This is a genomic window from Vibrio breoganii (assembly GCF_024346795.1).
Classification (GTDB): Bacteria; Pseudomonadota; Gammaproteobacteria; order Enterobacterales; family Vibrionaceae; genus Vibrio; species Vibrio breoganii.
Genome location: NZ_AP024864.1, coordinates 230686 through 288356, shown reverse-complemented (window position 1 = coordinate 288356; position 57671 = coordinate 230686). Strand labels below are relative to the sequence as shown.

Below are 57671 nucleotides of genomic sequence, written 5' to 3'. Positions count from 1 at the left end.
TACATACTTGAACCTGGACAACCATCGCCAGGCCCACCTAGCCTTCTCCGTCCCCCCATCGCAATTATAAGAAGTACGGGAATATTAACCCGTTTCCCATCGACTACGCCTTTCGGCCTCGCCTTAGGGGTCGACTTACCCTGCCCCGATTAACGTTGGACAGGAACCCTTGGTCTTCCGGCGAGGGGGTTTTTCACCCCCTTTATCGTTACTCATGTCAGCATTCGCACTTCTGATACGTCCAGCAGCCCTTACAGACCACCTTCAACCGCTTACAGAACGCTCCCCTACCCCGCATACAAAAGTATGCAGCCGCAGCTTCGGTGTATAGCTTAGCCCCGTTACATCTTCCGCGCAGGCCGACTCGACCAGTGAGCTATTACGCTTTCTTTAAATGATGGCTGCTTCTAAGCCAACATCCTGGCTGTCTGAGCCTTCCCACATCGTTTCCCACTTAGCTATACTTTGGGACCTTAGCTGGCGGTCTGGGTTGTTTCCCTCTCCACGACGGACGTTAGCACCCGCCGTGTGTCTCCCGGATAGTACTCAATGGTATTCGGAGTTTGCAAAGGGTTGGTAAGTCGGGATGACCCCCTAGCCTTAACAGTGCTCTACCCCCATTGGTATTCGTCCGAGGCGCTACCTAAATAGCTTTCGGGGAGAACCAGCTATCTCCAGGTTTGATTGGCCTTTCACCCCTAGCCACAAGTCATCCGCTAATTTTTCAACATTAGTCGGTTCGGTCCTCCAGTTGATGTTACTCAACCTTCAACCTGCCCATGGCTAGATCACCTGGTTTCGGGTCTAATTCTAGCAACTCGACGCCCAGTTAAGACTCGGTTTCCCTACGGCTCCCCTATACGGTTAACCTTGCTACTAAAATTAAGTCGCTGACCCATTATACAAAAGGTACGCAGTCACGCTTCGAGGCGCTCCTACTGCTTGTACGTACACGGTTTCAGGTTCTATTTCACTCCCCTCACAGGGGTTCTTTTCGCCTTTCCCTCACGGTACTGGTTCACTATCGGTCAGTCAGTAGTATTTAGCCTTGGAGGATGGTCCCCCCATGTTCAAACAGGATATCACGTGTCCCGCCTTACTCGTTTTCACTTAAAATGCGTTGTCGGTTACGGGGCTATCACCCTATACTGCGAGACTTTCCAGACTCTTCACCTGACGCATTAAAAGCTTAAGGGCTAATCCAATTTCGCTCGCCGCTACTTTCGGAATCTCGGTTGATTTCTCTTCCTTCGGGTACTTAGATGTTTCAGTTCCCCGAGTTTGCCTCATTAACCTATGTATTCAGTTAATGATACGTGCTTATGCACGTGGGTTTCCCCATTCAGAAATCCCAGACTCAAATGGTTATTACTACCTAATCTGGGCTTATCGCAAGTTATTACGTCTTTCATCGCCTCTGACTGCCAAGGCATCCACCGTGTACGCTTAGTCACTTAACCATACAACCCCAAAGGGTCTTGCTTAACGCAATGCAGTTGCTACGCTGCAGTATGACGTTTCCAAGGTGCGTTATCTCTTTATTATGAGCGAGATAACATTCGATTTTGCCGGACTCAAATTTGAATGCACTCTGGCAAGAGTACATTCCCAAGAACACTTGAATGTGTGTTGGTACCTACATCCCTCTCTATTTAAAAAGAAGTACATAGGATTTGAGAACTTTTAAATTTGAACAACAATGAAATCACATTGTTGTTCGTCAGCTTTCCAAATTGTTAAAGAGCGAGATTCAAACAAATGAACCATTTTTAAACACACTCGAAAGAGCGCTTAAAGATGGTGGGCGATACCGGGCTCGAACCAGTGACCCCCTCCTTGTAAGGGAGGTGCTCTCCCAACTGAGCTAATCGCCCACATTGTTTGTTATTTGTGTTCACTATAAAGTGAATTCAAACAACTTCCTTTGTGGAAAGGAAATGGTGGGTCGTGCAGGATTCGAACCTGCGACCAATTGATTAAAAGTCAACTGCTCTACCAGCTGAGCTAACGACCCAATGGTATCCCGTAGGGGAGTCGAACCCCTGTTACCGCCGTGAAAGGGCGGTGTCCTAGGCCTCTAGACGAACGGGACACTAGATTTATCTTTACTCCGAAGAGCAAACATAAACTGTTGAAGCACCTTGGGGGGTGCTTCAAAAATCTCTCTTTACTTTCTAAACCATATCAATCTGTGTGGACACTCATCGTGAATAATCATCGTATAAGGAGGTGATCCAGCCCCAGGTTCCCCTAGGGCTACCTTGTTACGACTTCACCCCAGTCATGAACCACAAAGTGGTGAGCGTCCTCCTCGAAAGGTTAAACTACCCACTTCTTTTGCAGCCCACTCCCATGGTGTGACGGGCGGTGTGTACAAGGCCCGGGAACGTATTCACCGTGACATTCTGATTCACGATTACTAGCGATTCCGACTTCATGGAGTCGAGTTGCAGACTCCAATCCGGACTACGACGCACTTTTTGGGATTCGCTCACCATCGCTGGTTGGCTGCCCTCTGTATGCGCCATTGTAGCACGTGTGTAGCCCTACTCGTAAGGGCCATGATGACTTGACGTCGTCCCCACCTTCCTCCGGTTTATCACCGGCAGTCTCCCTGGAGTTCCCACCATTACGTGCTGGCAAACAAGGATAAGGGTTGCGCTCGTTGCGGGACTTAACCCAACATTTCACAACACGAGCTGACGACAGCCATGCAGCACCTGTCTCAGAGTTCCCGAAGGCACCAAAGCATCTCTGCTAAGTTCTCTGGATGTCAAGAGTAGGTAAGGTTCTTCGCGTTGCATCGAATTAAACCACATGCTCCACCGCTTGTGCGGGCCCCCGTCAATTCATTTGAGTTTTAATCTTGCGACCGTACTCCCCAGGCGGTCTACTTAACGCGTTAGCTCCGAAAGCCACGGCTCAAGGCCACAACCTCCAAGTAGACATCGTTTACGGCGTGGACTACCAGGGTATCTAATCCTGTTTGCTCCCCACGCTTTCGCATCTGAGTGTCAGTATCTGTCCAGGGGGCCGCCTTCGCCACTGGTATTCCTTCAGATCTCTACGCATTTCACCGCTACACCTGAAATTCTACCCCCCTCTACAGTACTCTAGCCTGCCAGTTTCAAATGCGGTTCCGAGGTTGAGCCCCGGGCTTTCACATCTGACTTAACAAACCACCTGCATGCGCTTTACGCCCAGTAATTCCGATTAACGCTCGCACCCTCCGTATTACCGCGGCTGCTGGCACGGAGTTAGCCGGTGCTTCTTCTGTCGCTAACGTCAAACACTAAAGCTATTAACTCTAATGCCTTCCTCACGACTGAAAGTACTTTACAACCCGAAGGCCTTCTTCATACACGCGGCATGGCTGCATCAGGCTTGCGCCCATTGTGCAATATTCCCCACTGCTGCCTCCCGTAGGAGTCTGGACCGTGTCTCAGTTCCAGTGTGGCTGATCATCCTCTCAGACCAGCTAGGGATCGTCGCCTTGGTGAGCCATTACCTCACCAACTAGCTAATCCCACCTGGGCATATCCTGAAGCGAGAGGCCCGAAGGTCCCCCTCTTTGGTCCGTAGACGTTATGCGGTATTAGCCATCGTTTCCAATGGTTATCCCCCACATCAGGGCAATTTCCCAGGCATTACTCACCCGTCCGCCGCTCGACGCCCAACAAATCACCCGAAGGGTCAATGTTGTCGTTTCCGCTCGACTTGCATGTGTTAGGCCTGCCGCCAGCGTTCAATCTGAGCCATGATCAAACTCTTCAATTAAAGTTTTGTTGAAGCTTTCGCTTCGGCTCAATGAATACTGACTTCAAAACTGTTCCTTACTCGAAAGTAAGAAGTAATTTTAAAGCTATTATCGTTCCAACAGAACGATAATGAATTGACTGTGCCAATGACTAAAAGTCATCGTTTTGGTCACTCAGTTCATTGATAAATCTTTTCGATTATCATCAACGAGTGCCCACACAGATTGATAGGTTTAAATTGTTAAAGAGCGCTGCTTTGAATGCCTTAGCACTTAAGCAGGACGCGTATAATACGCGACTGACTGTTAAAGTCAACATAAAACTCTAAATAAATTAGAACTTTATGGTGACTCGCTTCATTAGAAGCAAGTCTAAAATCAAAGCCTGGCGATGTCCTACTCTCACATGGGGAAACCCCACACTACCATCGGCGCTATTATGTTTCACTTCTGAGTTCGGCATGGAATCAGGTGGGTCCACAATGCTATGGTCGCCAAGCAAATTTTAAAATTCGGAAAGCTATATTTAAAAGTTTGTATCACACATTCAAAGTTCTACTTTGAGTCCACAAAACCCCTTGGGTGTTGTATGGTTAAGCCTCACGGGCAATTAGTACAGGTTAGCTCAATGCCTCGCAGCACTTACACACCCTGCCTATCAACGTTCTAGTCTCGAACAACCCTTTAGGACACTTAAAGTGCCAGGGAAGACTCATCTCAGGGCTCGCTTCCCGCTTAGATGCTTTCAGCGGTTATCGATTCCGAACTTAGCTACCGGGCAATGCCATTGGCATGACAACCCGAACACCAGAGGTTCGTCCACTCCGGTCCTCTCGTACTAGGAGCAGCCCCCTTCAATCTTCCAACGCCCACGGCAGATAGGGACCGAACTGTCTCACGACGTTCTAAACCCAGCTCGCGTACCACTTTAAATGGCGAACAGCCATACCCTTGGGACCGACTTCAGCCCCAGGATGTGATGAGCCGACATCGAGGTGCCAAACACCGCCGTCGATATGAACTCTTGGGCGGTATCAGCCTGTTATCCCCGGAGTACCTTTTATCCGTTGAGCGATGGCCCTTCCATTCAGAACCACCGGATCACTATGACCTGCTTTCGCACCTGCTCGAATTGTCATTCTCGCAGTCAAGCGGGCTTATGCCATTGCACTAACCACACGATGTCCAACCGTGTTTAGCCCACCTTCGTGCTCCTCCGTTACTCTTTGGGAGGAGACCGCCCCAGTCAAACTACCCACCAGGCACTGTCCTCATCCCCGATAAGGGGACTAAGTTAGAACATCAACACTACAAGGGTGGTATTTCAAGGACGGCTCCAACGATACTGGCGTACCGTCTTCAAAGCCTCCCACCTATCCTACACATGTAGGGTCAATGTTCAGTGCCAAGCTGTAGTAAAGGTTCACGGGGTCTTTCCGTCTAGCCGCGGGTACACTGCATCTTCACAGCGATTTCAATTTCACTGAGTCTCGGGTGGAGACAGCGTGGCCATCATTACGCCATTCGTGCAGGTCGGAACTTACCCGACAAGGAATTTCGCTACCTTAGGACCGTTATAGTTACGGCCGCCGTTTACCGGGGCTTCGATCAAGAGCTTCGACCGAAGTCTAACCCCATCAATTAACCTTCCGGCACCGGGCAGGCGTCACACCGTATACGTCATCTTACGATTTTGCACAGTGCTGTGTTTTTAATAAACAGTTGCAGCCACCTGGTATCTGCGACTCCTAGTAGCTCCATCCGCAAGGGACTTCACCGCCAAGAGCGTACCTTCTCCCGAAGTTACGGTACCATTTTGCCTAGTTCCTTCACCCGAGTTCTCTCAAGCGCCTTGGTATTCTCTACCCGACCACCTGTGTCGGTTTGGGGTACGATTTCTTATAATCTGAAGCTTAGAGGCTTTTCCTGGAAGCATGGCATCAATGACTTCACTGCACGTAGCAGCTCGACATCGTATCTCAGCGTTAAGAAAGTCCGGATTTACCTAAACTTTCCGCCTACATACTTGAACCTGGACAACCATCGCCAGGCCCACCTAGCCTTCTCCGTCCCCCCATCGCAATTATAAGAAGTACGGGAATATTAACCCGTTTCCCATCGACTACGCCTTTCGGCCTCGCCTTAGGGGTCGACTTACCCTGCCCCGATTAACGTTGGACAGGAACCCTTGGTCTTCCGGCGAGGGGGTTTTTCACCCCCTTTATCGTTACTCATGTCAGCATTCGCACTTCTGATACGTCCAGCAGCCCTTACAGACCACCTTCAACCGCTTACAGAACGCTCCCCTACCCCGCATACAAAAGTATGCAGCCGCAGCTTCGGTGTATAGCTTAGCCCCGTTACATCTTCCGCGCAGGCCGACTCGACCAGTGAGCTATTACGCTTTCTTTAAATGATGGCTGCTTCTAAGCCAACATCCTGGCTGTCTGAGCCTTCCCACATCGTTTCCCACTTAGCTATACTTTGGGACCTTAGCTGGCGGTCTGGGTTGTTTCCCTCTCCACGACGGACGTTAGCACCCGCCGTGTGTCTCCCGGATAGTACTCAATGGTATTCGGAGTTTGCAAAGGGTTGGTAAGTCGGGATGACCCCCTAGCCTTAACAGTGCTCTACCCCCATTGGTATTCGTCCGAGGCGCTACCTAAATAGCTTTCGGGGAGAACCAGCTATCTCCAGGTTTGATTGGCCTTTCACCCCTAGCCACAAGTCATCCGCTAATTTTTCAACATTAGTCGGTTCGGTCCTCCAGTTGATGTTACTCAACCTTCAACCTGCCCATGGCTAGATCACCTGGTTTCGGGTCTAATTCTAGCAACTCGACGCCCAGTTAAGACTCGGTTTCCCTACGGCTCCCCTATACGGTTAACCTTGCTACTAAAATTAAGTCGCTGACCCATTATACAAAAGGTACGCAGTCACGCTTCGAGGCGCTCCTACTGCTTGTACGTACACGGTTTCAGGTTCTATTTCACTCCCCTCACAGGGGTTCTTTTCGCCTTTCCCTCACGGTACTGGTTCACTATCGGTCAGTCAGTAGTATTTAGCCTTGGAGGATGGTCCCCCCATGTTCAAACAGGATATCACGTGTCCCGCCTTACTCGTTTTCACTTAAAATGCGTTGTCGGTTACGGGGCTATCACCCTATACTGCGAGACTTTCCAGACTCTTCACCTGACGCATTAAAAGCTTAAGGGCTAATCCAATTTCGCTCGCCGCTACTTTCGGAATCTCGGTTGATTTCTCTTCCTTCGGGTACTTAGATGTTTCAGTTCCCCGAGTTTGCCTCATTAACCTATGTATTCAGTTAATGATACGTGCTTATGCACGTGGGTTTCCCCATTCAGAAATCCCAGACTCAAATGGTTATTACTACCTAATCTGGGCTTATCGCAAGTTATTACGTCTTTCATCGCCTCTGACTGCCAAGGCATCCACCGTGTACGCTTAGTCACTTAACCATACAACCCCAAAGGGTCTTGCTTAACGCAATGCAGTTGCTACGCTGCAGTATGACGTTTCCAAGGTGCGTTATCTCTTTATTATGAGCGAGATAACATTCGATTTTGCCGGACTCAAATTTGAATGCACTCTGGCAAGAGTACATTCCCAAGAACACTTGAATGTGTGTTGGTACCTAAATCAATAAAGACTTAGGATTTGAGAACTTTTAAATTTGAACAACAATGAAATCACATTGTTGTTCGTCAGCTTTCCAAATTGTTAAAGAGCATGAATTTCTAAGCAATAAAGCTTTCGAAACCATTTTTAAAGACACTTAATTCTTAATTTAATAAGAAGTGCACTTAAAGATGGTGGAGCTATGCGGGATCGAACCGCAGACCTCCTGCGTGCAAGGCAGGCGCTCTCCCAGCTGAGCTATAGCCCCATCTGTAGATTCGATAACATCAGCGTTCTGAGTTAATCTTTTTGAGAGCAAGGAAACTAGTAAGGCCGCATACATCAGTATGCAACGCGCTAGTTGACGCCGCTATCAGAAAGATTGGTGGGTCTGAGTGGACTTGAACCACCGACCTCCCGCTTATCAGGCGAGCGCTCTAACCAGCTGAGCTACAGACCCATTTCTGCTGCGCATTTTTCCTTACTTCCACGTCAGGGCTGCGACTCTTCAGTCAGTCACATACTAATGTATGCTCCTTCCTTCATCGCTGGCCTTCCTTGAATTAAGAAAAACTGCTTTGCATAAATAATCTCAATGAACTTGAGTTATCTTTCTCTTTTCTAAACCATATCAATCTGTGTGGACACTCATCGTGAATAATCATCGTATAAGGAGGTGATCCAGCCCCAGGTTCCCCTAGGGCTACCTTGTTACGACTTCACCCCAGTCATGAACCACAAAGTGGTGAGCGTCCTCCTCGAAAGGTTAAACTACCCACTTCTTTTGCAGCCCACTCCCATGGTGTGACGGGCGGTGTGTACAAGGCCCGGGAACGTATTCACCGTGACATTCTGATTCACGATTACTAGCGATTCCGACTTCATGGAGTCGAGTTGCAGACTCCAATCCGGACTACGACGCACTTTTTGGGATTCGCTCACCATCGCTGGTTGGCTGCCCTCTGTATGCGCCATTGTAGCACGTGTGTAGCCCTACTCGTAAGGGCCATGATGACTTGACGTCGTCCCCACCTTCCTCCGGTTTATCACCGGCAGTCTCCCTGGAGTTCCCACCATTACGTGCTGGCAAACAAGGATAAGGGTTGCGCTCGTTGCGGGACTTAACCCAACATTTCACAACACGAGCTGACGACAGCCATGCAGCACCTGTCTCAGAGTTCCCGAAGGCACCAAAGCATCTCTGCTAAGTTCTCTGGATGTCAAGAGTAGGTAAGGTTCTTCGCGTTGCATCGAATTAAACCACATGCTCCACCGCTTGTGCGGGCCCCCGTCAATTCATTTGAGTTTTAATCTTGCGACCGTACTCCCCAGGCGGTCTACTTAACGCGTTAGCTCCGAAAGCCACGGCTCAAGGCCACAACCTCCAAGTAGACATCGTTTACGGCGTGGACTACCAGGGTATCTAATCCTGTTTGCTCCCCACGCTTTCGCATCTGAGTGTCAGTATCTGTCCAGGGGGCCGCCTTCGCCACTGGTATTCCTTCAGATCTCTACGCATTTCACCGCTACACCTGAAATTCTACCCCCCTCTACAGTACTCTAGCCTGCCAGTTTCAAATGCGGTTCCGAGGTTGAGCCCCGGGCTTTCACATCTGACTTAACAAACCACCTGCATGCGCTTTACGCCCAGTAATTCCGATTAACGCTCGCACCCTCCGTATTACCGCGGCTGCTGGCACGGAGTTAGCCGGTGCTTCTTCTGTCGCTAACGTCAAACACTAAAGCTATTAACTCTAATGCCTTCCTCACGACTGAAAGTACTTTACAACCCGAAGGCCTTCTTCATACACGCGGCATGGCTGCATCAGGCTTGCGCCCATTGTGCAATATTCCCCACTGCTGCCTCCCGTAGGAGTCTGGACCGTGTCTCAGTTCCAGTGTGGCTGATCATCCTCTCAGACCAGCTAGGGATCGTCGCCTTGGTGAGCCATTACCTCACCAACTAGCTAATCCCACCTGGGCATATCCTGAAGCGAGAGGCCCGAAGGTCCCCCTCTTTGGTCCGTAGACGTTATGCGGTATTAGCCATCGTTTCCAATGGTTATCCCCCACATCAGGGCAATTTCCCAGGCATTACTCACCCGTCCGCCGCTCGACGCCCAACAAATCACCCGAAGGGTCAATGTTGTCGTTTCCGCTCGACTTGCATGTGTTAGGCCTGCCGCCAGCGTTCAATCTGAGCCATGATCAAACTCTTCAATTAAAGTTTTGTTGAAGCTTACGCTTCGGCTCAATGAATACTGACTTCAAAACTGTTCCTTACTCGAAAGTAAGAAGTAATTTTAAAGCTATTATCGTTCCAACAGAACGATAATGAATTGACTGTGCCAATGACTAAAAGTCATCGTTTTGGTCACTCAGTTCATTGATAAATCTTTTCGATTATCATCAACGAGTGCCCACACAGATTGATAGGTTTAAATTGTTAAAGAGCGCTGCTTTGAATGCCTTAGCACTTAAGCAGGACGCGTATAATACGCGACTGACTGTTAAAGTCAACATAAAACTCTAAATAAATTAGAACTTTATGGTGACTCGCTTCATTAGAAGCAAGTCTAAAATCAAAGCCTGGCGATGTCCTACTCTCACATGGGGAAACCCCACACTACCATCGGCGCTATTATGTTTCACTTCTGAGTTCGGCATGGAATCAGGTGGGTCCACAATGCTATGGTCGCCAAGCAAATTTTAAAATTCGGAAAGCTATTATTTAAAAGTTTGTATCACACATTCAAAGTTCTACTTTGAGTCCACAAAACCCCTTGGGTGTTGTATGGTTAAGCCTCACGGGCAATTAGTACAGGTTAGCTCAATGCCTCGCAGCACTTACACACCCTGCCTATCAACGTTCTAGTCTCGAACAACCCTTTAGGACACTTAAAGTGCCAGGGAAGACTCATCTCAGGGCTCGCTTCCCGCTTAGATGCTTTCAGCGGTTATCGATTCCGAACTTAGCTACCGGGCAATGCCATTGGCATGACAACCCGAACACCAGAGGTTCGTCCACTCCGGTCCTCTCGTACTAGGAGCAGCCCCCTTCAATCTTCCAACGCCCACGGCAGATAGGGACCGAACTGTCTCACGACGTTCTAAACCCAGCTCGCGTACCACTTTAAATGGCGAACAGCCATACCCTTGGGACCGACTTCAGCCCCAGGATGTGATGAGCCGACATCGAGGTGCCAAACACCGCCGTCGATATGAACTCTTGGGCGGTATCAGCCTGTTATCCCCGGAGTACCTTTTATCCGTTGAGCGATGGCCCTTCCATTCAGAACCACCGGATCACTATGACCTGCTTTCGCACCTGCTCGAATTGTCATTCTCGCAGTCAAGCGGGCTTATGCCATTGCACTAACCACACGATGTCCAACCGTGTTTAGCCCACCTTCGTGCTCCTCCGTTACTCTTTGGGAGGAGACCGCCCCAGTCAAACTACCCACCAGGCACTGTCCTCATCCCCGATAAGGGGACTAAGTTAGAACATCAACACTACAAGGGTGGTATTTCAAGGACGGCTCCAACGATACTGGCGTACCGTCTTCAAAGCCTCCCACCTATCCTACACATGTAGGGTCAATGTTCAGTGCCAAGCTGTAGTAAAGGTTCACGGGGTCTTTCCGTCTAGCCGCGGGTACACTGCATCTTCACAGCGATTTCAATTTCACTGAGTCTCGGGTGGAGACAGCGTGGCCATCATTACGCCATTCGTGCAGGTCGGAACTTACCCGACAAGGAATTTCGCTACCTTAGGACCGTTATAGTTACGGCCGCCGTTTACCGGGGCTTCGATCAAGAGCTTCGACCGAAGTCTAACCCCATCAATTAACCTTCCGGCACCGGGCAGGCGTCACACCGTATACGTCATCTTACGATTTTGCACAGTGCTGTGTTTTTAATAAACAGTTGCAGCCACCTGGTATCTGCGACTCCTAGTAGCTCCATCCGCAAGGGACTTCACCGCCAAGAGCGTACCTTCTCCCGAAGTTACGGTACCATTTTGCCTAGTTCCTTCACCCGAGTTCTCTCAAGCGCCTTGGTATTCTCTACCCGACCACCTGTGTCGGTTTGGGGTACGATTTCTTATAATCTGAAGCTTAGAGGCTTTTCCTGGAAGCATGGCATCAATGACTTCACTGCACGTAGCAGCTCGACATCGTATCTCAGCGTTAAGAAAGTCCGGATTTACCTAAACTTTCCGCCTACATACTTGAACCTGGACAACCATCGCCAGGCCCACCTAGCCTTCTCCGTCCCCCCATCGCAATTATAAGAAGTACGGGAATATTAACCCGTTTCCCATCGACTACGCCTTTCGGCCTCGCCTTAGGGGTCGACTTACCCTGCCCCGATTAACGTTGGACAGGAACCCTTGGTCTTCCGGCGAGGGGGTTTTTCACCCCCTTTATCGTTACTCATGTCAGCATTCGCACTTCTGATACGTCCAGCAGCCCTTACAGACCACCTTCAACCGCTTACAGAACGCTCCCCTACCCCGCATACAAAAGTATGCAGCCGCAGCTTCGGTGTATAGCTTAGCCCCGTTACATCTTCCGCGCAGGCCGACTCGACCAGTGAGCTATTACGCTTTCTTTAAATGATGGCTGCTTCTAAGCCAACATCCTGGCTGTCTGAGCCTTCCCACATCGTTTCCCACTTAGCTATACTTTGGGACCTTAGCTGGCGGTCTGGGTTGTTTCCCTCTCCACGACGGACGTTAGCACCCGCCGTGTGTCTCCCGGATAGTACTCAATGGTATTCGGAGTTTGCAAAGGGTTGGTAAGTCGGGATGACCCCCTAGCCTTAACAGTGCTCTACCCCCATTGGTATTCGTCCGAGGCGCTACCTAAATAGCTTTCGGGGAGAACCAGCTATCTCCAGGTTTGATTGGCCTTTCACCCCTAGCCACAAGTCATCCGCTAATTTTTCAACATTAGTCGGTTCGGTCCTCCAGTTGATGTTACTCAACCTTCAACCTGCCCATGGCTAGATCACCTGGTTTCGGGTCTAATTCTAGCAACTCGACGCCCAGTTAAGACTCGGTTTCCCTACGGCTCCCCTATACGGTTAACCTTGCTACTAAAATTAAGTCGCTGACCCATTATACAAAAGGTACGCAGTCACGCTTCGAGGCGCTCCTACTGCTTGTACGTACACGGTTTCAGGTTCTATTTCACTCCCCTCACAGGGGTTCTTTTCGCCTTTCCCTCACGGTACTGGTTCACTATCGGTCAGTCAGTAGTATTTAGCCTTGGAGGATGGTCCCCCCATGTTCAAACAGGATATCACGTGTCCCGCCTTACTCGTTTTCACTTAAAATGCGTTGTCGGTTACGGGGCTATCACCCTATACTGCGAGACTTTCCAGACTCTTCACCTGACGCATTAAAAGCTTAAGGGCTAATCCAATTTCGCTCGCCGCTACTTTCGGAATCTCGGTTGATTTCTCTTCCTTCGGGTACTTAGATGTTTCAGTTCCCCGAGTTTGCCTCATTAACCTATGTATTCAGTTAATGATACGTGCTTATGCACGTGGGTTTCCCCATTCAGAAATCCCAGACTCAAATGGTTATTACTACCTAATCTGGGCTTATCGCAAGTTATTACGTCTTTCATCGCCTCTGACTGCCAAGGCATCCACCGTGTACGCTTAGTCACTTAACCATACAACCCCAAAGGGTCTTGCTTAACGCAATGCAGTTGCTACGCTGCAGTATGACGTTTCCAAGGTGCGTTATCTCTTTATTATGAGCGAGATAACATTCGATTTTGCCGGACTCAAATTTGAATGCACTCTGGCAAGAGTACATTCCCAAGAACACTTGAATGTGTGTTGGTACCTACATCAATAAAGACATAGGATTTGAGAACTTTTAAATTTGATTAGTAATGAAATCACATTACTAATCGTCAGCTTTCCAAATTGTTAAAGAGCATAAAGCAAAAAGCTTTAATCAATAACCGAAGTCATTAATTAAAGCTCTATTACTTTAACTAAATTAAACCATCAATCTGTGTGGACACTCATCGTGAATAATCATCGTATAAGGAGGTGATCCAGCCCCAGGTTCCCCTAGGGCTACCTTGTTACGACTTCACCCCAGTCATGAACCACAAAGTGGTGAGCGTCCTCCCGAAGGTTAAACTACCCACTTCTTTTGCAGCCCACTCCCATGGTGTGACGGGCGGTGTGTACAAGGCCCGGGAACGTATTCACCGTGACATTCTGATTCACGATTACTAGCGATTCCGACTTCATGGAGTCGAGTTGCAGACTCCAATCCGGACTACGACGCACTTTTTGGGATTCGCTCACCATCGCTGGTTGGCTGCCCTCTGTATGCGCCATTGTAGCACGTGTGTAGCCCTACTCGTAAGGGCCATGATGACTTGACGTCGTCCCCACCTTCCTCCGGTTTATCACCGGCAGTCTCCCTGGAGTTCCCACCATTACGTGCTGGCAAACAAGGATAAGGGTTGCGCTCGTTGCGGGACTTAACCCAACATTTCACAACACGAGCTGACGACAGCCATGCAGCACCTGTCTCAGAGTTCCCGAAGGCACCAAAGCATCTCTGCTAAGTTCTCTGGATGTCAAGAGTAGGTAAGGTTCTTCGCGTTGCATCGAATTAAACCACATGCTCCACCGCTTGTGCGGGCCCCCGTCAATTCATTTGAGTTTTAATCTTGCGACCGTACTCCCCAGGCGGTCTACTTAACGCGTTAGCTCCGAAAGCCACGGCTCAAGGCCACAACCTCCAAGTAGACATCGTTTACGGCGTGGACTACCAGGGTATCTAATCCTGTTTGCTCCCCACGCTTTCGCATCTGAGTGTCAGTATCTGTCCAGGGGGCCGCCTTCGCCACTGGTATTCCTTCAGATCTCTACGCATTTCACCGCTACACCTGAAATTCTACCCCCCTCTACAGTACTCTAGCCTGCCAGTTTCAAATGCGGTTCCGAGGTTGAGCCCCGGGCTTTCACATCTGACTTAACAAACCACCTGCATGCGCTTTACGCCCAGTAATTCCGATTAACGCTCGCACCCTCCGTATTACCGCGGCTGCTGGCACGGAGTTAGCCGGTGCTTCTTCTGTCGCTAACGTCAAACACTAAAGCTATTAACTCTAATGCCTTCCTCACGACTGAAAGTACTTTACAACCCGAAGGCCTTCTTCATACACGCGGCATGGCTGCATCAGGCTTGCGCCCATTGTGCAATATTCCCCACTGCTGCCTCCCGTAGGAGTCTGGACCGTGTCTCAGTTCCAGTGTGGCTGATCATCCTCTCAGACCAGCTAGGGATCGTCGCCTTGGTGAGCCATTACCTCACCAACTAGCTAATCCCACCTGGGCATATCCTGAAGCGAGAGGCCCGAAGGTCCCCCTCTTTGGTCCGTAGACGTTATGCGGTATTAGCCATCGTTTCCAATGGTTATCCCCCACATCAGGGCAATTTCCCAGGCATTACTCACCCGTCCGCCGCTCGACGCCCAACAAATCACCCGAAGGGTCAATGTTGTCGTTTCCGCTCGACTTGCATGTGTTAGGCCTGCCGCCAGCGTTCAATCTGAGCCATGATCAAACTCTTCAATTAAAGTTTTGTTGAAGCTTTCGCTTCGGCTCAATGAATACTGACTTCAAAACTGTTCCTTACTCGAAAGTAAGAAGTAATTTTAAAGCTATTATCGTTCCAACAGAACGATAATGAATTGACTGTGCTCTTATCGGTCTTCACTTTTAAAAAAGTGAAATAAAACAGCTCAAGGCTGCACCCAATTTGATTTTGGTCACTCAGTTCATTGATAAATCTTTTCGATTATCATCAACGAGTGCCCACACAGATTGATAGGTTTAAATTGTTAAAGAGCTTGCTTATCGACGATTCCTTTTGTGAGGAACCTCTCAAAGCGGACGGCCATTCTAGCGATTTGAACCTCAGTGTCAAACACTTTTTTGAATTTATTTTCGAATCGAACTTAAACTCAAATGGTTCGGCTAGTTAGCCTACTGAACTAGTGCGAAGCGTTGTGCGCTCTGCCGTGTCAGTGAGGCGCATTATAGAGATGCTCGTCACATTGGCAAGGCTTTTTTTCAATAAATTTAAGAAAAAAGCCTTTTCGCTCGTTTTTTGAGTGAAAGGCTTATTTATCTATTTTTACCCCCTAGTTAGGTACAGGTTATCCACAGACTTATTCTAAATTGGCTAATTTCATATGCGGCAGACAATAAAAAAGAAACCGCATGAGCGGTTTCTTTTTCTGTATAGAGGGTAATAGAAGGAGGAATGACTAAAAGATTAAATTCCTGAACCGTCTTGCTCTACATTATCTTCGTGTAACCCACATTCTCTTTTAAGACCAAAGAATCGAGTATCTTGCTCCTTCATGCCCGGTTCGAACTTAGTGGTAGTATGAATATCACCAATCGAGAGATAGCCCTGCTCTTTAAGAGGGTGCTGAGGCAGTGCATGCTCCTCTATATAACTATCTACTTGTGCCGAGGTCCAATCCACTATTGGAAGAAACTTAAATACTCCATGTTGAATAGATAGAACCGGTAACCCCTGTCTAGAATCAGACTGACTTCTTCTTAATCCAGAAAACCATGTCCCCGCATTAAGATCAGATAGTGCTCTGCGCATAGGTTCTACTTTATTTAGCTGGTTATACTGAGTAATCCCCTCTACACCCTTCTCCCATAATTGGCCGAATCGCGATTCTTGCCAAGCTGGACTTAAAGAGCTTCGGTATATCTTTAGGTTGAGACCTAATAGTAGTGTTAACTCATCTATGAACTGATAGGTCTCAGGAAATAAATAGCCAGTATCCGTCAGTATCACCGGAATATTCGGTGCCTGTCTCGTTACTAGATGCAGCATCACCGCAGCTTGAGCACCGAAACTTGAAGAGAGCACTATGTTTTGTTGCAGATTTTCCAGTGCCCACGCAATTCTTTGCTCTGTGGTCATGTCCTCTAACTCAGCATTGAGTTTAGCTAACTCTAGACTCTGCTCTACCTTATTAAGTTTGACTATCTCTTTAAGGTTTGGTTTTTGCGTAAGTTCAAGCATGAAAATCCCTCTTAGATACTAAGACTTCTTCTACGATGCCATCTCTAATGGCAAAGTCCCCGAATGCTTCTTCTGGTAAACGCTCACTCGACCAACGAGCCACCAGCGAATCGATCTCTTGCAATATTTGCGCTGAACTGATGTTCTCTTTATACATCTTCGGAACACGAGTACCGGCTTTATTGCCCCCAAGGTGTAGGTTGTATCTATCTGGTGCTTTACCTACTAAGCCAATTTCGGCCAGCATAGCTCGCCCACAACCATTCGGGCACCCCGTTACACGCAATATAATGCTTTCGTCTTTGCTTATGCCGTGCTTTTCCAATATCTCTTCAACATCAGTAACAAACTGAGGGAGGAAGCGTTCTGCTTCTGCCATCGCTAATGGACAAGTAGGAAATGCCACACACGCCATTGAGTCTTTTCGTTGCTGAGACGTAGCCGGATCGAGTAGCCCACTTTCAAAGGCTATCTTTTCAATCTGTTCTTTATCTTTTGCATCTACGCCAGCCACTATTAGGTTTTGATTAGCGGTCATGCGCAAATCACCTTTGTGGATCTTGGCAATATTAGCCACGCCACTCTTTAAGGGCTTACCTGGGTAATCAAGTAATCTGCCATTTTCGATAAACAGAGTCAGATGATGCTTTCCATCAATGCCTTCTAACCAGCCAAACTTATCACCTCTATGAGTTAACTCGTAAGCTTGCACAGGCTCAAAGTTAACCGCAGCGCGCTTTTCGACTTCTTGCTTGAATACCTCTATACCCACTCGATCTAGAGTGTATTTGGTCTTGGCATTTTTTCGGTTAGAACGATTCCCCCAATCACGCTGCGTTGATACTACAGCGGCAGCAACCTCTAGCGTCTTATCAAGAGGAATATAACCAAATTCATCGGCCTTTCTTGGGTAGGTAGACGTATCACCATGTGTCATGGCAAGTCCACCGCCAACAAGAACATTAAAGCCGACCAGTTTTCCGTCTTTCGCAATCGCCACAAAGTTAAGATCGTTAGCATGCAGGTCAACATCATTATCCGGCGGTACAACTACCGTTGTCTTAAACTTACGAGGTAAATAGTTGCTACCTAGAATTGGTTCTTCATCGGTAGATTCAAGCTTTTCACCATCTAACCATATCTCTGCATACGCTCTGGTTTTTGGTAATAGATGCTCACTGATCTTTGTTGCCCACTCATAGGCTTGCTGATGCAGTTCCGTTTCCACCGGATTACTGGTACATAAGACGTTACGGTTCACATCCCCAGCTGTAGCGATTGAATCAATCCCGATCGCGTTTAGCGTTTGGTGCATCAGCTTGATATTTGGCTTGAGCACGCCGTGAAACTGAAACGTTTGACGAGTCGTAAGACGAATACTGCCGTACATAGTGCTTTCAGTGGCAAACTTATCGATGGCTAACCATTGCTTTGGGGTAATTACGCCCCCTGGCATACGAGCTCTTAGCATTACATTGTGCAGTGGCTCTAGTTTTTGCTTCGCTCGTTCATTGCGATAGTCTCTATCATCTTGTTGGTACATCCCATGAAAACGAATCAGCTGAAAGTTATCTGCATCGAACCCACCCGTAATCTCATTATCGAGGTCATTGGTAATGGTACCGCGCAAAAAGTTACTTTCTCTTTTGAGTCTTTCATTGTCAGAAAGTGGGCCTAGCTCTTCACCCAATACAACTTGCTTTTCCATTAGTACACGTCCCTTTGATATCTTTTCTGTTTACGGAGGTCTTTTAACCACTCTTCTGCGCTTTCTGGGTTTAGCCCACCTTGTTGCTGTGCGATTTCCAGTAATGTCGACTGAACATCTTTGGCCATTCGATCAGCATCGCCACAGATATAGAGATAGGCACCGTCTTGCAGCCATTGCCAAACCTGCTGTGCATTCTGCTTAAGCTTGTCTTGAACGTAGACCTTGTTTGCACCATCTCTACTAAACGCCACATCTAAGCGACTCAACAAGCCATCTTTTAGGTAGCGTTGGAATTCAAGCTGATACAGAAAGTCTTGAGTAAAGGTACGGTCACCAAAGAACAGCCAGTTTTTGCCTTCCGCTTCTCTCGCGTCACGCTCTTGCAAGAAACTTCTAAACGGCGCAATACCTGTACCAGGACCAATCATGATCACTGGAGTGTTGTCATCGGTTGGTAATTTGAAATTGTTGTTGTGTTCAATGAACACCTTGACGTCTTCACCTTCGTCAAGCGAATGTGATAAGAAACCTGAAGCACCACCTACTCTCTGTCCTTTATTGGTTTCGTACTCGACCACACCGACCGTTAGATGAACCTCTTCGTCCACTTCGGCTTGTGACGATGAGATGGAATATAGGCGAGGAGTTAGGCGTCGTAGCATAGCGATTAGCTCTGTTGCGCTAAGCTTGGTCTTTTTCTCAGCTAGCACATCCACCACTTGCGTTCGAGCAGCGTATTCTCTTAGCTTGCTTTTATCTTCGATAAGCTTGAGAAGTTTCTTACTCCCCGACTTCTCAGCATATTGAGAAACAAATTGAGGATTAGAAGCGGTCACTTCAAAGTATTCTACGAGCGCTTGTTTTATGGATAGGGTTTCGCCATCAATCTCCACTTGCTCGTCTTTATCTATAGACGCGATTGCTAAGATAGAGTCCACCAGTTGAAGATCATTCTTATACCAAACACCTAGCGCATCACCGGGTTGGTAAGTAATACCCGATTCTTCCAAATCAATTTCGATATGTCTGACATCTTTTGTTGAGTCACGACCGGTAATTTTTTGGTTGGTTAGCAGAGTAGCGGTATATGGGCTTTGCTTAGTGTACTGAGATTGGCTTGCAGACACAGGCAATTGAACCACTGCACTTTGCGTCCCTACAGAGTTTTCTTTGAATAGCTCAGCCACTTTATTGAGTGCTTGTGATTGCCACGCGGCAACGGGAGACTCGTAATCCACATCACAATCGATTCTATCTAGAAAGGCGGTCGCCCCTAGCTTGCTTAGTGCAGCGTCAAAGTCTTTGCCCGTCTGGCAGAAGAACTCATAGCTAGAATCCCCTAGCCCTACAACCGCGTATTGCAACTTGTCTAACTTGGGTGCTTTCTTGGAGGTTAGATAATCATAAAACTCAATGGCATTGTCTGGGACTTCTCCCTCACCATTGGTAGAAGCTACGATCACTACGTGCGTTTCATTTTTTAAATTCTTTAGTTTGTAGTCTGCGGCATCATAAAGCTTGGCTTGATAACCATCCTCTACCACCTTGGCATGCAATTGCTTAGCGACACCTTTAGCATTGCCCGTTTGCGAGGCAAAGATGATAGAAAGCTGAGAAGCTGTCGCTACAGCTGGTGCTGTATCTGGAACAGAAGCTAAAGAATGGTTTTGGCTGATGCCATAGAAATAGCCACTAACCCAAGCCAACTGCTGTGGCGATAATTCGGCGGCGGCCTGTTTTAGTTGATTGGCTTGATTATCACTCAACGGAGTAGCAAAGCCAGAAAAATCCTTAAGCAACATGGTCACGTTATCCCTGTATATTACGTGACCATAAGATTACCTACTATTTGTAATAGCAATAAAGAATAAAGGGGTATGTTTAATAATCAAAAGGAATGAAAAAGAGTTTTACCTACAAGGCTTCCACTCTCACTTGGCTAAATCCAACCGCCATTGCGCTCTTAGAAGCAGAGTCTAAGTCATTGTAATAGCGCTGTTCTCCTTGGGGATCAGTAAGAGCAAGTATTCCTCCATGACTGTCTCTAAACTCAACCACCCACAAGCCATCTTGATCTGCTTGTTCTACGATTGCTTCTACCAAACGCTCAGAACGATATAACACACGAAGTTCATTGATTGTCATATAAAAGCTTGCTCCTGTTTAACTCTACTAAGGATGGACCAAACCCGTGAAAATGCGAATTGAGAACTGCTATCAATTACAAAGCTATAGGCAATAAAAAGCCCATCCGAGGATGGGCTTTATCATTTTGTTTAATTCTTTAGAAAGCGACCTGTCCACCGACAAACCAACCGTCGACAAAGCCATAGGCTTTGCTATCAAACTCTTTAAAGGTGTAGTCCATTACGCGATAGCCACCGCGCATAACCAAATCGACCGAATCTAGATCGAAGGTGTACTGCAAGCCACCGGTTAGATCTGCAGATTTAATATCGGATGTCTCACCAAAATCAAACTCACCAATAACCGCTAGATTTGTATTAGGCACGGCAATTAATGCATTGGCATACCAGTTAAAGATGATGCCATCAAAGTCACCACTTTTACCTGTATCGGTATCTTCATAGAAACTATTGCGATAGTCAGTCAGAGTAAAGCCAAGATCCAACTCAAGATTTTCAGTTCTCAAAGGTCGATAGTAGAAGGTGTAATCGAACTTATCATGAGCAATGTATTGGGTATCTAACGCCGTATAGCGGATTCTAAAGTTAGGCAGATAAGGCACATCGTGTTCGATTTGCGCGGCTAAAACCGGAATTTCGTCATCTTCTTGACGAGTTTCTCTGATCTTCGTGCTACCCCAGAACATGTCTGCAGTAACCTTACCATGAACACCTGGCTCAGCGACTTTTGCCTGCGCCGACCAAGAACTTGCTAATGCACTGGCTCCTACGACCGCAATTAAAGTGCATTTGTTCATTTTCCACTCCCAAGAAAACTAAAATCGTTACTTTATGAGCAGATACTAGCATACATACACCTTAGTTAAATCAATAACTAACATCATGAACATGCACTTGTACGCTTAAGCACCCAGTAGATCACAACGGCAAGTAAAATATAGGGCAAGAACTTAAGCGCCGCTCCCAGTAAACCTAATACTAGACTGAAGGCAAACACGACGAAAAATGCCATCAATAGGCCAAAGAAAGTCAGGCCAGTAAAGAAAAATACGCCAAAGAACATCAACAACATAAGTAGCTCAAACATAGACACTCTCCAACTACAGGTTAATAGGTCGGGGTAACATCGCACATTAACCCCATTACTACACTTATAAAGCAAGTACCTTGCCAATCATGCACGGCGCATTAAACCATTGATTAAATACAATAAAAAAGGCCCACACCAAAAGTGAAGGCCCTTTTAAGAATTGAATTTAGTAAAAATAACTAGTTAATGGTGAGTTTTACACACCTAGCTCTTTAGGGATTTTAGCTAATGCAGCCTCAACCACTTCAATACCCGAACCCGGTTTGTGTGCATTTTCACTAATATAACGTCGCCATTGGCGTGCACCTGGCATGCTTTGGAACAAACCTAGCATGTGACGAGTGATATGCCCTAGGTAAGCACCTTCAGATAGTTGCTGCTCTATGTATGGGTACATAAGTTCAACCACTTCGCTACGCTTAATGACTGGCTTGTCTTGACCAAAGATGCGCTGATCTACCTCTGCCAATAAATAGGGATTTTGATAAGCCTCTCGACCAATCATCACGCCATCAAGGTGCTCAAGATGTTCTAACGTTTCTTCTAGGGTTTTCACGCCGCCGTTAACCGCAATATCTAAATGTGGGAAGTCTTTCTTAATCTGATAAGCGCGAGGGTAATCCAATGGTGGGATCTCGCGGTTCTCTTTCGGGCTCAATCCACTCAGCCACGCTTTACGCGCGTGAATAGTAAAGTGCTCACAGCCACCCTTCTCATTGACTATAGATACAAAGTCAGTCAAAAACTCATACGAGTCTTGATCGTCGATACCAATACGCGTTTTCACCGTTACTGGGATATCAACGACCGATTTCATTTCAGCAATACAATCGGCTACCAATTGTGGTTCAGCCATAAGGCAAGCACCAAACTTACCGTTTTGAACTCGGTCTGATGGGCAGCCAACGTTGAGGTTCACTTCATCATAGCCACGCTCCTGTGCCAGTTTTGCACAGTGAGCGAGGTCTTTCGCGTTTGAACCGCCAAGCTGCAGAGCAATAGGATGCTCCTGTTCACTGAAGCGTAGAAAGTCACCCTTACCATGAATAATCGCGCCCGTTGTTATCATCTCGGTATACAATAGAGTGTTTTGCGACAGCAACCTGTGAAAGTATCGACAGTGACGATCCGTCCAATCGAGCATTGGTGCTACTGAGAATCGAGATGGTGCGAACATATTTCAAAAACCCTTACAATTTAGTGAGTTACAGTTAATACCACATAGGGGCATTGCTATATATTTCATCCGATTTCAGCCTATTTTGACACTAGGGGACATATCGGGGGACAAATGAGGGACATTAACTGTCCCCCAAACGAGTATTCAAGGAGCGGATTATAGCGATCAGTCGCTAGTGCTTCAATGATCACGAGAGACATAAAGGTAGAGCACCTCTTCATCAACAGATAAGAGGTTCTTATGGCTACAATTCACATCGAGAAAATTAAACGCAATTCAGGGATCAAGTATAAAGCGCGCGTTAGAGCAACACGTAATAACAGACGAGTATTTGAAAAATCAAAAACATTTACCAAGAAAACTGATGCCACCAAATGGGCAAAAGATATCGTTAAAGAGCTAGATGAGCAGGGTATTCCTTCTCTTGATGCCCCTAAGAGAAGCATCTCAATTGGTGACCTCATCACCCTCTACCTAAATGACCGAATTACTTCCAAAGATCTTGGACGTTCCAAAGCGGCTGTCTTGAGGCGGTTGCGTAGTTATGACATTGCTTTGGTGCAAGCAGATCAGCTTAGTGCCAACCATTTAGTTCGGCATTGCCGAGAACGTTTGCAAGAACCGACAGCACCACTGGCACAGACTGTCTACCAAGATATTACATACCTGCGTAGTGTCATTAATGTTGCAGGGCCAATGTTTGGATTTTTAGCCAACATACACGCCCACAACGAAGCAATACCGACTCTCGTTCAGTACGGATTGATTGGCCGCAGTAATCAACGAGATCGTCGACCAACGAAAGAAGAATTGATACTGGCTGAAGAAGGCTTACATAAACGTCAGAGCCATCGAGCATCACATATACCTTTAGTCGATATCTTCCACATGTCGATTCTAACTTGCATGAGGCTTGGAGAGATTACCCGTGTCACTTGGGACGATTTGAACCTTAAAGACGGCACGTTGACCATTCGAGACCGTAAAGATCCTAGAAGGAAGAAAGGTAATCATTGCACGATTCCGTTATTCCCTGAAGCAATAGAGATCATCAGACGGCAAGCTAAAACCGATGAGTGTATCTTCCCGTATAAAGCAACCTCCGTCGGTGCTGCATGGCAACGGATGTGTCGAGAGCAGAAGATCAAGGATTTGCATTATCACGATCTCCGTGCTGAAGGCGCATGCCAACTGTTTGAACGGGGGTTGAACATTGTAGAAATATCCAAGATCACGGGACACAGGGACATCAATGTCCTGAATAATATCTACCTTCGCTTGGGAGTTGGTGACCTTCACAGCCGATAAACAATCTCCATAAGCCTGCCACAATGGCAGGCTTATTGTGATGTGCTTCACAAATTGATTTTAATATTCAAAAAATTTAAATATTTAACTTCTCGCAAAATACCGAACGTAAGTGTGTGAATCACTTCAATTCTGAACCTCCAAATAAATCATTCATTGAACTTAAGTGCGTGAAGTAATTGAAAGCGCTAGCTTTTTTACTTTTACAAATCATACGGTTAGAGTCACTCCAACAGCCTAAAACGGCACTTACTTGGAGATGGATTAATGCCATCAGTAGTTACAGAAAAAACTACCCCCCAGAACTCTGACTGTACTAAGACCAGTGTGCGAGCACGATCTAACAAAGATGACCAGTTTAAAGGTCAAAAGAAGCGAACCTTTAAAAATCCTGCAAAAGCTAACGCTTTCAAAAAAAAGCTCGTTGCTCAATTTGCGAAAGGAGATTTTAGTTTCTTCTCCCAAACGCAAAAACATCTATCTATGTCTGATGTTATCAATGCGTGCATCAGTAGCCCTCTTTTTATTGATTTGAAAGCTGAGAGTGCATCACTACTGAAACGAATTGCTCGTACTTCTTTTGGCAATGCTCCCGCCGACCAACTAGAAGCCTATCACTGGTTTAATTTAGCTAAAGATATGCACGTAACATGGGGAAACAAGCCTCAAACCGTTGCACATAACCTGTCAGTGCTGCGCTCAACCCTGCAAAACTGCAAAACAATACTGCGACTGGAAGTTGAACTCGGTGGCTATGCCGATGCTATAGCGACAGCAAGACGTAAAGGCTATATCTCTCGCACTGAGGAAAGAACTCGTCGCCCGACAGAAGGTGAGTTAAATGCAATTGCAAAAGAACTTAAAAAACAGAGTCTCAATTCTCGCCACACAATACAGATGCTAGATATTGTCGAGTTTGCACTAGAAACAGCAGCACGACGTGGAGAGATTTGTAGTGAAAAGATCTGTTGGGGGAACTGGAATGCTGAAAATCGCACCCTGACAATCACAAACCGCAAAACTCCTATAAGAGGCCAGAAGATAACTTCAACTTTTGAGTTGTCTCCTGAAGCGATTGAAATTATTAAACGACAACCTCGCGGTAAAGATAGTGATCCTATTTTCCCCTACAACGCTGGTTCGGTAAGTGCCGCTTGGCAAAGAACAATGAAAAAGCTTGAGATCAAAGACCTGCACTTTCATGACCTTCGGGCAGAGGCGCTATGCCGTCTATACGACGCAAAATGGACTCTACCTGCGATCTCAAAGATCTCAGGTCATCGTGATTTGAACATCCTAAACAACATCTATTTGCGATTCTACCCGACACAACCAAGTCGTTTAGTCGCTTAATTCTTAAATTTAAACCCACTTTAATCCTATCCCCAAGTAGTTGGGGAGGGATCACTATTACCTACAGAATGAGAATACCAATTAATATGAGTACACAATCAAAAGTAAAATATGGTTCTTTAGAGTTCTCTATCGGTTCGGATGGCTTCGACAACATCCAGTCTTGGCTTGTAAAAAGTTTCTTCTCTAAATCATCATTTGGCGTTATTTACGGTAAATCAGGTTCGCGAAAATCTTTTATAGCAGTAGAACTAAGTTGCTCCATTGCTACAGGCACACCTTGGCAAAATAAAACTGTTGCGACTGGTGCGGTAGTGTATGTAGCAGCCGAAGGGCAAACAGGTATGGCTCAACGTATCAAAGCATGGGAAATAGCAAATGGGCAGAAGGTAGAACACCTTTATCTGTTAGGCCAAAGCTTGCTTCTATCTGATACCTCTGCCAGAAGTAGTTTAATTCAATCTATTCGTGATATTGAAAACAAGCATGGAGTTAAAGTTCAGTTAGTCGTCCTTGATACACTCGCTCGCAACTTTGAAGGAGATGAGAACAGCTCGGATGCTATGGGCAAATTTATCCGTGGCTGCGATATAGTAAAAGATATTGCCGACACTACTATCTTATGTGTTCACCACTGTGGTAAAGACACTTCAAAGGGTGTTCGAGGAAGCTCTGCTCTTATTGGTGCGTGCGATTTTGAGTTTAAGGTTACACACAACGCCACGACTAACCTTACAACACTCAGTAACACCAAACAGAAAGACGCCGAAGCTGCACCAGATTTTGTCTTTGATTTTCAAGCCGTAGCGCTCGGCACCTTTTGTGACGAAAATAAGCCTATTACATCTTTAGCATTAACAGCACCAGCAACAATTGAACGCGAAAAAACTAACGAGAACAATCCTACCTTAAAAGCCCTACAAGAAGAATTTAAGGGGCGATGTACAAGAGATAAGTTGCGAATGGCTTGCTTCCCTCCTCAAGATAATGTGAAAGCGAATACGACCAACCAACAATTCAAACGCTCTTTGACTAGTTTGCAAGATGAAGGGTTGATTGTCATTCATCAAAAAGGTGCAAAGGCACACGCGAGTGACGAGATTACAGTGGCACATCAATATGAGCTGCCGCTTTAATAGCAGTTATCCCTTTCCTCAATGACAAATGACGCACTTATACAAGTGCGTCATTTGTCATTGAGGAAAGGGATAATAAAATGGTTTTGATGTTAGGTGGTCAAGCCACTTTCAAATAACTAACATCACTGAGAACAGATTTAACTGCTTCAGCTAATACGGCAGCTAATTGGCATGGTACGGCATTTCCAATCTGCCGATACATTGCGCTTTGCGATCCTGTAAGTATATAGTTACTAGGAAAACTCTGTATAGCAAGCGCTTCATCTACTGTAATACGTCTCAACCTAGATGGGGCCAACCCCGACTTTACCGCACCTCCAGAAACCAAGTGTTCATGGTAGGCACCTACATAGCTCGCAGTACCGTTAAAAATCTCATCCTCATCCACAATGGGAGTTTTATTTCCCCCCATAGAAGCAGGCAAAGTCAAGGCAAGTCCATTTGAATCAATTGGCCTACCAGCACCATTAAATAGCATGCCAGCATAAGCTGACTTTCTCAAAACAGGCTTCTTGGCATAGGTTATTATGGCTGAACAAACTTTAGAGTTACCTTCGCTCCCAGCACGCCCTAGTCGCCTGATTAAATCTCCAACGGACTCAGGCACACACTCCCTTGAAGACAACTCACGCTTCAAAACTTGTTCAAGTTGCTCACTGCTCAATTTCGTCAGTTGCTTTTTAACACCTACAATGAACATTCTTTCACGAGCTTGCGGCACACCATAATGAGAAGCATTTAATACCAGCATTGCCGTCACGTAACCGTAACTTTCTGCACGTCTTAAAAACTCTTCTCTTACGCCAGTCCAACGAGAGTTAACCGCTAAAGCTTTGACATTCTCGCATACAAAAGCAGACGGTTTCGTCAGCTTGACTGCATCTAAGTATGTCCATAATAGTTGGCTACGTTCGTCTTCTGGATCCATTTTACCTGCAACTGAAAAACCTTGGCAGGGCGGGCCTCCAAAAAGCAAATCTACGCCTTTGTGTCGAAACAGCTCATCAAAATAATCTCTCAGATCCCCACAACAACTACTAATTTTGTGGTTCAAGTCATAAGTTTTACAGGCTACGGGATCAATATCGTTAGCAAAAAGGACATCGAAACCAGACTTTTCAAACCCTACATCCATTCCACCAGCACCACTGAACAGTGAAATAGCGGAAAACTTATCATTCATAAAACTCAACCACCTGATTAATCAATAACTTCGCACAGCCTGATGTGACTCATAGTCCGTAGTCTTAAAGTCTACAGAAACATATCATGCAATACATGCGTGATTATACCAAAAAAGATCCAAAAGTTCAGTTCGGTCGCCAGCTCAGGCGCCTCAGAGTTTCCAAGGGTCTATCCCAAGAAGCTTTAGCACTTGCCGCAGGCCTAGACCGTACCTATGTGAGCGGTTGTGAACGAGGCACCAGAAACATTGGCCTAGAGAACATAATTAAGTTGGCCGAAGCACTAAGCATTTGCCCATCAGTGTTTTTTCTATCAAGTGAGGAAGAATGATAGATACTAACTATAGAAGATTGTTGAGAACTTTACTTTTGCCCATAAACCTGAAGCTTGAAGAGACATGCGTGGAAGCTTTAAGGGATGATTTGCTTAATACGTTGGGTGGTAACTTTGAAGAACATGAACTTTGGCTTCTGGGTCAGATAGATTGTTGGCAAGAGGATAATAAACCACCACCAGCTCTGAAGAAACTGGTTTGTCACCTACTTGAAGTAGGTAATTATGACTACAAAACTGAAATAAGTACAACATACTTCGCGTGTCATGGTGATCTAATCAAGACCCACTTATTTAGCCACAGCTCTGCATCCTCGTACCTAAGTAACTTATTGCTCATTGCTCGACTTGCTGACGAAGATAAAATGTCATCTGCACAAATATCAGTAATTATGAATGCAATGAATCCCTCTATTAATTTTGAAAGACGATCGTTACAGCCCATAATTGCCAAGATGAAGATAAGTGCAGGCTCTAGCTTTGGTAAAAAAGAGATAGATGAGCTTTGGGAAATGGACAAAAGTTCAATAGAAGATGCTTTTGGAGACTTAGGCTTAACTGGATGCATAGATAAAGTAACAGAGATTGCATCAAGCCTTGGTTATAAAAAAGATCTCAGCTATCAACTCGAAGTTCTTGCAAACCAAAATGATACTCCAGAAAAGTACACTCCATATATACAGATTCTCCACTATCAGTGCTCGATTTTAGAATATTATGATCATCTAGTTAAAGACTTTTATGAGTTTAGTCCTCGTGGTCAAGCATGCACCAGATTACTAGATAAATATCCGAACTCAATAAAAAATGCCAGTAACCCTTTCTTGAACAACGCTAAATCAGTTGCTCTCGTAGATTCGTCATGGGCAGCATCCAAAAAGAATAAGGAGTATGAAGGCGCGTTAGTTCTTTTCCATATTCTATCTGAATTAGACAAGCTAGGTTATGCGGCCCGGAAGGAGCTTGCTCAATGGTTAAGATACTTCATACACCGCTTCCTCGACCTAGCCGAGCCTCTTGGAAATCCTCTCCCAAACCAACTTAATGAAAATAAGTTTAATAAAGCTCTAGAAGCACTACTTCAAATGAATAGTGGAACCAAGGGCATAATTGAGCAGAGAATTGTTGATGCACTGTGCCTAGCAAGTTATCAGAAAGATTGGAAAAGCCGGGGAATTGGGGATGCCGTAAACACTTCAAATTTGAGTAAGAAAAAGCTCGGAGATTGTGACTTTCAGAAATTTGATTCTAAAGAAGTACATGCCTACGAAGCGCATGGTGGAAACTTGTCTCAAGGTTATTTGGATGAGCACATGAGAACACTTCCAAAATTACTAAAGCCACGACTGAACGAATGGCAGAGCTTTTCGGATGTGTCTGATTGGAAAGTTACCATTTGGTTTATTGCCCATGAATTCTCCGCAATAGTCCCTGATAAAGTGAATATCTCAGGTGTTGATGTTGAAGTGAAGTTTTTATCATTTACAAAGTTTGCGACGCAGGTAGGTGTAGAACATGCACTACCTTTCCTCAAAAGCCACCTCATAGAGCCACTTTCCAAAAGTACGACACCAGCTTTCGTAAGACGGGCATTTATGGCAATTTATAATTCCTAAAGTTACACACAAATAGGTATGCCGATAAAACAAGCGCAGCCGTCGTACCTAAAGAAAACAGAGAGCACCGCAAAGCGGAGATGTTCTCTGTTTTCAAAAAAGACTTATATGCCGTACTTAGGTACTGCACCAACTACTAGTTTTGCAAGCAACTGCAATACTTCTCTTACTTTCTCATCTCGCTGTTGAATAAGCAGATTTAAATTAGCTATCTTGACTTCGATTGACTCTCCGTCAGAGACTAAATCCAGATTATATGCATGCTCAGCAAGCTCGGTAACTCGCATTATCCATGCAAGGTTTTGTCGGTCTTCCTCGCAATTCTTATCAGTAATGAAACCTGCAAGGCGAGCTTTTTCAATAACTAGCTCAGCTACTGATGTAGCTTCAAACTGTTCAAGTTCGTAGGCATAAGCAAAAAGTTTTTCAGGTGGTATAGGTCTATCCATAATGTTTATTCTAAGCATAAAGTCTTTTTTTACGATCTGCAAAAGTGAACCTCTATAGAATAGCAAAGGGAGTTGAGAGGGCCTCCCTCTCACCAGTGGCCAACAAGGAGCGAAGCGGGTTGTCCTATCTGGAACCACCTATGAATATGTATGGTTACAGCCCAGTAGTTTGTACAAGTTAAGGTAAAAGTCTAAAATTTAAATAAACATCCAACATGCTAAAAAACTGGACTGTAATTACCCAACCCGTTCGCTTCTGTAGTGATGGAATCATGATACGCGAACGCTACCTGCAAAGCCTGACGCACGCCAACCACAGACATACCCAACGTATCGTTTCTATTTTTGGTAGTGCGGACACATCTAACCGCATAGCGCTAGCTGGCGAAGAATTTAGGCTGAATCAACAGATGTATAACCGTCGTGGCGGTCGCCCACTTTCGAGCTACGCGGTCGAATACTGCCTCACTCTACCCAAAGGCTACCGCCCCACGAAACAACAATGGCAATCTGTGCTTAAGGATTGCAGCCTAGCCCTCGCAAAATTATGCAAACTTAACAAATCAGAATTTGCACAATATCGCCAACAGATTCGCGCGGTTCTGCACCAACAAGATCAGAAAGGCAAAAAAGGTAGCGGTGATCACATCCACTTGGTTATTGGGAAGATCGTTGGCAAACGAGTTCTGAAGGAACTTCAGCAAAAGAAAGCCACTAAATTAATCAAGCAAGCTTTCAATCATGCTGTTTTAAAACATGTCGGGGTAGATCATAGAAGCTATGAACAGATTGAAGCTGAAAAAGGTAGGAGGCTCTCAACTTGGCAATATCAGTATGAGAAAGCTAATCAAGCGTTAGAAATACAAAAGCTTATATCGAAGATGCACCATCAATTTGAACGGTGGTTAAAAGCAAAAGAAGAGAACAATGCTCGACAGCAACATCGTCAAAAAAATCGATTACTAAAAACTTACGAAGCGTTGGAATCAAGACAATTATCGTCTTTACAACAAGAGCAGTTAATTAAAATAAAACAAAAAATAAAATAGAACTTATGCCTTATTACAACGGAAAATGGCACCGATATTCTGAAGCTGAAAGGCGTGAATATGGCCGCCAACAAAAAGAAAATTCTCGCCAAGTTTGGCATCAAAAATGGATATCAAAAACTGGGTTGAAGCAAGAAAGAAACTGGACTGACAGTATGATTAAACAGTTTCTTTCAGGAAAAGAAGAAAGTGCTGGGAAGATCAATGCTTACAAAATAACTATTATAGCAAGAGTGGAAAAAACGAAAAAGTTTCAAGCTGCGATGGAACAACGTGTAGCTCGACAAAAGAAAAGAGCCGCCTAATATAAAGCCCGTCAAGTGACGGGCTAATTCGTCCTACAACCTAAGCCTGCATGCGAAGCCAGTCGCATTGAGACTCTGTAGCTACACGCTCTACGTAAGCGACAAGGTGGTTAAAATCGACTAACCACGGGGCTTTCTGAGAGTCACCTAAACGAATTACAGGAAAAGGAAGGTCATTGATGCGTGCTTTCCGTTTCGCTGTGCTTGCTGTCAGCCCGAGATAAGTTGTCGCAACCACTTCCAACGGAATAAGAGGCTCGTTGCTATGTTTGGCTGCCAAAAGCGATTGAGTGGAAATGGAATTCAAAGTGACGCTCATCGATGCTCCTAATTTATTATCGTCGGTCATACTACGACACGCTCTATCAATAATATTTAGCTGCACTTTTTCACGCCCATAAAGCATTTTTTTTGAATTTTTCAGAAAGGGAGATAGTATGGGTAAGACGGTGCTTTTATTTTTATGACGAGTAACAGTCCCCTAACCATCCCCTCAACTTCTCAAAGCAGATGTAACACACTGTTTTTGTAGGCCAAACCAGCTCAGTGCTACCAATCGAGCATCGGAGCGATAGAGAGTCTAGAAGATGGGTACATAAGGTTCAGTCCGCGAATAAAAATGAGGGCGTATTCTACATCCTGTCTATAAAATAGACCAGTTTATTACAGACATAAAAAAGACCAGCACTAAGGCTGGCCTTATATAAGGGTAGATAAATTACGCTTTGTATTGTTTAAACGCGTTGATCAGACCGTTAGTAGAGCTATCGTGAGAATCTACTGCTGAGTCGTCAGCTAGCTCAGGAAGGATTTGGTTTGCTAGTTGTTTGCCTAGTTCCACGCCCCACTGATCAAAGGTAAAGATGTTCCAAATAACACCTTGAACAAAGATCTTGTGCTCGTACATTGCGATTAGGTTACCCAGCGTGCGCGGAGTAATTTGCTTCACAAGGATAGAGTTTGTTGGACGGTTGCCTTCAAATACCTTAAATGGTGCTAGTTCAGCCACTTCTTGCGCTGATTTACCTGCAGCAACAAGCTCTGCTTCAACCACTTCACGAGACTTACCAAACGCCAATGCTTCAGTTTGAGCAAAGAAGTTAGACATTAGTTTCTGATGATGGTCGCCCGTTGGGTTGTGGCTGATTGCTGGTGCGATGAAATCACACGGAATCAGTTTAGTACCTTGGTGGATCAACTGGTAGAACGCGTGTTGACCGTTAGTACCTGGTTCACCCCAAATGATTGGGCCTGTTTGGTAATCAACAGCATCACCGTTACGGTCTGTGTACTTACCGTTTGATTCCATGTTGCCTTGCTGGAAGTAAGCAGCAAAACGGTGCATGTACTGGTCGTATGGAAGAATCGTCTCAGACTCTGCACCGTGGAAGTTGTTGTACCAAATACCGATAAGCGCAAGAATCGTTGGAATGTTGTTCTCAAGATCCGTTGACTTAAAGTGGTTATCCATCTCGTGAGCACCAGCAAGTAGCTCAACGAAGTTGTCGTAGCCTACACCTAGTGCAATAGAAAGACCGATTGCAGACCATAGAGAGTAACGACCACCAACCCAGTCCCAGAACTCAAACATGTTGTCAGTATCAATACCGAACTCAGACACTGCTTGGCCATTGGTAGAAAGCGCAGCGAAGTGTTTAGCGACGTGTGCTTCATCCTGTGCTTCAGCAAGGAACCAGTCACGCGCACTGTGTGCGTTGGTCATTGTTTCTTGAGTCGTAAACGTCTTAGAAGCCACCAAGAACAATGTTGTTTCTGGGTTCACTTTCTTAAGCGTTTCAGCGATGTGTGTACCATCAACGTTAGAAACGAAGTGTAGGTTTAGGTGATTCTTGTATGGTGCTAGTGCTTCAGTCACCATGAATGGACCTAGGTCAGAGCCACCGATACCGATATTCACTACGTCAGTGATTGCTTTGCCCGTATAGCCTTTCCACTCACCACCAATAACGCGGTCAGTGAAAGATTTAATCTTTTCAAGTACAGCATTAACTGCTGGCATTACATCTTCGCCATTAACAACAACAGGAGTGTTGCTACGGTTACGAAGTGCAGTGTGAAGAACAGAGCGTCCTTCAGTTTTGTTGATAGTCTCGCCAGAGAACATTGCGTCGATCGCAGACTTTAGCTCTGTTTGTTTCGCAAGATCAAACAGGTGCTTCATGGTTTCGTCGTTAACTAGGTTCTTTGAGTAGTCAACTAAGATGTCGTCGCCGAAGTTTTTAGAGAAGTTATCAAAACGCTCTGAGTCTTGTGCAAAGAGATCTTTCATCTCCATATCTTGAGCTGATTCAAAGTGAGCTGTTAAAGCTTTCCAAGCATCGGTGTGCGTCGGATTGATGTTTTTCAACATTGTGAGTTCCCATTATTTCTAATTTTAAGTTTTGCTTAACAAAGAGCAGCCTGAGCGACTCTATTGTTAAACTCCCCTGATACTGGTTTTAGTGACCGTGCATTGTTTCGCACCACCACTTTTATAATTTGTTCTAATGTACCGTGTTCTGCGGCTGATTTGGGATTATCACTGATGCGTTTCACGCAGTTGTTGACTTAGTTCACAGTTTAGTCGGCTAGACGCTGTCTTTAGTGTAAACAGGTATCACTCGAGAGGTGAGCTTAGTCACTAACTCGTAAGCAATGGTTCCTACATACCTTGCAACTTCTTCTACAGGTAGCGCCTCGCCCCAAAGCACAGAAGGATCACCAACTTTGTCGCTAGCATCTGGCCCGAGATCCACAGTCAGCATATCCATCGACACTCGACCAACCAATGGAACCTTGCGATTATTCACTAAGACGGGCGTGCCATTGGGTGCCATGCGAGGGTAACCATCACCATAGCCAACCGCAATCACACCTATTTTTGTATCTCGCTCTGAAGTCCAGTTTGCGCCATACCCCACGCTTTCACCGGCTTTAAGTTCGTTAACCGCAATAAGGTGCGAGCGTAGTGTCATAACAGGACGGTAGCCCAGCTGCTGCGCATCGTTATCGCTAAATGGAGATACTCCGTACATGATGATGCCCGGTCGTACCCACTCAAAATGGCTATCGCTACGAGACAGTATGCCAGACGAAGCCGCGATTGAGCGTTCACCGGTGCAATTGGCAGTCGTACTCTTAAACAGCTCAATTTGTTGCGAAGTGATTGGGTTTTCTAGCTCGTCTGCGCAACCAAAGTGACTCATATAACGCAGAGGATGCGCCACATTTTTGCAGTTATGTAGGCGCTGAATATACTCATCATAGTGTTCAGGACGTACGCCTAAACGATGCATTCCTGTATCCATCTTCAGCCACACAACCACAGGATTTTCCAGTTCGGCTTGCTCTAGAGCCTCTAGTTGCTCCTCGCAATGCACCACGGTTTGTATGTTGTTGGTGACTAAGATAGGCAGATCACTCGCCGAGTAAAAGCCTTCCAATAACAATACCGGCTTAACAATACCGCCGGCACGAAGCTGCAATGCTTCCTCTACGCGAGCGACACCAAAGGCGTCAGCACCTTGTGCGTGTTTGGCTACTTCTAATAAACCGTGCCCATAACCATTGGCTTTAACAACCGCGAGTAAACGGCTGTTAGGCGCCTGTTTATGCAGCATGTCTATATTATGGCAAAGAGCATCGGTGTTAATCGATGCTACAGCAGCTTGCAATCTACTCATGCCAGTTCCTATTCGTCGTCATAATCGAATGCAGGACCGGCGTAGTTATCAAAGCGAGAGAACTGTCCCTGGAATGTTAAACGAACAGAACCGATTGGGCCGTTACGTTGCTTACCTAGAATGATCTCAGCCGTTCCTTTCATAGAACTGTCTGGGTTATAAACCTCATCGCGGTAAATAAACATGATCAAATCGGCATCCTGCTCGATCGCACCTGATTCACGAAGATCCGAGTTGATCGGGCGTTTATCAGCACGTTGCTCCAAGGAACGGTTAAGCTGAGAAAGTGCGACAACCGGCACTTGCAACTCTTTCGCGAGTGCTTTCAAGGAGCGCGATATTTCAGATATCTCCAAGGTACGATTGTCTTGCATACCGGGTACACGCATCAATTGCAGGTAGTCGACCATGATGAGACTTAATCCGCCATTGTCACGGGCGATTCGTCTTGCGCGAGAGCGTAATTCTGTTGGCGTTAAACCTGAGCTATCATCAATGAACATGTTCTTCTTTTGCATCAGAATGCCCATGGTTGATGAGATACGAGCCCAATCTTCATCGTCTAACTGACCAGTACGAATCTTGGTTTGGTCAACGCGAGATAAAGAGGCTAACATTCTCATCATAATCTGTTCTGAGGGCATCTCTAGAGAGAAAATAAGAACTGGCTTATCGGAGCTCATCGCTGCGTTTTCACACAAGTTCATCGCAAATGTGGTTTTACCCATAGATGGACGAGCTGCAACGATAATCAGATCCGAAGGCTGTAGGCCTGCCGTTTTCTTGTTCAGATCGTTAAAACCAGAATCGACACCCGTTACGCCATCTTGCGGGGTTTTGTATAACTCCTCGATGCGCTCCAGAGTTTTCTCAAGAATGTTATCGACATTCTGCGGGCCGTCTTTCTCATTACTGCGCTCTTCGGCAATGGCAAAAACCTTGCTCTCAGCAAAGTCGACAAGATCACCCGATGAACGACCTTGTGGGTCATAACCCGCATCTGCAATCTCGTTAGCCACACCAATCAGGCTTCGAACGACGGCTCGCTCTGCCACTATCTCAGCGTACGCATTGATGTTTGCCGCACTCGGAGTGTTCTTTACAAGGTCGGCTAGATAAGCGAATCCACCCACATCTTCAAGTTGCTCACGACGCTCTAAGAACTCGGATAGCGTAATTAAATCCAGTGGCTGGCTGTCTTCAAGAAGGGTTTTCACCGCTTCAAAGATCAATCTATGCGGACGACTATAAAAGTCTGTTGCCATCACTTTTTCAGCAACGGTATCCCAACGCTCATTATCCAGCAATAGTCCACCAATTACCGATTGCTCAGCCTCTAATGAATGTGGAGGCGCTTTGATTGCATCGACTTGGGAATCTTGTTTTGTGTTTGTTCGTTGATCTACCATGAATGTGCTCAGTGACTTGCTGTTCTTTGCATTATACCAATGCTAATGATGATGTGTTTAGAAAATTATCTTTAATAGATATCATCATGAAAACTATTAACTTATTTCATTGTCTCTAGAATGGCAGCTTTGGAATTGAGATAATACCTACTGTATAATTTTTTACCTAAGCTTGACGCTTAACCAAAAAGTTGGGGTACAATGCGCCAGCGCTATTTTATGCTAGAGGTATTTCGTGTCTAAAAAATTGCTATTTTGTCTGGGGTCTCTGATGTGCTCAGTGCTCCATGCGGAAGAGCTTACTGATACGGATATCGAGAGCCCTTCCCCCTTCAAGAGTGAAGTCGAGTTTGGTTACCAGGCTCACTCTGGAAACTCAGACTCAGAATCTCTCAACGCTCGTCTTAGTGGCGAATACATCAAGAATCGCTATCGTTTAACCGGCGAGTGGAAGTATTACCTGCTGTATAAAGACGGTGAAGAAGATAAACGCCAATCGACGTACGACCTGCAAGGGGATTACAAGTTAGGCCCAAAGAGCTACGCCTACTCAAGTTTTAGTGGCTATGACTCCAGATACAGCGCTTACTTTACTGATTACACGATATCAGCGGGTCTGGGTTACCAGCTTATGAATACCAAGTATTTATTGATTGAGGGAGAGCTTGGTCCTGGTTTTCGTTACCAAGAGCCAAATTTAGATGAAATTGACGATGACGATATCGTATTTCCTGAAACAGTCAGCGAGGCGATCATTCGTACCAATCTAGCGATGACTTGGAAGCCAATCAAGACGTTAGCAATAAGCGGTAATGTAACGGTTGTTGCCGGTGAGAGTAACACCAGAACAGATACCGAAATTTCTGTCATCAATGAGATCACCAACGATATCGCACTTAAGCTGGTGCATAACCGTCAGTACCACAACAAAGTACCCGATGGGTTAAGCAATACCGACTCGGTATTCTCCGTTAATCTGCTGTTCCTTTTCTAGCAAATCTCATTTTTTAGACATAAAAAAACACCGGCCAAGGCCGGTGTTTTAAAATCGTCTTTAGAGTAAAGAATTACTCTGCAGCAACAACTTGTAGTTTCACAGTTGCGAAAACTTCAGAATGAAGTTGAACGCTTACTTCGAACTCACCAGTGTTACGTAGTGCGCCTTCAGGAAGACGAACTTCGCTCTTAGCAACTTCAACGCCAGCAGCTGTAACAGCGTCAGCGATGTCACGAGTACCGATAGAACCGAATAGTTTGCCTTCGTCACCAGCTTTAGAAGCGATAACAACTGCTTCTAGAGTGTTAACTTTCTCAGCACGAGCTTCAGCAGCACCAAGTTGCTCAGCAACTTTAGCTTCTAGTTCAGCACGACGAGCTTCAAACATTTCAACGTTAGCTTTAGTAGCCATTACTGCCTTATTCTGAGGAATAAGGTAGTTACGAGCGTAACCAGATTTAACGTTAACAGTATCGCCAAGTGCACCTAGGTTACCGATTTTATCAAGTAGAATAACTTGCATTATTTAATCCTCTATTTAATAAACGGTGCCGATTACTGATGCTTATCAGTGTACGGCAGTAGTGCTAGGTAGCGAGAACGCTTGATTGCACGAGCTAGTTGACGCTGATATTTAGCGCTTGTACCAGTGATACGGCTAGGTACAATTTTACCAGCTTCAGTGATGTAGTTTTTAAGAGTTGCTACGTCTTTGTAATCAATCTCTTGTACGCCTTCTGCAGTAAAACGGCAGAATTTACGACGACGGAAGAAACGAGCCATGGGCTATCTCCTGATCTTAAATTTGAGTGATATCTTGGGCATGTAAAACCAGTTTCCCTGAGCCATTTCGACTCATTTGATAAGCAACAAAGCCGCTTACCCTGATTGTACTGCCTTTAACTAGTTCTTGAGTTAATGTGTGTGACCCTTTGCCACTCACCACTACAGGCATTCGACAGTAAACCTGTCTTGGAAGCTCAGCTTCCATCACATTTGAGCGATGCTCGAGCCAAAATTGGCAATGTGATATCCCCGAGGGGCTTTGCGTTCGAATAGGGTCTTTAGCAACAATGCCGCTTAAGTCCATTCGATTGGTCATACAATCAATTACTCAGCAGATGCTTCTGGCTTAGCTTCAGTACGCTCTTCGCGACGAGGAGCACGCTCTGCACGCTCTTCTTTTTGCTTAAGCATGATTGATTGCTCAGTCACAGCGCCTTTAGTGCGCATGATCATGTTGCGTAGAACTGCATCGTTAAAACGGAAAGCAGTTTCTAGCTCGTCGATCACAGCTTGACCAGCTTCAACGTTCATAAGAACGTAGTGAGCTTTATGAAGCTTGTTGATTGGGTAAGCCAGTTGACGACGACCCCAGTCTTCTAGACGGTGGATAGTACCGCCAGCTTCGTTGATAGAACCAGTGTAACGCTCGATCATGCCAGCAACTTGCTCGCTTTGATCAGGGTGCACCATGAATACGATTTCGTAATGACGCATGTGTTGCTCCTTACGGATTATTAGCTTCCACGAATGGCTCGGTCGTCCAGAGGAAGCAAGGAACTAAAGATAAATGACCGAGTTTTAAGGACGGCAAATAGTACAGAAAGCAGTCAGTAAGATCAAGTAAAAAAGGGGCTTCTGCAGAATATAGTTTTCGCACTCCCAATTATCTTTCATCTGTTAGGGCTGCTGATTCATAAACCCTTGTTTCTTAAGGTAACTAAGAACTGACTGCGAAAATTCAATATGGGACTCTTTGGTGTATTTTAGCTTGGTATAAACCTGAGCCAAATTCTCAACGCCAGACTCTTCAATCATCTGCTTAAGCTCGGGAAAGGCCATGTAACGTTGCCAACCTGCGGTTTCTCGCTGTTGATAGATATCAGAGATCTGCTGTTCGGTATGGTCTTGGTATACCTCATTGTGCACTAGGCCAGCCAGAGGTAAGCGGTCACGAATCTGTGGGGATTCATCTGCGTACCCTAGTGAGTACCCTACGACAGGTACAACACCTTCAGGGAGTTCGAGTATCTCGCCAATTTGCTCACAATTGGCCAAGGTAGAGCCCATGTAACACAAGCCCAATCCTTTCGCTTCCGCTGCAATAGCCACATTCTGCGAAACCAATGTGGCATCAATGGCTGCGATCATGAAGCTCATAAAGTTATCGAAATTTAGCGGAGCGCCACTTTGTGCCAGCCATTTTCGCATGCGTCTAAAGTCGGCACAAAACGTCAACAATACTGGGGCATCCACCACCATAGATTGCTGCATATGAGGCTCATACAATGCCTTTCTCAGCTTTTCATCTTTGGTCACTATGATGGAGTACGATTGCATGTTGCCCGATGATGAGGCGCGAATACCGGCCTCTAGAACCTCATTAAGAGTCTGTTCTGAAATAGGTTGGTCTTTATATTCGCGAATGGAGCGATGAGAGTGAAGGGCTTGAAAAACGTCCATGAAGATCTAATCCTTGATACAAAAATAGGAGCCGAAGCTCCTATTTTATCATGGGTTAATTGTGCTTAACCTTGACGCTGTCTCACTGCTTCAAATAAGCAGACACCAGAAGCAACAGAAACATTCAGGCTTGATACTGAACCAGCCATTGGGATCTTAATCAAATCGTCACAGGTTTCACGAGTAAGACGGCGCATACCATCCCCCTCAGCACCCATCACGATAGCTAAAGGGCCAGTTAGCTTGCTCTGATAGACATCATGAGTTGCCTCACCAGCCGTGCCTACAATCCAAACGTTCTGCTCTTGTAGGTGACGCATCGTGCGCGCTAGGTTCGTTACACGAACCAGTGGCACGGTTTCTGCTGCGCCACATGCCACTTTGCTTACCGTAGCGGTAAGAGGGGCTGATTTATCCTTAGGAACAATCACTGCCGCGACACCCGCCGCATCTGCGTTACGCAGACAAGCACCTAGGTTGTGTGGATCCGTAACGCCATCCAAAATAAGAAGTAATGGATTCGTCTGAGACGCTAAGATCACATCTAGGTCGTTTTCATTCAGAGCTTTAGCTGCCTTAACACGGCCAATAATGCCCTGATGGTTTGCGCCCTTTGCTTTGTCATCCAACGCCTTACGGCCGGTTTGCTGAATGGACACGCCAAATGCTTGTAGCTGATTGATTAAAGGTAACAAACGGTCATCCTGACGCCCCTTTAAAACAAACGCTTCGATAAAGCGTGCAGGATCTTTTTCTAGTACCGCTTTAACTGCGTGGATACCGTAAATATATTCGCTACTCATTATTTGCTTCTCTTATTTCTTCGAATCACGCGCTTTATTCTTGTTGCTACGTGCTTTACTCTTTCGGGCTTTTTGCGACTTTCGCTTCTTCGATGCGGGTTTCTCATCAGAGCTGCCATCCGGACGAACCGTAGGTTCTACCATAGTCTTCGCACGTTTGGAGCGGCCTTTTCCTGCTGCATCCTCTTTCTTTTTATCAAAGCGTTTCGCTTCTTCTACTAGGCGTTTCTTCGCCGTTTTTCCTTTGCCTTTAGGCGTACGTACCGTACCCGCTAATTCAAAATCAATCTGTTTATCGTTAAGGTTAACGGCTAACACCTTCACCTTAACCTGATCGCCTAAGGCATATATCTGGCCCGAGCTTTCACCCACCAACCTTTGGCTCACTGCATCATAGCGATAATAGTCATTGGCCAATGCAGATATATGCACCAAGCCATCGATGTGTAGCTCAGTCAGCCTCACGAAGAAGCCAAAACCCGTGACATTAGCAATAACGCCATCGAGTTCTTCGCCCACGTGGTCTTGCATGTACTCACATTTCAACCAATCGGCTACATCACGGGTCGCATCATCGGCACGGCGCTCTGTCATTGAGCACTGCTCACCATATACATCCATATCATCAAAGGAGTAATGGAAGCCACCCGTTGGAGTCCATCGGTCTTGATTGCGGCCTTCTTGCTTGGCAATCAAGTACTTGATTGCTCGGTGCAACAATAAGTCAGGGTAGCGACGAATAGGAGAAGTGAAGTGTGCGTATCGCTTCAGTGCTAGTCCAAAGTGCCCAGCGTTGTCGGGATTATACACAGCTTGCTTCATTGAGCGTAGCAACATTGTTTGAATCAGCTCTTTATCCGGTCGCTGGGTGACAACGTGCATCAAATCGGCGTAATCAGTCGGTGACGGCTCTAGCCCACCATTTAGGGTTAAGCCAAGCTCACTCAAGAAGTCTTTAAAGCCAACTAATCTTTGCTCTCCAGGAGATTCATGAATTCGATACAGAGCGGGTTCTTTTAATTTCTCTACCAATGAAGCCGAGGCAATGTTTGCCAAGATCATGCACTCTTCAATAAGCTTATGGGCATCATTACGAATAACAGGTTCGATGCGGTCAATCTTTCTATCCGCATTGAAGATAAATTTAGTTTCTACTGTTTCAAACTCTATCGCCCCTCGGCCGTCTCGAGCCGTCTTAAGAGTACGATACATGTTATGCAGTTCTTGAAGATGCGGTACTAAAGGCTCATAGCGCTGATTAAGCTCTTCATCGCCATTGAGAATGTCGTTCACCTTGGTATAGGTTAAACGAGCGTGAGAGTTCATTACGGCTTCGTAGTGCTTATAGCCAGACAGCTTACCGCTTTCGGAAACCGTCATCTCACAGACCATACACAAGCGATCGACTTCTGGATTTAGTGAACACAAGCCGTTCGAGAGCACCTCAGGCAGCATAGGGACAACCTGAGAAGGGAAATACACAGAGTTACCACGATTAATGGCTTCTTTGTCTAGCGCTGAATCTGGACGAACGTAGTAGCTGACATCGGCAATGGCCACCCATAAACGCCAGCCACCGCTTTTCTTCTTCTCACAGAAAACGGCATCATCGAAGTCTCGGGCATCCTCGCCGTCGATGGTCACCAATGGCAACTCTCTAAGGTCAACACGCCCTTTTTTCGCCTGCTCTGGCACTTCTTCTTCAAGGGAAGCGATTTGCTTGGTGACCTCTTCAGGCCATTCATTTGGAATTTGGTGTGTACGAATAGCGATTTGAGTTTCCATGCCCGGTGCTAGGTTTTCTCCCAGTACCTCCACCACTTGACCTGTCATGCCTCGAGAGCGACTCCCCCTGTCGGTGATCTCGATAACAACGACATTCCCCATTCGAGCACCCATTCTATGTTCTTTAGGGATGAGGATATCTTGATGGATTCTTGAATCATCGGCGACAACATACGCTTGTCCAAACTCCAAGAAGAAGCGACCAACGATCTGCATAGAACGCTCTTCAAGCACTCGAACAATGCGCGCCTCTTTTCGGCCTCGTTTATCGGTGCCAGATTCTTGAGCGAGAACATAGTCACCGTGAATGATGCCACGCATCTGATGGAATGGCAGAACAAGGTCATGCTCTTTGCCAATCACACCCTCAGGGCGTACCCAACCATAGCCATCTTTATGACCGATTACATGCCCTTTTATCATCTCGAGTTTTTCTGGCAAGGCGAAGCATTGACGACGAGTAAACACTAGCTGGCCATCGCGCAACATAGCATTTAGCCTGCGGCGTAAGCCTTCATATTGTTCTTCACCATCAAGCTCAAGGGCAGTAAATAAATCATTGCGATTCATTGGTGCGCCAGCACTTTCTAGAAAGCTTAAAATAAACTCTCTACTCGGTACTGGGTTTTCATAATTTTTCGCCTCTCGATCTGCATGGGGGTCAAGAGAATTAGAATCGGACATGGGGGAGCTCATTAATTAGAATAATTGAGTAAAGTATATTCTAGTAATGCCCCACAAGGAAAAAATGCTTTAAAAATTAATGAAATATTCGCTTTTTACTTCTAAGCCTTAGACAACAGAATCATCAGATCCGAATTATCATCCACCAAATCATCAAGATTGCATTTATCTAACTCTGCTAAGAATGCTTCTTTGGCGTTATGCAGGTAGCTTTTAAGGCGGCAAGCCGGGGTAATATGGCAAAATTCGGGGGAGCAATTGATGACTTTCAGTGGTTCTAGTTCTCTGATTACATGCCCTATATTTATTTCACTCGCAGGCTTATTCAGCCTGATGCCACCATTCTTACCTCGAATAGTTTCAATAAAACCGGTTTGCCCTAGTTTGTTAACAATCTTAACCATGTGATTGCGAGAAATATCGAACACTTCACTGACCTGTGTAATGTTTGTCAGTTCATCATCTTTCAGTGCTGCTAAATAGATGAGAGTGCGGATGGCATAGTCAGTAAAGCTTGTAATTTGCATAGTGGTACTCCGTATCGTTCCACAAGTGTAATTCTTTTGTTGACTTTAATATACATTTTATACAACATTAAACATGAATCTGAAATACACCTTTAAATGGACAACTAAGATGTTAGAACAAAAAACCATTGATATCGTTAAAGCTACTGCTCCACTCTTGGCAGAAACAGGCCCTAAATTGACGGCTCATTTCTATGATCGCATGTTTGCTCATAACCCAGAGTTACAAGATATCTTTAACATGAGCAATCAGCGCAATGGAGACCAGAGAGAAGCATTATTCAATGCTATCTGCGGTTACGCTTCTAACATCGATAACCTAGGTGCTCTGCTACCCGTTGTAGAAAAAATCGCTCAAAAACATACAAGCTTCATGATCACGGCCGAGCAATACAACATCGTGGGTAGCCATTTGCTGGGTACCATTGACGAGCTATTTTCTCCAGGCCAAGAAGTCCTTGAGGCATGGGGTGAGGCTTACGGTGTTCTAGCTAATATCTTTATCCAGCGTGAAGAACAGATTTACGTGGCCAACGAGCAAAGTCAAGGTGGCTGGCGTGGGCTTCGTGAATTCAAGGTAGTAGAAAAGAAAAACGAGAGCGCTGTTATCACTAGCTTCGTATTTGAGCCTGTTGACGAAGGCTCGGTTGCTGACTTTAAGCCAGGACAATACCTAGGTATTTACCTCAACACACCAAAATTTGAAAACCAAGAAATTCGCCAGTACAGCCTATCTGCAGCAGGCAACGGCAACACCTATCGTATTTCAGTGAAGCGCGAGGGTGAAGGTAAGGTGTCTAACTTCCTGCACGATCACCTGCAACAAGGGGACATCGTCAAGCTTGCACCGCCAGCAGGAGACTTCTTTTTGGATTCAGAGTCAAAAGAACCTGTAGTGCTTATCTCTGCGGGTGTAGGCCTTACACCTATGCTGTCTATGTTAGAGACGCTTGAGCGAAGCGAGCAAGCGGTGACTTGGCTGCATGCAGCTGAAAATGGCGAACATCATGCCTTTAAAGAGCACGTATCCCAGCTTTGTAACAATAAGGACAACTTTGAGCACTTCACTTGGTATCGCAGCCCTCTAGCATCGGATCTCCGCTCAGAAGACTATCAAGCAGAAGGCTTGATTGACCTGTCTAAATTGAGCCAAGAACAGCTACCAAAGAATGCCAAGGTGTACTTCTGTGGTCCTGTCCCTTTCATGCAATCGGTCGCTCAGCAGCTCATCGATCTAGGCTATAAACAAGATCAGCTAAACTACGAGTGCTTTGGACCACATAAGGTTCTTTAATCAAAAGCAGAATGACAGGCACAAAAAAACCGGCAATAGCCGGTTTTTTTTATTCAAGATACCTATTCAATTAAGAATTGAATGGGTGAACCTTGATCATAGTCTCGTTACGGTCAGGACCAGTAGAGATGATGTCGATCGGCACGCCAGTTAGCTCTTCGATACGCTTGATGTAATCTAGTGCTGCTTGTGGCAGTTCTTCAATAGACTTAGCACCAAAGGTAGTTTCAGACCAACCAGGAACTGTTTCGTAGATTGGTGTTGCTTCTTCAAATGCTTCTGCAGCCATTGGAGAAACTTCTAGAACAGTACCGTCTTTCATCTTGTAACCAGTACAGATTTTCAGTTCTTTAAGACCATCTAGTACGTCTAGTTTAGTCAGACAGAAACCTGTTACTGAGTTGATTTGAACCGCACGGCGCATCGCTACTGCATCGAACCAACCAGTACGACGTAGACGACCGGTTGTAGCACCAAACTCATGACCTACGTCACCAAGGTGTTTACCTACTGGGTCTTGCTTGTCTAAGCCATCGTAAAGTTCCGTTGGGAACGGACCAGAACCAACACGGGTACAGTAAGCTTTTGCAATACCTAGGATGTAACCAATGTGACGAGGACCAAAACCAGAACCTGCTGCTACACCACCAGCTGTAGTGTTAGAAGAAGTTACGTACGGGTAAGTACCGTGGTCGATATCCAGAAGTGTGCCTTGAGCACCTTCGAACATGATCTTATCACCACGTTTACGTGCTGCGTCTAGTTCGTCAGTAACATCAATGACCATAGAAGTTAGAAGGTCTGCATAGCTCATCGCTTGCTCAAGAACTTCTTCATAACTTACTGTGTCAGTTTTGTAGTAATGCTCTAGTTGGAAGTTATGGTATTCCATAACTTTCTTTAATTTCTCAGCAAATGTAGTCTTATCGAACAAATCGCCTACACGTAGGCCACGACGAGATACTTTATCTTCATACGCTGGACCAATACCACGACCTGTAGTACCGATTGCTTTTTTACCAAGAGCTAGCTCACGAGCTTGATCGATTGCGATATGGTAAGGAAGAATTAGTGGACATGCTTCTGAAACGAATAGACGCTCGCGTACTGGGATTCCGCGCTCTTCAAGAGGCTTCATTTCTTTCAGAAGTGCATCTGGAGAAAGTACAACACCATTGCCGATAATGCATTTTACATTATCACGCAGGATGCCTGATGGAATTAAGTGTAGAACGGTTTTTTCACCGTCAATAACTAGAGTGTGGCCTGCATTGTGACCGCCTTGGTAGCGCACCACGTACTTCGCATCTTCAGTTAAAAGGTCAACGATTTTACCTTTACCTTCGTCACCCCATTGGGTGCCTAAAACAACTACGTTATTTCCCATCTTTCCAAATCTGATTGCTAGTTAAAAAAGGATTCTAGCACCGAAAAATCAAATTTGCAGTCATTTTTTAGACACTAACCATAAAATAATGGCGGTTATTCAAATTGATTTAAGCTGAAAACCAATACTTTATTAATGCTCACAGTAACATAAAGGTAATTACAGCCCCTGCAACCACAAGACATCCGCCCAGTCTTCTCAGCTGATTATCCGGCTGCTGGCTCAATTGTGCCATCATATTGCGCCATGCGTTTGGAGCCAATAATGGACCAATCCCTTCGAGTATTAAAACCAAGCCTAAGGCAATCCATATCCCTTGAGACATATCTATTTCCTATTAAGAATGAATAAAAAAGGCTCCTATGATAGGAGCCTTTGCGATATCTAGCTGATATTACTTACGCGGTGCGCCGCTTGAATCGTTCATGAAGCGGAAGAAATCGCTCTTCGGATCAAGGACCATAATGTCCCCTTTCTGAGAGAATGACTTCTCATACGCTCTAAGTGAACGAACGAAGCTGTAGAACTCAGGATCTTTGTTGTACGCTTCAGAGTAAATCTTAGCAGCAGTTGCGTCTGCATCACCTCGAGTTACTCGTGCCGTTCTGTCAGCCTCAGCAAGTACAGTTGCTACCTCTAGCTCAGCTTGAGCTCGGATAACTTCTGCCTTCTCACGACCTTGAGAACGGTGCTTACGCGCTACAGATTCACGCTCAGCACGCATACGACGGTAGATAGACTCAGAGATTTCATCCGGTAGGTTGATCTTCTTCATTCGGAAGTCAACAACACGAACGCCCAAGTCATCCATCGCGCTTTGGCGAGTATCTTCCAAAACGACTGCCATGATCTTATCACGCTCACCGTCAATCTCTACAGCAGCACGAGCCGCTTCAGAAACTGTTTCTTCCAGCTCTTCCTCATCCGGTAAAACGGCTTCATTACGAGGACCCGATACAATCTGCTTGATTTCACGAGAACCGATTTCAGCACGAAGCACGTCTGTTACTTTACGCTCCAATAGGGCTTGCGCTGTAAGCGCATTACCACCACCGGTTGCCAAGTAATATTGACCAAAGTCTTCGATACGCCATTTCACGTATGAATCGATGATGACGTCTTTTTTCTCAGACGTTACAAAGCGGTCAGAACGGCCGTCCATGGTTTGAATACGAGCGTCTAGACGCTTAACGTTGTCAAACAATGGCATTTTAAAGTGCAGACCTGGCTCGTGGATACGAGACATATCATTGTTGTCTTTCAAGATACGACCAAATCGAACCACGATACCGCGCTCACCCTCAGGGACAACGAATACCGACATTAGCATTAGTGCGAGTGCAACCACCAATACTGGGATCATTAACTTACGCATTCCTAGTATCTCCCTTGACGAGTAGTAGTTGAACGAGTGTCAGTTGAAGACGGCTGCGGTGTTGTCGCCGCATCTAGCTCTATCTTATCGTACACTGAAGATGACTTATCAGAACGCTTGGTTGAAGAACTATCCTGACCCGCTAACTTGTCGATTGGCAAGTACAATAAGTTACCGCTTGATTCAGAATCAATAAGTACTTTAGACGTGTTTGAGTACACTTCTTCCATTGTATCTAGGTACAGACGGTTACGAGTAACCTCTGGCGCCGCTTGATATTCTGGTAGTAGTTTTTCAAACTGAGCCACTTGACCAAACGCTTCGTTAACGATGCGCTCGCTGTAACCTAGTGCCTCTTTCTTCAGACGCTCTGCACGACCTGTCGCTTTCGGCAAAATTTCATTCTTGTAAGCTTCTGCCTCACGAATGAAACGCTCCTCATCCTCACGCGCTGCGATAGCGTCATCGAATGAGTCTTTAACTTGCTCTGGTGGACGTGCTGATTGGAAGTTGACGTCAACAACAAGGATACCCATGTCGTAGCCATCAATGATTTCATTCAGAGTCTCTTGAGTGCTTTGACGAATTTGCTGACGACCACTTGTCAGGATGCTATCCATCAAAGAGTCACCGATTACTGCACGCAAAGCAGAATCTGTAGCTTGACGCAAACTGTCATCAGCGTTTGTTACGCGATACAAGTATTTGTATGGATCAGATACGCGGTACTGAACACCCATACCAACAGTTACAACGTTTTCATCTTTCGTAAGCATTAAGCCCGAAGCTTGAAGTGCACGAATTGCTTCAACGTTTACTGTTGTTACTTCATCGACGAAACGTGGACGCCAGTTCAGACCAGGATCTACGATGCGATCGTATTTACCTAGACGAAGTACGACACCACGCTCTGCTTCACCTACTGTGTAGAAACCAGAGGCAACCCAGATAACGATAGCGACTACAGCAATTAGACCGAAGCCAATTGCACCGCCACCACTTGATGATGAACCACCACCACGCTTACCAAATTTACCACCCAGCTTTTGACTTAGTTTGCTAAACACTTCATCTAAATCTGGCGGTCCTTGATTGCGACCACCGGATTGCTGATTGCCACGATCTTTATTACCCCAAGGGTCATTGTCGCGGCCATTGTTTCCGTTGTTATTTCCAGGCTCGTTCCACGCCATTAGAAAACTCCATCACTAGATATGACGTTATAAAGTAACAGTCTTTTAACCGACTATAAAGTCGTCCAACTGCGCCTCTTCCCTCTTTTGCAGTCTAGCCCAATCGGCTTGCTGCATTCGAATATCAATCAACAAGTTACCTTCTGAATCATACGCCTCTTGTCGAATAGATTTCATATTGAAAAATACACTGCGTAAACGCCCCTGATACAGGGGAGGTATACTCAAGGTATATTCGACCATTTGACTTGCTAAGCGTTCAGTCAACGCTTGAAACAGCAGGTCTAAACCCAAGCCTTCCATCGCAGAAACCCACACTGTAGTGGGCACACCCTCTTCGTTATATTCAATACGAGGAGACTGTTGTTCCATGTTGTCTATCTTGTTCATGACAAGTAAGACTGGGATCTCGTGCGCATCGATCTCTTCTAAGACGATATCGACGGCTTGGACATTCTCTCTGAAACGTTCGTCACTAGCATCTATAACATGTAACAAGATGTCTGCTTCTTGGGTTTCCTGCAAGGTTGCCTTAAAAGCAGCAACCAAATCATGCGGAAGATGACGAATAAAACCTACGGTATCCGCAAGGATAGCAAGGCCCACATCGTCTAACTCTATTTTACGTAGAGTTGGGTCCAAAGTAGCAAATAACTGGTCAGCTGCATAAACGCTAGCTTCAGTAATCCTATTAAACAGAGTGGATTTACCGGCGTTGGTATAACCAACCAAAGAGACAGTGGGGATTTCAGCTCGCTTTCTTGCTCTGCGGCCTTGTTCGCGCTGCTTAGCTACCTTTTCTAGGCGACGTAAAATCGCTTTGATTCGATCTCTTAGCAAACGACGGTCGGTTTCAAGCTGGGTTTCACCCGGCCCTCTTAAACCAATACCACCTTTCTGTCTCTCCAAGTGAGTCCAACCACGAATCAATCGGGTGGAGATATGACGCAACTGCGCCAACTCTACTTGCAGTTTACCCTCATGGGTTCTCGCCCTTTGAGCAAAAATATCCAAGATAAGACCGGTACGATCTAGCACTCGGCATTTGCACAACTGTTCTAGGTTTCGTTCCTGAGCAGGAGAAAGGGAATGGTTAAAGATAACTATCTCAGCCTCAAGTTGCTGAACGAAATCAGCAATTTCTTGTGCTTTACCCTCACCCACAAAGTACTTCGCATGGGGGGACTGACGGCTACCCGTTATGGTATGCAGGTTGTTAACACCCGCAGAAGACACTAACATCTCAAATTCAGCTAGGTCTTCCCACTCCCCTTCCTGTGTAAAATTAATATGAACAAGTACCGCCTGTTCACCTGATTCATACCGGTCAAACAAGCGATAAGCTCCTTACACAAGATACTTGATGATTAAATAACTTTTTCAATTAGTCTTCAGATTTCTCTTGAGTGCGATCTGCACGTTCATTACTGCTGTGATGAGTTACTGCTCGCGCAGGAACTACTGTCGAAATAGCATGCTTGTATACCATCTGATTAACGGTATTTTTCAGTAGGATCACAAATTGGTCAAAAGACTCGATCTGACCCTGAAGCTTGATGCCATTGACAAGATAAATAGAAACCGGCACGCGCTCACGACGCAATGCGTTTAAGAATGGGTCTTGTAAAGATTGCCCCTTTGCCATTGTTATTTTCCTTATTAGTATGTTGTTGTAATTATTTAGCAAGTGACAGTAGAAAAATTGTACTGTTTACGCATCCTAGCTAAACCAAACAATACCTCAATTAATTCTACGATCCGTGTAGAGGTATTATTCATGTAAAACGATCATATTATACACAGCAAATTCAATTAGATGCTATGACATTTGCGATTGTTTCTACCCCATGATCGATATTTTGACTATCGAGCCAAGTTAGGTCTTTCCAACTGCGAAGCCAAGTAATCTGGCGCTTCGCTAATTGCCTAGTCGCACAGACTCCTTTGAAGATTGCTTCATCAAAGCTGTACTCTTCTTCTAAGTAACCCCACATCTGACGATAGCCCACACAACGAATTGAAGGAAGATCTGGATGCAAATCAGTGCGTTGATGTAAGGCTCTAACTTCATCTTCAAATCCAGCCTCTACCATTTTTTCATAGCGAAGTTCGATACGTCGATGCAGTTCGGAACGCTCTTGAGGAGCAATAGCAAACTGTTTCACATCATACGGGATAGGCTCTCCCTTCTGTTGCGTCAGTTCTGTCAGCGACTTTCCAGAAATACGAAAAACTTCTAAAGCGCGCGATAAACGCTGCGGATCATTGGGGTGAATACGCTCTGCAGAGACTGGGTCTATCTGTTTTAGCTCATCATGCAGAGCTTGCCAGCCCTTTTGAGTGGCTTCTTGCTCAATTTGCGCGCGAATGTTAGGGTCAGCTGCGGGTAATGGAGAAAGCCCCTCTAGTAGAGCTTTGTAGTACAGCATTGTACCCCCTACTAACATAGGAATTTTACCTTGTGCGGTAATCTCATCCATTAGCTGCAGCGCATCACGACGAAAGTCTGCTGCTGAATAAGATTCTGAAGGGTCGATAATATCAATAAGGCGATGAGGGGCGGCGGCTTGCTCTTCTGCCGTCGGCTTAGCCGTGCCTATGTCCATCCCTTTGTATATCAGAGCTGAATCAACGCTGATTAGCTCAATGGGAAAGCGTTGTCGAAGGCGAATCGCCAATTCGGTTTTACCGGAGGCCGTTGGGCCCATTAAAAATATGGCCAAAGGCAATTTATCATTCATGTGATAGCGCTTTAATTTGGGTGGAAAAATCCACTAATTGAATAAGTTTTTTATCTTTTAAGTCTAGACCTTGTGCGGAAGCACCCTCTAAGTCGGACAGTAACTGAACCGCCTCTGACAAAGTGTAGGTCTTATTTTGTTCGGCTACCTGAGAAGCGAGCCAAAGGCTTAACTGTTCAAAGGACAACGCTTGCCCACCACTCAACATATCGATGAGCTTAGAAAACAACTGCTGAAGATTATGATGTCTTAGTGGCTGAGGCACTGCCATGATCATCACTTTGGCTCCAGCTTTAAACATCAACTGAATCGCAAAACGCTCAAGCATGGGCTGCATTTGCTTAAGCAACTCGATATCTTCGCTTCTCACTCGCAATGCCAGAGGGATCAACAGTGGCTGCTTGACCAACTGCCTTTGGTCTACCGACAACTGTCCTCGAAGCTTTAATATCTCAGCATAAGACAAAGCAAGCAGTCCGCATCCTGCGTTGGTGTTAATCAACAAAAAGCGCTCATTGACCACAGTGAATGCCTTCCCTAGCTGAGTAATAGGCTGAGCCACCACAGAAGATGGCGTCTCTACAGCAGAGCTAGGCTCAACGGTCATCAGTTGCTGATAGACCTTAGCCTCTTGTTCAGATACCTGAGGCTTAGGCGTTCTTGAGGTGTTATTTTGCCCCCAACTTGAGCGCGCCTGACCTTCGCTTCGCGGTGCACCATGAGACGACTCTGCCGAGTCTGCCCTGTTTGGATATGCTGGAATCTGCTGCATCGCCTGAGCTTCTCTTTGTGAAGGAGAGGCTGATATTGGCGTCGACTCGGGGCTAGGTGTGATTGTGGTTTGCTCTGATTCACTTGCAGTCGATTGCTGCGGATGAGGCGTGGCGAACGCACTTTCCCGTCTCTCTTCAGAGACCAGTTGTTGCGACTGTCCTAGCGCATCAACAAGGGCTTGATAGATAAAGTCATGCACCAGTCGCGCTTGATGAAAACGCACTTCATGCTTTGCTGGGTGAACATTCACATCGACTTGATGTGCATCGATCTCAATGAACAGCACATAAGCGGCAAACTGCTCTGGACGCAATGCTAGCTCATAGCTTTGGCGAATCGCATGATTGATGAGTTTGTCACGCATCATTCTGCCATTTACATAGCAGTATTGCAGATCACCTTGTGAACGCGCTGCTGCGGGTGTGGTTATCCAGCCATACAACTTTAGGTCTTGATGTTGCAGCTCGACCTTTAACATGTTGTCTGCAAAGTTTTTACCACACACAGATTGAATGCGTTGCTCTACCTGGCGCTCTGTTTTTGCAGCGCGATATTGCTTAACCAGCTTACCATTGTGTCTAAGGTTAAGAGTGACATCAAAGCGGCTCAAAGCAATGCGCTTTAACAGCTCTTCAATATGAGTGAACTCTGTCTTTTCAGTACGTAGGAACTTTCGTCTTGCTGGAGTATTAAAAAACAGATCCAACACTTCTACCGAAGTTCCTACAGGGTGTGCGGTCGGCTGCAGCTTAACCTGCATATCTCGACCTTCAGAATAGGCTGCCCACGCTTGCTCTTGTGTCGCCGTTCTTGAGGTTAAGGTTAAGCGAGATACCGAACTGATACTAGCCAGCGCCTCTCCACGAAACCCAAGGCTCATGATGGCTTCAAGATCATCCAAGGTGGTAATTTTAGAGGTCGCATGTCGACTCAGGGCGAGTTGAAGTTCATCTTTAATGATGCCCTTACCGTTGTCCCTGATGCGAATCAGTTTACTGCCGCCTTTTTCGATATCGATATCGATACGAGTAGCACCCGCGTCGATGCTATTTTCAACGAGCTCTTTAACCACAGAGGCCGGTCTCTCAACCACCTCTCCGGCTGCTATTTGGTTCGCCAGTCTCGCTGGTAGTATCTTAATTTCGCTCATCGGTTTGGAATAATCAGCGTCTGTCCAATGGCAAGCTCATCGGAACGAAGGTTATTGGCGCTGCGAATGCTGCTCACAGTCACCCCATATTTAGATGCGATTTTACCCAAAAACTCTCCTCGTTGAACCTTATGGCGCCTGATTGGAGTATCTTTCACGGCAACGGTGATCTTAAGCTTTTGACCAACACGAACCGTATTAGACTTAAGGTTATTTTCTCTTTTAATTGAGTCTACCGATACCTTATATCGACTGGCGATCTTGCCTAGATACTCACCCGATTTCACCACATGGGTAACGGTTTTGGTCTCTACGGTATTAAGTGTTTTCGTCGGAACTGAAGCGCCAGGAATAGTCAGCTTCTGACCCACTTTGACGGTATCACTTTTTAGGTTGTTCGCCGATTTGATCGCACCAACGGAAACTCCGTGTTTTTGCGCAATCTTAGATAAAAAATCACCGCGCTGAACAACGTACATTCCACCGTGGCTCGGGCTGTTATCAAACCCAGTTCCTTCCGGCGGATTTTGTTTTAGATACGTCACTACCGCACGGGACAAAGCGCTCGCTAGCTTGTCTTGATATGAACGCTGAAATAGCAGTTTCTCTTCAGTTGGGTTTGAAATGAAGCCTGTTTCAACCAGAACTGATGGTATTTGAGGTGAACGCAACACCGCTAGGCTAGCTTCACTTGGTTTACTTTTATGCAGACGAGCGACCTTTTTCAACTCACCTAATATCTCTGTCGCTAACTTCTCACCCTCTCGCTTGGAGTGGGTGAACTGCAGATCCAGCAATGTTTGGTTTACATTTTTATCCGCTCGAGTAACCGTGGAAGTGCCACCTAGCTTTTGAGATTGACGCTCTTGGTTCTCTACCCAACGAGAAATTTCTGTGTTCCTACGACGATCATTCAAGAAGAAAACGGAAGCACCTCTTGGCTGTGGCGAGGTAAACGCATCTGCGTGAATAGAGATAAATAGGTGAGCTTTCTCTCGGTCGGCAATAGCCACGCGCTGATCTAGATTCACATAGTAGTCGCCCGTTCGAGTCAACTTGGCTCTGATACCAGGGATAGCATTCAACTGTGCTGCAAGCTTCCTTGAAACACTCAATGTGGTGTGCTTTTCATATTTGCGACTAGGACCAATGGAGCCAGGGTCTTTACCGCCATGGCCAGGGTCGATAACAATAACCACATCTTGTCGACTAGGCACGGTCGTTTTAGTCGCAACAACCGGTTTAGCTACTGGTTTAGACTGGCTGGTTGCTGAGAGAGGAAAATCGATCACCAAACGATGGCCGGCGCCGTTACCCGGGGCAAGCTTGAATAATTTAGGCGAAGACTTTCCCTTTAACTCAAACACCAATCGAAAGGTGTTTTTGTTAGGAGGAGAACTTTCTCTCACTTTACTTAAGATCGGACTCTTGGTTACCGACTTAGGTAATTTGGAACGATTAGATGTGCTCTTAAGATCCACAACCAAACGATCTGGGCTGCCTAAGGTAAAGTAGCTAAAATCCGCTGACTGGCTCAGGTCAATAACCGTCCTTGTTTCTTTATTAGTGGTCGAAATGCGAATGTTCTTAATCTCATTTGCTTGCACAGTGGCAAATAAAGAAGAAACAAAGAACAAGGCAAACGCCCATACTGAATTCTTAATCAATTTAGCTCCAGCTTTTCAATCAGTGTTAATCCATTGTCACTGTTTGCGGTAATGGTCGCGACGCGACCCTCGCCTTGATAACGAATGTCGATATCTAAATCTGCTTTAGGAAGCAATCCTTCCCCTTTCTCTGGCCACTCAACAAGGCAGATGGCATCTGGGGTAAAGTAGTCTCGAATTCCCATAAACTCGAGCTCTTCTGGGTCGGCAAGACGATAAAGGTCAAAATGATACACCTGCCAATCTTGCAAATCATAAGGCTCAACCAAGGTGTAGGTTGGGCTCTTAACGTTGCCTTTATGCCCCATCGACTGGATAAAACCTCGACTGAAGGTGGTTTTTCCCGCACCAAGATCACCGTGTAAATAAATGGTCGTTTGCTCAGAGCATAGGGCTGATAAGTTTGCTCCCATCTTTACAGTGTCATGCTCATCTTTGAGGGAGAAGTGCTTCTGGGTCATAAAAGAATAGTCTTTGCTTGGTTTTATTAATAATGACCTAATTATCTCTACTGAGCGCGTTTTGTCGAGCAAACCCGCCTCTTTGGTAGACTATGACCAATAAATTTCGTTCAAAAGTACTTCGAATGGGTTGCAGTGTTACATGTCGACTCGTTTATTCGCTAAAATAGACTCAACTTTCTTCGAATGACAGCATCAATGAATCTTCAACATTTGGCAGATCAAATCAAACTTTGGGGCAATGAACTCGGATTCCAAAAAATAGGAATAACCGATGTCGACCTCTCATCACATGAAGAGGGCCTGAAGAAATGGATTGCCCATGGCTACCACGGCAGTATGGAGTGGATGGAGCGCAATGAAGATAAACGCCTACATCCAGATAAACTTCACCCGGGCACATTACGAGTTATTAGCGTGCGCTTGGACTATCTTCCCCCAGAAGCTCATTTTGCCAGTAATCTTTCCGATCCGACCCAAGCTTATATTAGTCGTTACGCATTAGGTCGTGATTATCATAAGCTGATGAGAAACAAGCTCAAAAACTTAGCCAAGAAAATTGAAGATGAACTTGGAGAGTTGAACTATCGCCCCTTTGTTGACTCGGCTCCTGTGCTGGAGCGTCCCTTAGCTGAAAAGGCGGGTCTAGGCTGGACCGGTAAACACTCTTTGCTGCTCGATGAAGAGGCAGGCTCTTGGTTTTTTCTTGGCGAACTATTGATTGGATTGCCTCTTCCTGTCGATGCTCCAGTAGAAAACCAATGTGGGAAGTGTCGCTCTTGCATCACAAGTTGCCCTACGGGAGCGATAATCGAAGATGGTGTCATTGATGCGCGCAAGTGCATCTCTTACTTAACCATAGAATATGATGGAATCATTGAGCGTGAGCTTAGTGATGCAATGGGCAATCGTATCTACGGCTGTGATGACTGCCAACTGGTATGCCCGTTTAACCGTCATGCTCAGCTTACGCAGCAAGCGGACTTTCATAGACGAGAAAGCATTAAAGACAGCAACTTAATTACACTTTTATTATGGAGTGAACAAGAATTCCTTAAGAACTTCGAGGGTTCAGCAATACGCCGCATTGGTCATCTGCAGTGGCTACGAAACCTCGCGATTGCTTTGGGAAATGGCGCATACAGCGATGAAGCCATAATAACTCTAGAAAGTAGACTTGGGCTTTGTGACGTTTTGGACCACCATATTGCCTATGCCATCGAACGGCTTAAATCTCAGACTCCATTTACCTCAACCAAGCAACAGCGACTGATTCGAATTGTTCAGAAAGGACTGCCTAGGGATGCCTAGCTAGATGCAATGCCATCAACTCTAGAGTATTCAGAACAAATGCTCGCTAGAAAAACCAAATAAGTGCCAATAAGCGGATGTTAAACCCTTAATTCAGCATAAAATGGTAAGTACATAGGTAATGTGGAAAAAGAATATAAAGCAAGTCTCATTTCAGCATGCCCTAAAGTTAAACACAGACGCGGAATATGATGAAGATCAAATAATGTGACATTTAAGATCAATTTCTTACATTCTTAGGATCAAACAACCTCACCATCAGCCCTTATATTTCAAGGCATTAAGCTAGGTGTAATAAGTCCCATCGTTCTTATGATGAAATTAGATCTTGACAAAAGATCCGCAAAAATCAATTGCTAAAATTTTTATCAACCAAGTTATCCACAGCCGTGGTTTTGTGGATAAGTCTGTGAGTTAATTCTTAATGGAGTGTAATAATGGGCGTTTCACAGAGATTGTGAAAAATTATAGATAAGGAGAAAAAGAGCTGGGTAATACTAGTGCAGAAAGAATGTAATGATTCGGATAATCAGTTCAAAAGCTTTGGAGCGACTCGACCAGACTGGACACAAGGTTCCTCATGTATCAGTCAATCAATCCAAAAGCTTT

The 57671-nt window shown here is 45.6% G+C and carries 41 protein-coding genes, 5 tRNA genes and 8 rRNA genes (1 of these 54 running past the window's edge); 10 read left to right on the top strand and 44 right to left on the bottom strand.

All coding sequences use genetic code 11. From position 1 onward, the window contains the following. The 20 genes from OCU35_RS01420 to dusA form a co-directional block, all read right to left on the bottom strand. A 23S ribosomal RNA gene (locus OCU35_RS01420) occupies nt 1-1460 on the bottom strand; it reaches 1430 nt to the left of the window's first position. Nucleotides 1461-1798: 338 nt separating this feature from the next. Next, nucleotides 1799-1874, bottom strand: a tRNA-Val gene (locus tag OCU35_RS01415). A gap of 64 nt (nt 1875-1938) precedes the next feature. After that, nucleotides 1939-2014, bottom strand: a tRNA-Lys gene (locus OCU35_RS01410). 2 nt (nt 2015-2016) lie between these two features. Beyond that, a tRNA-Glu gene (locus OCU35_RS01405) sits at nt 2017-2092 on the bottom strand. A 130-nt stretch (nt 2093-2222) separates the two neighbouring features. Then, a 16S ribosomal RNA gene (locus OCU35_RS01400) occupies nt 2223-3777 on the bottom strand. 363 nt (nt 3778-4140) lie between these two features. Beyond that, nucleotides 4141-4256, bottom strand: a 5S ribosomal RNA gene (gene rrf / locus OCU35_RS01395). 90 nt (nt 4257-4346) lie between these two features. Further along, nucleotides 4347-7236, bottom strand: a 23S ribosomal RNA gene (locus OCU35_RS01390). A 352-nt stretch (nt 7237-7588) separates the two neighbouring features. Further along, nucleotides 7589-7664, bottom strand: a tRNA-Ala gene (locus OCU35_RS01385). A 115-nt stretch (nt 7665-7779) separates the two neighbouring features. Continuing rightward, a tRNA-Ile gene (locus OCU35_RS01380) sits at nt 7780-7856 on the bottom strand. Nucleotides 7857-8065: 209 nt separating this feature from the next. After that, nucleotides 8066-9620, bottom strand: a 16S ribosomal RNA gene (locus OCU35_RS01375). Between the two features lie 363 nt (nt 9621-9983). Next, a 5S ribosomal RNA gene (gene rrf, locus OCU35_RS01370) occupies nt 9984-10099 on the bottom strand. A 91-nt stretch (nt 10100-10190) separates the two neighbouring features. Then, nucleotides 10191-13080, bottom strand: a 23S ribosomal RNA gene (locus OCU35_RS01365). Nucleotides 13081-13461: 381 nt separating this feature from the next. Continuing rightward, nucleotides 13462-15014 (bottom strand): 16S ribosomal RNA (locus tag OCU35_RS01360). The 16S, 23S and 5S rRNA genes sit together here with 5 tRNA genes alongside, the layout of an rRNA operon. A 702-nt stretch (nt 15015-15716) precedes the next feature. Then, complete coding sequence (locus OCU35_RS01355; RefSeq protein WP_017027490.1) at nt 15717-16490, bottom strand: phosphoadenylyl-sulfate reductase; 774 nt, start codon at nt 16488-16490, stop codon at nt 15717-15719. Continuing rightward, entirely contained in the window at nt 16483-18198 is a 1716-nt protein-coding gene (cysI, locus tag OCU35_RS01350; RefSeq protein ID WP_261825528.1) for an assimilatory sulfite reductase (NADPH) hemoprotein subunit, read from the bottom strand. Before cysI ends, OCU35_RS01355 begins: the two co-directional genes overlap by 8 nt. After that, entirely contained in the window at nt 18198-20003 is a 1806-nt protein-coding gene (locus OCU35_RS01345) for an assimilatory sulfite reductase (NADPH) flavoprotein subunit (RefSeq protein WP_261825527.1), read from the bottom strand. Before OCU35_RS01345 ends, cysI begins: the two co-directional genes overlap by 1 nt. A 112-nt stretch (nt 20004-20115) precedes the next feature. Next, entirely contained in the window at nt 20116-20346 is a 231-nt protein-coding gene (locus OCU35_RS01340) for a hypothetical protein (RefSeq protein ID WP_017027493.1), read from the bottom strand. A gap of 139 nt (nt 20347-20485) precedes the next feature. Continuing rightward, nucleotides 20486-21145: a TIGR04219 family outer membrane beta-barrel protein gene (locus OCU35_RS01335; RefSeq protein WP_261825526.1), complete on the bottom strand. Its 660-nt coding sequence runs from the start codon at nt 21143-21145 to the stop codon at nt 20486-20488. Nucleotides 21146-21228: 83 nt separating this feature from the next. After that, on the bottom strand, nt 21229-21435 hold the full coding sequence (locus OCU35_RS01330; protein WP_017027495.1) for an envelope stress response protein PspG: 207 nt from the start codon (nt 21433-21435) through the stop codon (nt 21229-21231). A gap of 199 nt (nt 21436-21634) precedes the next feature. After that, nucleotides 21635-22615 (bottom strand): tRNA dihydrouridine(20/20a) synthase DusA, encoded by a 981-nt coding sequence (dusA, locus tag OCU35_RS01325; protein WP_261825525.1) that lies wholly within the window; start codon nt 22613-22615, stop codon nt 21635-21637. A 243-nt stretch (nt 22616-22858) separates the two neighbouring features. On the opposite strand from dusA, the gene OCU35_RS01320 reads away from it, so the two are divergent. The 3 genes from OCU35_RS01320 (at nt 22859) to OCU35_RS01310 (ending at nt 26415) form a co-directional block, all read left to right on the top strand. After that, nucleotides 22859-23926 (top strand): site-specific integrase, encoded by a 1068-nt coding sequence (locus OCU35_RS01320; RefSeq protein ID WP_261825524.1) that lies wholly within the window; start codon nt 22859-22861, stop codon nt 23924-23926. Nucleotides 23927-24193: 267 nt separating this feature from the next. After that, entirely contained in the window at nt 24194-25279 is a 1086-nt protein-coding gene (locus tag OCU35_RS01315) for a site-specific integrase (RefSeq protein ID WP_261825523.1), read from the top strand. An 86-nt stretch (nt 25280-25365) separates the two neighbouring features. Continuing rightward, nucleotides 25366-26415, top strand: coding sequence for a helicase RepA family protein (locus OCU35_RS01310; RefSeq protein ID WP_261825522.1), 1050 nt, complete (start codon nt 25366-25368; stop codon nt 26413-26415). A 100-nt stretch (nt 26416-26515) separates the two neighbouring features. Here OCU35_RS01310 and OCU35_RS01305 read toward each other — a convergent pair whose 3' ends face one another. Further along, entirely contained in the window at nt 26516-27601 is a 1086-nt protein-coding gene (locus tag OCU35_RS01305) for a DNA cytosine methyltransferase (RefSeq protein ID WP_261825521.1), read from the bottom strand. An 86-nt stretch (nt 27602-27687) separates the two neighbouring features. On the opposite strand from OCU35_RS01305, the gene OCU35_RS01300 reads away from it, so the two are divergent. After that, entirely contained in the window at nt 27688-27933 is a 246-nt protein-coding gene (locus OCU35_RS01300; RefSeq protein WP_290242337.1) for a helix-turn-helix domain-containing protein, read from the top strand. Continuing rightward, the gene (locus OCU35_RS01295) at nt 27930-29552 is read left to right on the top strand and encodes a hypothetical protein (RefSeq protein ID WP_261825520.1); all 1623 of its coding nucleotides are present in this window, start codon (nt 27930-27932) and stop codon (nt 29550-29552) included. The genes OCU35_RS01300 and OCU35_RS01295 overlap by 4 nt, the downstream gene beginning before the upstream one ends. Before the next feature lie 104 nt (nt 29553-29656). Here OCU35_RS01295 and OCU35_RS01290 read toward each other — a convergent pair whose 3' ends face one another. After that, complete coding sequence (locus tag OCU35_RS01290; RefSeq protein ID WP_261825519.1) at nt 29657-30043, bottom strand: hypothetical protein; 387 nt, start codon at nt 30041-30043, stop codon at nt 29657-29659. A 173-nt stretch (nt 30044-30216) separates the two neighbouring features. Here OCU35_RS01290 and OCU35_RS01285 point away from each other — a divergent pair, with 173 nt between their 5' ends. Both OCU35_RS01285 and OCU35_RS01280 read left to right on the top strand, forming a co-directional pair. Beyond that, nucleotides 30217-31050 carry a hypothetical protein gene (locus OCU35_RS01285; RefSeq protein WP_261825518.1) on the top strand — a complete coding sequence of 278 codons (834 nt, stop codon included), beginning with the start codon at nt 30217-30219 and terminating at the stop codon, nt 31048-31050. 5 nt (nt 31051-31055) lie between these two features. Beyond that, entirely contained in the window at nt 31056-31355 is a 300-nt protein-coding gene (locus tag OCU35_RS01280) for a hypothetical protein (protein WP_261825517.1), read from the top strand. 40 nt (nt 31356-31395) lie between these two features. Here the strand turns inward: OCU35_RS01280 and OCU35_RS01275 are convergent, their stop codons facing one another. The 4 genes from OCU35_RS01275 to OCU35_RS01260 all read right to left on the bottom strand — a co-directional run bounded on the left by OCU35_RS01275 (nt 31396) and on the right by OCU35_RS01260 (nt 36447). After that, entirely contained in the window at nt 31396-31674 is a 279-nt protein-coding gene (locus tag OCU35_RS01275) for a pyocin activator PrtN family protein (protein WP_261825516.1), read from the bottom strand. 399 nt (nt 31675-32073) lie between these two features. Next, nucleotides 32074-33726 carry a glucose-6-phosphate isomerase gene (gene pgi / locus OCU35_RS01270; protein ID WP_017027497.1) on the bottom strand — a complete coding sequence of 551 codons (1653 nt, stop codon included), beginning with the start codon at nt 33724-33726 and terminating at the stop codon, nt 32074-32076. Nucleotides 33727-33943: 217 nt separating this feature from the next. Continuing rightward, nucleotides 33944-35038, bottom strand: a complete 1095-nt coding sequence (gene alr / locus OCU35_RS01265) for an alanine racemase (RefSeq protein ID WP_065598334.1) — start codon at nt 35036-35038, stop codon at nt 33944-33946. 8 nt (nt 35039-35046) lie between these two features. Next, nucleotides 35047-36447: a replicative DNA helicase gene (locus OCU35_RS01260; protein WP_017027499.1), complete on the bottom strand. Its 1401-nt coding sequence runs from the start codon at nt 36445-36447 to the stop codon at nt 35047-35049. 271 nt (nt 36448-36718) lie between these two features. Between OCU35_RS01260 and OCU35_RS01255 the strand changes: the two genes are divergently transcribed. After that, entirely contained in the window at nt 36719-37441 is a 723-nt protein-coding gene (locus OCU35_RS01255; protein ID WP_065598333.1) for a DUF481 domain-containing protein, read from the top strand. A gap of 73 nt (nt 37442-37514) precedes the next feature. Here OCU35_RS01255 and rplI read toward each other — a convergent pair whose 3' ends face one another. From rplI to nsrR, 8 genes are all read right to left on the bottom strand, one after another. Then, complete coding sequence (gene rplI / locus OCU35_RS01250) at nt 37515-37967, bottom strand: 50S ribosomal protein L9 (protein WP_017027501.1); 453 nt, start codon at nt 37965-37967, stop codon at nt 37515-37517. 32 nt (nt 37968-37999) lie between these two features. Beyond that, entirely contained in the window at nt 38000-38227 is a 228-nt protein-coding gene (gene rpsR / locus OCU35_RS01245) for a 30S ribosomal protein S18 (RefSeq protein ID WP_000090472.1), read from the bottom strand. A gap of 16 nt (nt 38228-38243) precedes the next feature. Further along, entirely contained in the window at nt 38244-38546 is a 303-nt protein-coding gene (priB, locus tag OCU35_RS01240; RefSeq protein WP_026012832.1) for a primosomal replication protein N, read from the bottom strand. An 8-nt stretch (nt 38547-38554) separates the two neighbouring features. Then, nucleotides 38555-38944: a 30S ribosomal protein S6 gene (gene rpsF, locus OCU35_RS01235; RefSeq protein WP_017032969.1), complete on the bottom strand. Its 390-nt coding sequence runs from the start codon at nt 38942-38944 to the stop codon at nt 38555-38557. A 183-nt stretch (nt 38945-39127) separates the two neighbouring features. Then, nucleotides 39128-39910 (bottom strand): nitroreductase family protein, encoded by a 783-nt coding sequence (locus tag OCU35_RS01230; protein WP_065210274.1) that lies wholly within the window; start codon nt 39908-39910, stop codon nt 39128-39130. A gap of 65 nt (nt 39911-39975) precedes the next feature. Further along, the gene (gene rlmB, locus OCU35_RS01225; protein ID WP_102329523.1) at nt 39976-40713 is read right to left on the bottom strand and encodes a 23S rRNA (guanosine(2251)-2'-O)-methyltransferase RlmB; all 738 of its coding nucleotides are present in this window, start codon (nt 40711-40713) and stop codon (nt 39976-39978) included. A gap of 12 nt (nt 40714-40725) precedes the next feature. Further along, the gene (gene rnr / locus OCU35_RS01220) at nt 40726-43182 is read right to left on the bottom strand and encodes a ribonuclease R (protein WP_261825515.1); all 2457 of its coding nucleotides are present in this window, start codon (nt 43180-43182) and stop codon (nt 40726-40728) included. Between the two features lie 101 nt (nt 43183-43283). Further along, nucleotides 43284-43709: a nitric oxide-sensing transcriptional repressor NsrR gene (nsrR, locus tag OCU35_RS01215; protein WP_017032964.1), complete on the bottom strand. Its 426-nt coding sequence runs from the start codon at nt 43707-43709 to the stop codon at nt 43284-43286. Nucleotides 43710-43818: 109 nt separating this feature from the next. On the opposite strand from nsrR, the gene hmpA reads away from it, so the two are divergent. After that, nucleotides 43819-45003, top strand: coding sequence for an NO-inducible flavohemoprotein (hmpA, locus tag OCU35_RS01210; protein WP_261825514.1), 1185 nt, complete (start codon nt 43819-43821; stop codon nt 45001-45003). Nucleotides 45004-45073: 70 nt separating this feature from the next. Here the strand turns inward: hmpA and OCU35_RS01205 are convergent, their stop codons facing one another. From OCU35_RS01205 to tsaE, 10 genes are all read right to left on the bottom strand, one after another. After that, nucleotides 45074-46390 (bottom strand): adenylosuccinate synthase, encoded by a 1317-nt coding sequence (locus OCU35_RS01205; RefSeq protein WP_017027509.1) that lies wholly within the window; start codon nt 46388-46390, stop codon nt 45074-45076. Between the two features lie 139 nt (nt 46391-46529). Beyond that, on the bottom strand, nt 46530-46715 hold the full coding sequence (locus OCU35_RS01200) for a DUF2065 domain-containing protein (protein ID WP_017027510.1): 186 nt from the start codon (nt 46713-46715) through the stop codon (nt 46530-46532). Between the two features lie 69 nt (nt 46716-46784). After that, nucleotides 46785-47765: a protease modulator HflC gene (hflC, locus tag OCU35_RS01195; protein ID WP_261825513.1), complete on the bottom strand. Its 981-nt coding sequence runs from the start codon at nt 47763-47765 to the stop codon at nt 46785-46787. Between the two features lie 2 nt (nt 47766-47767). Beyond that, a complete protein-coding gene (hflK, locus tag OCU35_RS01190; protein WP_261825512.1) occupies nt 47768-48958 on the bottom strand; it encodes an FtsH protease activity modulator HflK in 1191 nt (396 codons plus the stop codon). Nucleotides 48959-49003: 45 nt separating this feature from the next. Next, nucleotides 49004-50293, bottom strand: coding sequence for a ribosome rescue GTPase HflX (gene hflX, locus OCU35_RS01185; protein WP_017027513.1), 1290 nt, complete (start codon nt 50291-50293; stop codon nt 49004-49006). 49 nt (nt 50294-50342) lie between these two features. Continuing rightward, on the bottom strand, nt 50343-50603 hold the full coding sequence (gene hfq, locus OCU35_RS01180; protein ID WP_017027514.1) for an RNA chaperone Hfq: 261 nt from the start codon (nt 50601-50603) through the stop codon (nt 50343-50345). Between the two features lie 163 nt (nt 50604-50766). Continuing rightward, nucleotides 50767-51699 (bottom strand): tRNA (adenosine(37)-N6)-dimethylallyltransferase MiaA, encoded by a 933-nt coding sequence (gene miaA, locus OCU35_RS01175; protein WP_261825511.1) that lies wholly within the window; start codon nt 51697-51699, stop codon nt 50767-50769. Next, nucleotides 51692-53623: a DNA mismatch repair endonuclease MutL gene (gene mutL, locus OCU35_RS01170; protein WP_261825510.1), complete on the bottom strand. Its 1932-nt coding sequence runs from the start codon at nt 53621-53623 to the stop codon at nt 51692-51694. The genes miaA and mutL overlap by 8 nt, the downstream gene beginning before the upstream one ends. Next, nucleotides 53620-55290, bottom strand: coding sequence for a LysM peptidoglycan-binding domain-containing protein (locus tag OCU35_RS01165; protein ID WP_102430439.1), 1671 nt, complete (start codon nt 55288-55290; stop codon nt 53620-53622). Before OCU35_RS01165 ends, mutL begins: the two co-directional genes overlap by 4 nt. Next, a complete protein-coding gene (gene tsaE, locus OCU35_RS01160; protein ID WP_017027518.1) occupies nt 55287-55751 on the bottom strand; it encodes a tRNA (adenosine(37)-N6)-threonylcarbamoyltransferase complex ATPase subunit type 1 TsaE in 465 nt (154 codons plus the stop codon). Before tsaE ends, OCU35_RS01165 begins: the two co-directional genes overlap by 4 nt. 198 nt (nt 55752-55949) lie before the next feature. Here tsaE and queG point away from each other — a divergent pair, with 198 nt between their 5' ends. Next, nucleotides 55950-57062 (top strand): tRNA epoxyqueuosine(34) reductase QueG, encoded by a 1113-nt coding sequence (gene queG / locus OCU35_RS01155; RefSeq protein ID WP_017027519.1) that lies wholly within the window; start codon nt 55950-55952, stop codon nt 57060-57062. The last annotated feature ends 609 nt before the right edge of the window (nt 57063-57671 follow it).

Coding starts and splice junctions, on each gene's coding strand:
- priB (WP_026012832.1), bottom strand. CDS start 38,546: ATGACCAATCGAATGGACTTAAGCGGCATTGTTGCTAAAGACCCTATT.
- pgi (WP_017027497.1), bottom strand. CDS start 33,726: ATGTTGAAAAACATCAATCCGACGCACACCGATGCTTGGAAAGCTTTA.
- cysI (WP_261825528.1), bottom strand. CDS start 18,198: ATGGAAAAGCAAGTTGTATTGGGTGAAGAGCTAGGCCCACTTTCTGAC.
- rpsF (WP_017032969.1), bottom strand. CDS start 38,944: ATGCGTCATTACGAAATCGTATTCATGGTGCACCCTGATCAAAGCGAG.
- hflC (WP_261825513.1), bottom strand. CDS start 47,765: ATGCGTAAGTTAATGATCCCAGTATTGGTGGTTGCACTCGCACTAATG.
- OCU35_RS01345 (WP_261825527.1), bottom strand. CDS start 20,003: ATGTTGCTTAAGGATTTTTCTGGCTTTGCTACTCCGTTGAGTGATAAT.
- OCU35_RS01310 (WP_261825522.1), top strand. CDS start 25,366: ATGAGTACACAATCAAAAGTAAAATATGGTTCTTTAGAGTTCTCTATC.
- rnr (WP_261825515.1), bottom strand. CDS start 43,182: ATGTCCGATTCTAATTCTCTTGACCCCCATGCAGATCGAGAGGCGAAA.
- OCU35_RS01300 (WP_290242337.1), top strand. CDS start 27,688: ATGCAATACATGCGTGATTATACCAAAAAAGATCCAAAAGTTCAGTTC.
- OCU35_RS01305 (WP_261825521.1), bottom strand. CDS start 27,601: ATGAATGATAAGTTTTCCGCTATTTCACTGTTCAGTGGTGCTGGTGGA.
- hmpA (WP_261825514.1), top strand. CDS start 43,819: ATGTTAGAACAAAAAACCATTGATATCGTTAAAGCTACTGCTCCACTC.
- nsrR (WP_017032964.1), bottom strand. CDS start 43,709: ATGCAAATTACAAGCTTTACTGACTATGCCATCCGCACTCTCATCTAT.
- OCU35_RS01275 (WP_261825516.1), bottom strand. CDS start 31,674: ATGAGCGTCACTTTGAATTCCATTTCCACTCAATCGCTTTTGGCAGCC.
- OCU35_RS01330 (WP_017027495.1), bottom strand. CDS start 21,435: ATGTTTGAGCTACTTATGTTGTTGATGTTCTTTGGCGTATTTTTCTTT.
- mutL (WP_261825510.1), bottom strand. CDS start 53,623: ATGAGCGAAATTAAGATACTACCAGCGAGACTGGCGAACCAAATAGCA.
- OCU35_RS01355 (WP_017027490.1), bottom strand. CDS start 16,490: ATGCTTGAACTTACGCAAAAACCAAACCTTAAAGAGATAGTCAAACTT.
- OCU35_RS01315 (WP_261825523.1), top strand. CDS start 24,194: ATGCCATCAGTAGTTACAGAAAAAACTACCCCCCAGAACTCTGACTGT.
- OCU35_RS01280 (WP_261825517.1), top strand. CDS start 31,056: ATGCCTTATTACAACGGAAAATGGCACCGATATTCTGAAGCTGAAAGG.
- rplI (WP_017027501.1), bottom strand. CDS start 37,967: ATGCAAGTTATTCTACTTGATAAAATCGGTAACCTAGGTGCACTTGGC.
- OCU35_RS01285 (WP_261825518.1), top strand. CDS start 30,217: ATGCTAAAAAACTGGACTGTAATTACCCAACCCGTTCGCTTCTGTAGT.
- dusA (WP_261825525.1), bottom strand. CDS start 22,615: ATGTTCGCACCATCTCGATTCTCAGTAGCACCAATGCTCGATTGGACG.
- OCU35_RS01200 (WP_017027510.1), bottom strand. CDS start 46,715: ATGTCTCAAGGGATATGGATTGCCTTAGGCTTGGTTTTAATACTCGAA.
- OCU35_RS01230 (WP_065210274.1), bottom strand. CDS start 39,910: ATGGACGTTTTTCAAGCCCTTCACTCTCATCGCTCCATTCGCGAATAT.
- hflK (WP_261825512.1), bottom strand. CDS start 48,958: ATGGCGTGGAACGAGCCTGGAAATAACAACGGAAACAATGGCCGCGAC.
- alr (WP_065598334.1), bottom strand. CDS start 35,038: ATGAGTAGATTGCAAGCTGCTGTAGCATCGATTAACACCGATGCTCTT.
- queG (WP_017027519.1), top strand. CDS start 55,950: ATGAATCTTCAACATTTGGCAGATCAAATCAAACTTTGGGGCAATGAA.
- hfq (WP_017027514.1), bottom strand. CDS start 50,603: ATGGCAAAGGGGCAATCTTTACAAGACCCATTCTTAAACGCATTGCGT.
- OCU35_RS01260 (WP_017027499.1), bottom strand. CDS start 36,447: ATGGTAGATCAACGAACAAACACAAAACAAGATTCCCAAGTCGATGCA.
- miaA (WP_261825511.1), bottom strand. CDS start 51,699: ATGAATGATAAATTGCCTTTGGCCATATTTTTAATGGGCCCAACGGCC.
- rpsR (WP_000090472.1), bottom strand. CDS start 38,227: ATGGCTCGTTTCTTCCGTCGTCGTAAATTCTGCCGTTTTACTGCAGAA.
- OCU35_RS01255 (WP_065598333.1), top strand. CDS start 36,719: ATGTGCTCAGTGCTCCATGCGGAAGAGCTTACTGATACGGATATCGAG.
- OCU35_RS01320 (WP_261825524.1), top strand. CDS start 22,859: ATGGCTACAATTCACATCGAGAAAATTAAACGCAATTCAGGGATCAAG.
- OCU35_RS01295 (WP_261825520.1), top strand. CDS start 27,930: ATGATAGATACTAACTATAGAAGATTGTTGAGAACTTTACTTTTGCCC.
- rlmB (WP_102329523.1), bottom strand. CDS start 40,713: ATGAGTAGCGAATATATTTACGGTATCCACGCAGTTAAAGCGGTACTA.
- OCU35_RS01340 (WP_017027493.1), bottom strand. CDS start 20,346: ATGACAATCAATGAACTTCGTGTGTTATATCGTTCTGAGCGTTTGGTA.
- OCU35_RS01205 (WP_017027509.1), bottom strand. CDS start 46,390: ATGGGAAATAACGTAGTTGTTTTAGGCACCCAATGGGGTGACGAAGGT.
- OCU35_RS01335 (WP_261825526.1), bottom strand. CDS start 21,145: ATGAACAAATGCACTTTAATTGCGGTCGTAGGAGCCAGTGCATTAGCA.
- tsaE (WP_017027518.1), bottom strand. CDS start 55,751: ATGACCCAGAAGCACTTCTCCCTCAAAGATGAGCATGACACTGTAAAG.